Origin of the sequence: Clostridium sp. AM49-4BH (assembly GCF_003478335.1) — a bacterium.
Lineage (GTDB): Bacteria > Bacillota > Clostridia > Lachnospirales > Lachnospiraceae > Butyribacter.
Map to the genome: position 1 here is coordinate 1 of NZ_QUFB01000021.1, position 48,950 is coordinate 48,950.

The window sequence follows — 48,950 nt, forward strand, 5'->3', positions numbered from 1 at the left end:
CGTTGGTAATTGATGTAATTTAATAAATAAAGTATAATGTCCATGAGCAATAACCTCGTTTCTTGTTTTGTTGGTTTGGCGATTGACATTATACCAGAAAATAGGGGGGATTGCTCTTTTTGTTTGCAAACTCCCTAAAATAAAGGTTTTAGAACAAAAAAGAGGTAGTCTTTTGACACTACCTCACAATAGGAGGGAAAGAAATATATGAAAGTGAAATTCATTTTTATAGGTGTAGTATGTATGATTTGTCTTGGTGCCGGGATCCTCTGCCGAGATACTATATCACATTCGATATTTAAATCCGGAACGCGAATGTCGGCATGGGATAACATGAAAGTGCAATTTGATCTCAATGATCTGGTTGGACAGAAGGATGACGTTACTGCATCGTGGCAGGATGGTATAAAAGAATACCGTACGAAAAAGGGATTAAAGCATGTGTACGATGAGTATGTAAATGTAGGAGTATTCTATGTGTCCGATGATTTTATAAAAACTTCAGGATCAGCAACAGGACATATGAAGTTGCTTAAGAGCATTAAGAGTGATGGCTCTGTCAAAGAGGGAGAGACGATTTCGGTTACGTATTCCTGTAATTATATTCCAAAAAAAGACAATATATATCAGACAAGTAATATTACCCCTATGATTCGTCAGAATGAATGTTATTTGTTGGTTTACGATAAAATAGTAAATTCAGATATATCAGAAAAGTTTGAGACGCATGGAGCTAAGCTGCCAATAAATTATTCAACAGGCAATAGTGCATCTTGGGATATATCTCCATTGCGGCTTTCTGACAGCCAGACCCTTAAGATCATTGAAAAAGGAAAAGTATATACGTTAGAAGAGTTATCTGATTATGATCTTTTTACATGCGGAACAGGGATCTTACAAGAATGGTATCGCACCAAAGATGCAATCTTGAGATATTACGTGGGAGATAACTATGCAGAACTTGCAGCCAACTGGAAACGAAAGGAGCGTACAGGTAATGAATAAAAAGAAATACAGCAGTATATGGCGGGTATATGTCAGTGAACTTTACCGATTATTTCATAAGCGGAGTTTTTGGCTTGCGTTTATGGTGTTGTTTTTGTATGCTGCGGCAGATTATCTACACACCGCCAGTTGGATAATCCGGGGATTTGTCAAGGAACCGTATGCCGCAAGCGGCTATTTTATGGGAGCATATCAGAGTTTCAATAAATATCAGCCGATATTTATCAAGGTTTTTCCGCTTCTCATGGCATTTCCCTGTGTGTCAGCGTGGTATGAGGAGACGAAAAGAAGCCGCAATGCAGCTTTGGTCATGCAGCGGACGAGCCCGTTCCGTTATCTGTCTGCTAAGGCAATGGCGTACTTTACAGGGAATGCAGTTATGGTGTTTGTGTGTTATGCTTTGAATCTGCTGGCATGTGAGCTGACCTATGGGGAAGCCTATCCGACACCATTTGGGGAAAGATACACGGAATTATATTACATGGATCTGGCAGACAATCATCCGATGCCTCTGATGGGCTATTATGTGACACATACGGTACTCTATCTGTTTGTATTTTGCATAGTGATCGCAGTGTTTGCAGGCGTGCTTGGATTGTTCGCATATGCCTGCAGCCTGTGGCTGACCAGAAGCTTTGCCTTGGTGTTTGTATTATTATATGGATGCTTTTATTTTACGATGCGTTACTCACAGTATATTAAGGGATTCGATCTGAGCTATGTCCTATGTGTTGGCGACCGTTGGAATACAGGGTATACACAAATATTTTTGCTCATAAATATAGGTCTTGTATTATTGTCAGGGATATTGATTGCGGTGAGACGAATCCGGGGATTGGAGATGTACTTTTGAAAAAGAAAATAATTTTTTTGATGATTGCTTCTGTTTTTTTGGCTTTTTTCAATAATCTTACATTTCTGTTTGGAACCTGTTATCCGGGAAATACGACAGATGATATGTTTGTCAGCAGCATCTTTGATTCTATTAAAGTGGTGAAAACACATTCATTGACGCTGGGTATGCAGAATCTGTTTGTATTGATTGTGTTTATTTTTGTCATGCATGATTATCTCAGTAGAGAGATCCTGAATCAGGGAGTCTACGCATTGGTGCGGATGCACAGGCGGACGAAATGGCTTGTCCGCAGGATGGCAGGGTTGGCTGTTATATGCGCAGTCTATATGGGGATTTATTTGACCATTGTTTACGAACTTAGTTCTTACTATGTGCATAAACGACTGGTTATTCCGCATTCCGCAGTGCTGCCGAAAGCATGGCTGGCATTATTTATGATGGTATATTTTGCGGCTGTGTTTACGGTGGTTTCAGATATTCGGATTGGACGGAGTGCTTCCTGTATCGTTGGGGCTGTCGTGTTAGCTGCATTGATCATGATCGGAATGTATGAACCTTACCGGAAATATAAGGATGCCATGTGGATGCTTGCATTAAATCCGGCATGCGCTATGTTTGTTTATACAACGGCAGGGAAAATAGGTTTTTTGAAAATGCTGACTGTGTTTGTGGGAGAGATTACAGCTCTTATTTTAGCCTGTGCCAAGTGGCTGGAGCATATCGATCTTATTAAAATTGAAAGTAAAGGATATTGACGGAGCAGATTGCCGGACAGACAGAAAGGGAGGAACACAAATGGAACGAATTGAGTTGATTCATGTCAATAAAAAACTGGGTGGTAAAGAGGTATTAAAAGGAGTAGATCTGACGCTGGAGGAAGGAAAACTTTATGGAATTATCGGAGAAAACGGAAGTGGTAAGACAATGTTGCTGCGTCTGCTGGCGGGACTGATCCATCCGGATGACGGAGAAGTGCACTACGGCGGCAAGAAAGTGAAGAAACTGACGCAGGTGGTAAATATAGGTTTAAGCATCGAAAATATAGGATTATATGATGATATGACCGTGTATCAGAATATGAAATATTATGCAAAATTAAGCGGTGGATGTGACAAAAAGAAGATAGAAGAGACGCTTCAGAGAATGGGATTAACAGACCGAAAGAACATGAGATTTGCAAAGTTGTCGCTGGGCTTAAAACAGAAGGCAGTGTTAGCGCAGGCAATTCTATCAAGCCCGGACCTTTTGCTGCTTGATGAACCAACGAATGGTTTGGATACGGATGCGAAGGATGCGTTCAAAAAGGTGGTTTTGGAAGAAGTTCAAAGAGGCTGTACGGTTGTGGTGGTCAGTCATGATCATACTTTTGTGGAGCAGGAGGTAGATGGATTGTTTCATATGGAAAATGGTGTGCTTACGGCTAAGGCAGTGTCAATGTGATTGGTAAAATTTTATGAGGGGAGGAGAGAGTGTTTAATTCTTAAGAATTATTAAGATTGTTTGGAACATATTGACGAATCATCTTTTTTTTGATGTACTAAAAGTATAAGAAGTGGACATCTTACATACATTCATTTTGTACTTTATGATCTAATGTTGAAGAGATGATGTGTATGAAAGACCAGTGGAGATAATAAAGTCTAAATGCTATCAAAAGGGGGATTTCGATATGAGAAAACTAGTAAAAAATGTGCTTGCAATGTTAATTGTTGGAGGAACCGCAGTTGTTATGGGGAATGGAACTGCTTCGGCAAGTAACGGCATAGGTATTAACGAACAAAACTTCCCGGATGCACAGATACGTCAAATTGCCGCACAGTACGACAGCAACAAAGATCAAATACTTGACACATCAGAACAGAAAAAACTGACAGAACTGATCGTTATTGAGACAACAGAAAATACAGGAGTTCAGGAAAATGTAATTCGCACTGCCAAAGGCATTACCTCTTTTAAGGGTGTGGAGTATTTTGCAGAACTAAAAAGTATATCAGTTGGTCGAAGTGGAAAACCTCAGTCAAGCTATAAGATTGCAAGTGATCTTTTCCAGTATACCAAACAGGTAAAAACAATTCGAGTTAATTATGCTTATGCAGATCCTGTAGATGCCAGATATAAGGATTCTGATAAACAAATGCTGGCGAAGAATACATCTATTGTTATAGATGATTCTATGCAGTGTGAAAGTTTGTCGTTGGAAGGCGTTCAAGTGCAAAAGATGCAGATTGTCTCAAAGAAGATGAAGAAGCTGTTGATCAAGACTTGTAACCTTCCGGATGAATACACAATAAACACACCAAATCTGCAGACATTGGGCTTAAAGGAAACATATGTCAAGAAGCTGCAGTATGGAAAGATGGATAAACTCAAATATCTGTCACTTGGGCTTAATGTAATTCAAAATGGAAAAGAGAAAGCTTCGCCTGTCACAGTGCTTGATCTGCAGAAAAGCAAGAACATCGCAGAGTTGTCTGTTACCGGTTGCAGAATAAATAAGCTTGATCTGTCATCGGTCAATAAGACACTCCGTTTGGCCAGTGTTACGCAATCTGGGAAATATCCGATCAAGCAGGTCCGCCTCGGCAAAATGGCAGCATTGAAGGGCTTATCTGTTAGTGCTAAATGCGCAGCAATAGATGCCTCTAAATGCAGCCGTCTTAATACATTAGAATGTGCCAGCTATGGGATTTTCAAAGTAAAGCTTCCAAAGTCAATGCAATATCTTACACTCACCAGTCTTGATAAGAAGGGATGTAAATCGCTTAAGTTATCAAATTGCAAGAAGCTGAAAGCGTTGAAAGTAATTGGCTGCAAGAAATTAAAAACAATAAATTTAGCAAAATGCAGCAAGTTGTATTCATTAAAGTTGAAAGGATTAGCGTTAAAACGTCTCACGCTGCCAAATAATAAAAATGGATTAAAAACTTGGCTTAAAAATTATGATTTTGCAGGAGTTTTGGATAAACAGGCAAGACTATTTGAAGATACGGATTATGTTTATGAACCGGCTTCTTCTAATTATAAAATACTTCAAAACACGTCTGTGAAAGTGTTAGACCTCAGCAGATTGACCAAGGTGAAACATGCAAAGACAACTTTAAAGAAAGCCTTTTTGAAGAATAAGAACGTGAAGAAAGTAGTTATATCGCATAGTCATTTACACGCAATGTAATATCTATTACAATCAAATGAGGAGGATTCTTATGAGGAAAAAAATTGCAGGAACTGTGTGTGTAGTATGTTTGGTAGCTTTGGTAGCTCTGTTGGCATTGTGGGTAGCACCTATAATGGTGCAAGTGGATTCTGTAACATAAACAAAGGAAACGTTTTATCGAGAAGCAACAGTATCAGCGCAGAAGGCAGCTATACAAAAACCAGGAGTGATTGATTTTGTTCCATTGAAATCAAAAAGTGTATTACCGTTTTTGAAGACGAAGGCGTGCGTCGCAACTGTTAAAAAAGTAGAAACATTATACAAAAAAGATAGCCAGGAGAATACGTATCAAGCATGTAATCTCGTAGAGCTGAAAGTGGTAAAAAATATTGCTGGTGGTTTTCAGAAAGGTGAGAGTGTATATGTGATAGATTCGGAGATGGCACTATATGCGGAAGATATAGGAAAAGATGGAGTATTTATTCCAGATAAAATGGCATCAGAAATCACTATCTCAGGAGAGAAAGAAACGATACATACAGTTGGTTGTGTAAAAAAATCAGAGTCAAGGATTATGTTGCTTCCTGAGGAAGATAATTATGCGAAAGTCTCGGATTATTGGAAACTAAAGCATTATATGAAGAAAAACAACTATATAAAATAGATAAGTTAAAACCGTGAAATTTTGTAGTCTCTGATGATTGTATTCTCTGCCAAAATGCAGTAAAATAAAAAGGTATCAGGGTGTGAAAATATATTCAAGGAAGGCAGGTAGTAGCAAATGGCAAAAAGCAGACTAATTGGGGATTATCCGGTGATTGGAATTCGTCCGACGATCGATGGACGAAGAGGACCGCTTAAGGTTCGTGAATCTTTGGAAGAACAGACGATGAATATGGCTAAGAGTGCGGCAGAGCTGTTCCGTCAGAATATCCGTTATTCCAATGGAGAACCGGTCAAAGTTATCATTGCGGATACGACAATCGGACGTGTAGCAGAAGCAGCGGCTTGTGCAGATAAGTTCCGTAAAGCAGGTGTGGATATTACATTGACCGTGACACCATGCTGGTGCTATGGATCCGAGACTATGGACATGGACAAAGATACGATTAAGGGTGTATGGGGCTTTAATGGTACAGAGCGTCCGGGAGCAGTATATTTGGCAGCAGTATTGGCAGCACATGCACAGAAAGGTTTGCCGGCATTTGGTATTTATGGCAAAGATGTGCAGGAAGCGGATGCAACGGAGATTCCGGAAGACGTTAAGGAAAAATTACTTCGTTTTGGTCGTGCAGCCGTAGCGGCAGCAACGATGCGAGGCAAATCTTGGCTGCAGATCGGATCGATCTGTATGGGTATTGCAGGATCTATCGTAGACTCCTCCTTTATGGAAGAATATTTAGGAATGCGTGTTGAGTCTGTTGATGAGGTGGAGATCATTCGTCGAATGACAGAAGGTATATACGATGAAGCAGAGTTTGAGAAAGCAATGTCTTGGACAAAGTCTCATTGCCGTGAGGGATGGGATAAGAATCCTGAGATCGTGAAACGAAGCGATGAGCAGAAGGAACGCGATTGGGAATTTGTTGTTAAGATGATGTGCATTATCAAAGATTTAATGAACGGTAATCCAAATCTTCCGAAAGGCAGAGAGGAAGAGATGGTAGGACATAATGCGATCGCAGCAGGTTTTCAGGGTCAGAGACAGTGGACCGACTTTTATCCGAATGGTGATTATGCAGAGGCACTGCTCAATTCCTCCTTTGACTGGAATGGAGCGCGTGAGCCGTATGTTTTAGCAACAGAGAACGATACACTCAACGGTATTGGTATGCTTTTCATGAAACTGCTTACCGGAAGAGCACAGATTTTCGCAGATGTTCGTACTTATTGGAGTCCGGAAGCTGTAAAGAGAACAACCGGCTATGAGTTAGAGGGTATTGCGAAAGAGGCAGGTGGTTTCCTGCATTTGATCAATTCCGGTGCAGCGTGTCTGGATGCTTGTGGTGAAGTGAAAGATGAGAATGGCAATGGTGTCATGAAACCTTTCTGGGAGATGACAGAAGAAGATCAGAAGGCATGTCTGGACGCAACAGAATGGTGCTGTGCTGATTCCGGATATTTCCGTGGAGGCGGTTTCTCCTCCCGTTATTTAACGAGAGCGGAGATGCCTGCTACTATGATCCGTCTCAATATTGTCAAAGGCTTGGGTCCGGTATTACAGATCTGTGAGGGTTATACCGTAAATCTTCCGGATGAAGTATCTGACAAGTTGTGGAAGAGAACAGATTATACATGGCCTTGTACCTGGTTTACACCACGCACAACGGGTCAGGGTGCATTTAAGACAGCTTATGATGTTATGAACAATTGGGGAGCAAATCATGGTGCGATCAGTTATGGACACATTGGTGCGGATCTGATCACATTGGCTTCCATTCTTCGTATTCCGGTATGTATGCACAATGTGCCGGAGGAAGATATTTTCCGACCAGCTGCATGGAATGCATTTGGTATGGATAAAGAGGGTCAGGATTATAGAGCATGCGCAGCTTATGGCCCGCTTTACAAATTATAAAAGATTGGACACAGGGGTGGCTGCATTTAATGTGAGGAAGAGTTTTGTAGTAACTTTTCAGAAGAGCAGAAAGTGTTGCACCTGTGTCAGGTGAGAATATGTAGGAGAAGCGTAGTCGTAGGACTACGCCTCTCCGTTTCTTTTGATGTGCAAAGTTTGAGGCATATAACGTAATGAAAGAGGGGAGAAAAAAATGAGAGATGACATGATCTTGTGTCAGCAGAAAGTAGCAGAGGTTTTGGCACAGGTAAATCAAATTGTAATTGGTAAAGAAGAGTGTGTTCGTAAAGTAATGGCAGCGATCTTGGCTGGAGGACATATTTTATTGGAAGATATACCGGGTGTCGGTAAGACAACGCTTGCGATGGCATTTTCAGAGACAATGGCACTGCAGAATAATCGACTGCAGTTCACGCCGGATGTCATGCCATCCGATCTATTAGGTTTTTCGATGTATCAGAAACAGACGGGAACATTTGAATATCAGACCGGAGCAGTGATGTGCAATTTGTTTTTGGGGGATGAGATCAATCGAACTTCACCGAAGACACAGTCAGCATTATTGGAAGTTATGGAAGAAGGAAATGTGACAGTAGATGGTGTAACACGAAAAGTACCGGAACCGTTTGTGGTCATTGCTACAGAAAATCCGGCGGGAAGTGTTGGAACACAGCTTTTACCGGAGAGCCAGTTGGATCGTTTTATGATTTGTACAAGTCTTGGATATCCATCGTTAGAAAATGAAATTGCAATTGTCAAAGGACGTCAGATTCAAGATGACAAGGCAGCGTTACAGCCGGTAATCAATGCAGAGCAGTTGTTGTATTGCAAAAAATTAGTGGAACAGATTTATATGGCAGACGATATTTATCGTTATTTGTGTGAACTTTGCCAGACAACACGAATCAATCCATTGATCGAGCTGGGAGTCAGCCCACGTGGCAGCGTTGCACTGATGCGTATTTCCAAAGCAATCGCATTTTTACATGGCAGAGATTACGTGATCCCGGGGGATATTGATGAAATCTTTTTGGATGTTGCGGCACATAGGCTCGTGCGAAGCGCTAAAGCAAAGGCGGCAAAGAGATCAGCAGAATCTATTTTGATCGAAGTAATGCAGAACGTGAAAAAGCCGACTGCTGCAAGACGTTAAGAAATGCAGGGGGGTACGGATGAAAAATTTTATTACGGGACTCATTACGGCAGGGGTCGTAGTGTATGTGGCATTGATCTATCATAGTACGGGGATGCTCTATTGTGCAGTATGGATCGTATGCTTTTTGCTGCTTTTGTTAGGTTTTCATTTACTTTTTTTTCGCAAACTTCGGTTTTCTTTTGACAAAATCACAGAAACAGTTGCCTCCGGCGAGCAAATGACATTAGCAGTTTTGGCACAGAATCGCTGCTTTTTGCCATCTGGTCGTATTCGTATTGTCGTAGAGGCATATCACGTGCTGAACGATACGACAGGGGAGATCATTATAGACTGCATGCTTCCGGGAGGTCTGCAGCGCAGATCGGCACAGCCGATACGAATTCGCGGAGAGTGGACGCCTTCATATCCGGGAGGTGTTTATTTTCGGTTGGTATCTGTGAGACATTATGATTACTTTGGATTTACGAGTATCGGTGTGTCGCGTCGCAATCTGGATCAAAGTGAAGTGCTGGCAGTCTTGCCGGTTTATCATGAAATAGGAATATCGGCGGGAGTTAAATATCATACACAGCATTTGGAGCAAGAGGGAGACGACAGTACATCAATGGAAAAGAATCCACCGGAAGTATCAGAGATTCGAGAATACCGTCCGGGAGACCGTATGCACAATATACATTGGAAACTATCGGCGAAGCGGGATGAGATTATGGTGTACGAATTTATTTCTGAGCAGAATATTATGCCGGTTATTTATTTGGCACCGGAAAAAGATGCAGAACAGCTTCTTGCTTATATCACATTTTTGTTTTCACTATCCATTAAGCTGCTGCAAAAAGGCTGTGCACACATTTTGGTGTATTGCCTAGAGGATGCGGTAGGAAGATGCAAAATAAAAGATGAAGGTGATCTGAATGATTGTATTGCGCTGCTGCGTGTAGATATGCTGGTTGGCAGCAGAGATATTGATCAAATGCGAATTGCCTATCAGGATAGATATGGACAATCACAATCGGCAGAGTGGATCTTGTCGGATAAAGTGTGTCAGACATTGGATGGCGAAGAGATTGCAGAATTTGCCTTGGAGCAAGAGGGGAGGAAACGAGATGAGTAAAAGAAGTTTTCTCTCGCAGTTGCTGCTTAGACTGCTTGCTGTTACAGGGTTGTTTTTGATCATGAACGGAACGGTTTGCATGTTGAGCCAAACGTTTGATGCATCGATTCACAGAGAGAGAGCTGTGCTGTTTTTTGGAATCGCAGCCGTGTTAATTACTGTGGTTTCTATGATAGATCGCCGTAAAGCAGCGGTGATCGGTCATATTGCAATATTATGCGTATTGGCTTTGTTTGTCTGGGTAAAATACCGTGCGCTTATGAACAGTGCGATGTATTTTGCAGACAGGGTCAATCAAAGATATTCTGCTTATACAGGCAGTGGGCTGATCGCAGAAAGCTTGCGTAAAGTGAATGGACATGCAGACATGGCGCTTATTTTTGGATGCATCTTGATCGGTTATCTGGCGGCATTTATGATGCTGCAGCTTTCTTGGGAGATATTAGCGTATACGCCGGTTTATCTGGCAATCTCCGGCTGCTTGTGCTGTGGCAGGGCACCGGGCAAAAATACAATCATCCAGTTAATTGCCGGCATGGTAATTTTGTTGTTGTGTAAAATGTTTCGCAGAAAGTCAGGATATATTACCAGTATTCAAGAAAATTTGCGGGATCGTGTCTGGAATATGCTGCGCAGACAATATGAGTATATACGGAAACAGAGCAAGCGTACGAAAACGCGTACCAAAATGGTTCGAATACATTGGCGCAAAATGATGCCGCACAACATCGTGCCTGCGTTAGTTGCTGCCTGTATTTTGCTGGCGGTAAGTATGTGCGTCGGTGGTGTCGTAACACATAAGATTGAGAAACCGGTTTTGAAGCATTCGGCTGTTTTTCAGCGTAAAGAGATGAAGTTGGAGAAGCAGTTGATCGAAAAGATCCAGCAGGCGGCACAGTTTGTGCGTAGCAAAGGTGGCATTGGCGGCGAGGGCATCATGAGCAATACTGCACCGCATTACACCGGCAAAAAGATTATGACGGTCACCTTGGATTTTGAACCGGATAGTGATCTGTATTTTCGCGGTTTTACCGGTGAGACGTATCATAATGGTGTATGGTCTGCGGGAGACGACAAAGAGTTTAAGGAACAGTTTGAAGATGTGCAAACATACCTTTTGGGGCAGAACTATGGAGTTCTGGCAGTGGAGGCTTCCTATTCAAAAAGTCTGCAAAGTGCGATACAGAATGGCGAGATCACAGTGGAATATCATGGAATGTCACCCATTGGCGGCAAAGCGTTTTTGCCGTATTTTGCAAATTTGAAGACGGGGGACAGCAACTCGTCGGACACGGTCGTGAAACTGATCGGAGATGGAGAGATCAAGCGGGCTAAGAAATCCTATACGACAGATTATTATCTAATGTCACAAACGGAGCAGAAATCATATATTTCCTCAATTGATGATCCGAGTTTGTACGAAGACGATTACGATTCGGATGATACGTTAGAGTACAGCAGTATCGAACAGTCTATAGAAAAGAAATATACGGAGTATGCTTCGAGACATTATGGATCCTACAATGCACCGGAGTTAGAAAAATATAAAAAGCTTGTCCAAAAATATTTTAAGGGTTATTATTCAGCGGACCAAGAAGGAGATCTTTTGTGGGCGGTAAATGGTGTTGCAGAGCTTTTGGCGGAAAACACTTCCTATAGCTTGAAGCTTGACAGCGTACCGGCAGGGCAGGACTATGCGGAATACTTTTTGTTTGGACAAAAGAAAGGTTACTGCGAGCATTATGCGACAGCGGCAACGATATTACTTCGTGATCTGGGTGTGCCTGCAAGATATGTATCCGGTTATCGGCTTTCTAAGAAGAGTTTTCATAAAGGGAAAGACGGAAAGTACACAGCGACGGTGATTGATTCTGATGCACATGCCTGGACGGAGACATATGGCGAACACTTTGGATGGATGCCGTGGGATATGACGCCGTCTACGGCAGGGAATGGAGGAGATGACCAATCGGCAGAGGCGACAGCACCGGCAGAAGCGCAGAGTGCCACACCGGAGCCAACGGAGACAGCGGCAGCTATCACACAGGAACCGGATGAAGAGCCGCTTGAGACGCTGGAACCGACACCTGTTCCAACACCAAAGCAGAAAGCGGATGTGTCGGGCGAAAAGAACGCCAAGGATCATCACAATGGACAGAAGCGGTCCGTTCATTTGACAGTACCGCAGATAGTATTGATTTTGCTTGTTTTGCTTGTGATTTTTGTCGTGTTGTGTTTTAGACTGCGGCAGGAAAATCGAAAACATAGGATCGTGACAGCGAGCAGGAAGAAGGGAAAAATTGCGGTTGGACGCAGTATCTCTTATCTGATGGATGCATTGTGGCTTGCCGGAAATGCCGTACCAAAAGGTTCTGGTGAACAGGGGCTGCAGAAGCTTTTAGAAACCAATTTACAGGGAGCAGTTTCGCAAGAGCAGCGGCAATGGTATATCGAGACGATCTGGCGCAGCGGTTATAGTCCCGATGATATATCGCCGGAGGAACAGCAGAAGTTCTGGAAACAGACGAGAGAATACGTACAGGCTATTCGAAACAGTGTCGGTAAATTGCGTAAAGTCCTGTTTCTCTTGATGTTCCCACGTTAACGCTGGTATATTATTTGATGACAAAAGAGCAAAACATATGTTTTGCTCTTTTGTTCTATTCTTTTCAAAAAAAATGTGGTAAAATATCATCGGAGTGTTTTGCCGATGGGTGGGACATTGCGAAAATGGTTAATTTAATACGGATGGAGGACATTATGTACGAGAATGAGATCCAAAGCATCGCAGCCAGAGAAAGTGATGCAGAAATTTATGCAGGATTATTGCAGTTAACGAAAGACATCGCAAAGCAGAAGGGTCAGATTCAGGGCAAGAAGAAACTTTATTACATTTCAGCGGAGTTTTTGATCGGTAAGCTGCTCTCAAACAATTTGATCAATTTAGGAATTTACGATCAGGTAGCCAATGCGTTGAAAGAGCATGGTAAGAGTTTGGCACAGATTGAGGAAATAGAGAATGAGCCATCTCTTGGTAATGGTGGATTAGGCCGTTTGGCGGCATGTTTTTTGGATTCGATCGCAACACTTGGTCTTCCGGGAGACGGTGTCGGCTTGAATTATCATTTGGGACTTTTTCAGCAGAAATTCGAAAACAATTTGCAGAAAGAGACGCCAAATCCGTGGATTACGGATCCGAGTGTCTTGCGACGTACTAATGTGAGTTATCCGGTTATTTTCGGTGGGCAGACAGTGCAGTCGGTCATGTATGAAATTGATGTAACAGGATATGATAACCAGTGTAATACACTCAAATTATTTGATCTTGATACTGTAGATGAAAGTATTGTTGAAGGAGATGGAATTAACTTCGATAAAGAGGATATCCGCCGTAATCTTACATTGTTTTTGTATCCGGATGACAGTGACTATCAGGGACAACTGCTTCGTATCTATCAGCAATACTTTATGGTCAGCAATGCAGCGCAGCTGATCATTGATGAGGCGGTGTCTAAGGGCAGTAACATTCATGATCTGGCTGATTATGCAGTCGTCCAGATTAACGACACGCACCCAACGATGGTTATTCCGGAGTTGATCCGTCTGCTGTTACTTCGTGATATTAATATTGACGAAGCAATCGACATTGTATCTAAGATGTGTGCATACACAAACCACACGATATTGGCAGAGGCACTGGAAACTTGGCCGATTTGGTATTTGGAGAAAGTAGTGCCGCAGTTGATCCCGGTTATCAAGATGCTGGATGTTAAGGCGAAAGAAAAATATGGGGATGAACGCGTTGCGATCATTGATAAGGATCAGCGCGTGCACATGGCACATATCGATATTCACTATGGATTTAGTGTAAATGGTGTTGCAGCACTGCATACGGAAATCTTAGAGAAGAGTGAGTTGAAGCCGTTTAAGGATATTTATCCAAATAAGTTCAATAACAAGACAAACGGTATCACATTCCGCCGCTGGCTGCTGCATTGTAACCATGAACTGACATCTTTGATCACGGATCTGATCGGTGAGGGTTATAAAAAGGATGCTTCTGAATTGGAAAACCTGCAGAAATTTGCAGATGATCCGGCATTTGTCAAGACTCTTTTGAATGTGAAACAGACCAAGAAGACAGAATTTAAGCAATATTTGCAGGATAAAGAGGGAATCACGATCGACGATCATTCCATCTTTGATGTTCAGGTCAAACGTCTGCATGAATATAAGAGACAGCAGATGAATGCATTGTATATTATTTACAAATATATGGACATTAAGGCGGGAAATAAGCCAAAGACGCCGATCACTATGATCTTCGGTGCCAAAGCGGCTCCTGCCTATACGATCGCAAAGGATATTATTCACTTGATCCTCTGCCTGTCAGAGTTGATCAGTAAGGATCCGGAAGTGAGTCCGTATCTGAAAGTTGTCATGTTAGAGAATTATAACGTCACTTATGCGGAGAAGGTTATTCCGGCAGCAGATATTTCAGAGCAGATCTCACTCGCATCTAAGGAAGCATCGGGAACCGGTAACATGAAATTCATGCTGAATGGTGCGATCACGCTTGGTACGGAAGATGGCGCCAATGTAGAGATCCATCAGTTTGTTGGCGATGACAATATTTATATTTTTGGTGAATCCAGTGAAGATGTCATTGCGTTGTATGACAAGGCAGCTTACAGTGCAGAAAAGATCTATGACGCAGATCCTGAAATTGCAAAACTTGTTGACTTTATTATTAGCAAGGAGATGTTTGCGATTGGTAATAAGAAGAGTTTGATCCGTTTGTATATGGAGATCGTGACCAAAGATTGGTTTATGACATTGCTTGATCTCAAAGATTATATTAAGGTCAAAGAGCAGGCGCTTAAGGATTACGAGGATCGTGATGCTTGGGCACAGAAAATGATCGTGAATATTTCAAAAGCGGGATTTTTCTCTTCTGACCGCACGATTGCGCAGTACAATGAAGATATTTGGAAATTAAAATAAAATGTACGCTCGAAATTCTTCGTTTGAAGATTACGGGCGTACATGAAACAGGAAAGGAGCAAAACCATGAAAAGAATTGGATTTTTGACAAGTGGTGGAGATTGCCAGAGCTTGAATGCAACAATGAGGGGTGTTGCCAAGACATTATATGAAAACTGCCCGGATGTAGAGATCTATGGTGTTTTGGAAGGCTACAAGGGTCTGATCTATGGCAACTATCGCAAGATGGAACCAAAAGATTTCTCTGGTATTTTGACGGAGGGTGGCACGATCATTGGCACATCGCGTCAGCCATTTAAGAAAATGCGCACTCCGGATGAAAATGGCCTGGACAAAGTGGAGGCGATGAAGTCCAATTATAAGAAGTGGAAACTGGATTGTCTTGTTATCTTGGGTGGTAATGGCACACACAAAACAGCAAACCTTTTGCATGAAGAGGGGTGCAATGTAGTTACTCTGCCAAAGACGATTGACAATGATATCTGGGGAACGGATATCACTTTTGGATTCCAAAGCGCAGTGAATATTGCGACAAATGCGATCGATTGTATTCATACGACAGCAGCATCTCATGGAAGAGTGTTTATCGTCGAAGTTATGGGCCACAAAGTTGGATGGCTTACATTGCATGCAGGTATTGCAGGTGGCGCTGATATTATTTTGCTTCCTGAGATCCCATATGATATAGATTCCATCGTAAAGGCCTTAGAGAAGAGAACCAAAGAGGGCAAGCGATTTTCAATCTTGGCGGTAGCGGAAGGATGTATTTCAAAAGAAGAGGCCGAATTGTCCAAGAAAGAGTTTAAGGCGAAACGGAAGAATTCTACGTATCCTTCGGTATCTTATCGGATCGGACATGAGATCGAGGAGAGAACCGGACAGGAAGTACGTATTACGGTACCGGGACATATGCAGCGCGGTGGTGAACCGTGCCCTTATGACCGCGTGCTGTCAACGAGACTGGGCGCTGCGGCAGCCAGATTAATCCTTGATGAGAAGTATGGATATATGGTCGGTATGCGCGATGGCAAAACAGTTCCTGTTCCGCTGGAGGAAGTAGCCGGTAAGCTTAAAATGGTAGATCCAAAGGATCCGCTGATCCAAGAAATTAAAGACATGGGTATCTGTTTTGGAGACAGCCTGTAAAAAATGGACAGAGATTGTGACGCAAAGGCCTGTGCTAATGCGTTGTCCTTAACATAAGGGGTATTGATTACAGATAGAAAGGCATGGTTGAGGAAATGTCGTATACAGCGTTATATCGAAAGTTTCGTCCAGGGGAGTTTGACGAGGTAAAGGGGCAGGATCATATTGTGACAGCCCTCAGAAATCAGGTTCGGGCGGATCGCATCGGGCATGCTTATCTGTTTTGTGGCACCAGAGGTACCGGTAAGACAACAGTGGCAAAGATTTTGGCAAAGGCAGTCAATTGTGAGCATCCGATAGATGGCAGTCCTTGCGGAGAGTGCGAGATGTGTCGTAAAATAACGGCGCAGACTTCCATGAATGTCATCGAGATTGATGCTGCCTCCAATAACGGTGTGGGCAATATTCGAGACATTATCGATGAAGTGCAATATTCTCCGTCAGAAGGCAGATTTAAGGTCTATATCATCGACGAGGTGCATATGTTGTCAGCGGGAGCATTTAATGCGCTGCTAAAAACATTAGAGGAGCCTCCGGAATACGTTGTGTTTATTTTGGCAACGACAGAGGCACACAAAATACCGATTACGATCACATCGCGCTGTCAGCAATACAAGTTTAAGCGAATTTCGATCGATACGATAGCAGCAAGATTGCAAGATCTTATGCAGCGTGAACAGATCCCGGTAGAAGATAAGGCATTGCGTTATATTGCTAAAGCTGCGGATGGTTCTATGCGTGATGCGCTTAGCTTATTGGATCAATGCATCGCCTTTAACTTAGGTGAGACGTTGACTTACGATAAAGCACTGGAAGTGCTTGGGGCGGTAGATACAGAGGTGTACAGCCGTTTGTTTCGGCAGATGGTAGCAGGGGACGCCGTTGGATGCGTGGAGATCGTTAGTGAAATTTTGATCGATGGGCGCGATCTTACACAGTTTGTCAACGAATATGTGTGGTATCTTCGTGGGTTGATGATGCTTTCTGCATCCGATCAAGGAGAGGACATGCTGGATGTTTCGACAGAGCGTTTAGCGCAGATGAAAGAAGAGGCGACGCTTGCGGATACGGAAACATTGATCCGTTATATACGTATATTATCGGATCTGTCCGGCAATTTGCGTTTCGCATCGCAAAAACGTGTTCTGACAGAGGTTGCGATGATCAAATTGTGTAAGCCGCAGATGGATACCGAGCAGGATATTACGACGTTAAAAGATCGTATTGCAAATATTGAGGCACAGCTGGAAAAAGGTATTGTTGCAGCACCGCAGCAGACGCAAAGTGTCCCGGAAACGGTACAGGCGGCGGATGAGAAGCCTGCTTCGACACCAAAGATCATGCCAAAGGCAATTGGAGAAGATGTTAAAGCGGTGCTTGGCAGATGGAGAGACGTCAGTGCTATGTGTGACCCGGTCATGCGCAATATGCTTGACCAGTGCAGACCGGTGCCGGATGATGATCGACTGGTACTTCAGTTCACAGATCCGTTGAATGAGGAGTATTTTACGCAGAAAGAGGGAGATGCTCTGGAGCAGTTAAAACGGATCATTGGCTCTTTGATCCAAAAAGAAGTTGTGATCTTGACCCGCACGGTGGATGCGCAGACGGACGCTATGTATCCGGACGTGATGGAGCTGATTCAGTTTGACGGAATCGAGATTCAGTAGTAGGATCTAACGAAATGGATGATTGCGATAAACTTCGCAGTGAAAATATAGTATTTGCGGCGATGCGCTTGCAAGTAGAAAGGAATGGAGAATTATTATGGCAAAAAGAGGTGGATTTCCGGGTGGAATGCCTGGCAATATGAACAATTTGATGAAACAGGCACAGCGTATGCAGCGCCAAATGGAAGAAAAGTCCAAAGAGATGGGCGAAAAAGAGTGGGAAGCAACGGCAGGCGGTGGAGCTGTTACTGTAAAAGTTTCCGGCAAAAAGGAAATTTTGTCTGTAAAATTGGATGAAGAAGTAGTGGATCCGGATGACATTGAAATGTTAGAAGATTTAATCGTGGCAGCTACCAATGAGGCATTGCGCAAAGTAGAAGATGAAAATGCAGCGATGATGCAGCAGTTGACCGGTGGTCTTGGTGGGTTGTTCTAAGGACAGATTTTGTATTGGACAGTCCTATGCCTACGGACTGTGGGGAATGGAGGTTTCCTATGGATGTGTATAGTTCTCAGATCACGAATCTGGTGGAACAATTATCCCACTTGCCGGGAATCGGCGCAAAATCTGCACAAAGACTAGCGTTTCACATATTGAACATGACGGAAGAACAGGTGGCAGGGCTGTCAGGGGCTATGATGTCGGCAAAGAAAAATGTGCATTACTGCAAAGAATGCTGTACATATACAGATGGCGAAATCTGTCCAATCTGTGCAAATCCGAAAAGAAATCATCGGCAGATCATGGTTGTGGAAAATACGAGAGACCTGGCAGCATACGAAAAGACCGGCAAATTTGACGGCGTGTACCATGTACTTCATGGAGCGATTTCTCCGATGGCAGGAGTTGGTCCGGATGATATTCGTTTATCCGAGTTGATGGTGCGTTTGCAAAAAGATGTTGATGAAGTTATTGTTGCTACCAATAAGAATCTCGAGGGTGATACCACGGCAACGTATATCAGCAAATTGGTCAAGCCGCTTGGCATCAAAGTCAGCCGCATTGCCAGTGGTGTGCCTGCAGGTGGAGATTTGGAATATATTGATGAGGTTACTTTGTATCGCGCACTAGAGGGTCGCACGGACATGTGAGATCCTGTTGCAGCAAGGCTTGCCGAATCCCTTTGCTGATGAAGGTGGCAAGCGAGACAACTGTTGACAAATGTGTTGTCTGTAAGATTAAGTTACGGTTTTGGCAGTTGATGGTATTTACGATCCCTGTGATATGGATGTCGCCGACAGCGGGGAGCTGTTTGCTGACACCGATACCGGGAAAGAGAGCACCATCGCCTAGAGTGACCGTGCCTATGTGTTCTTTAGCTCCAAGGGCAGCATCAATAGCGATGATATATGGATCATCGAACGAACGATAAATGTCTTGTAAGGTTGCTTTTAAGTTGACAGCATGGACCGGGGAATGCAGAGAACCATAGACATAATACTTTTTTGGAAATGCAGAGTATGTCGTCAGCAAGTTCCAAAGAGAGCGTGAAGATTTCGGGACAGTACGAGGGTACTGTCCTTTTTTGCATGAAAAACGGGTTTTGCTATTGCGCTTGTCTGCAAAAGATTGTCTCCTGTCAGTGGGGAACGGATGCAGCAACTCGTGTCCCACAAATGGGCCAAGGGAATCGCCGGTGGCGCGATCGGAACCAATGCAGACTAAGATGATAGGACGTGAGGCGGTGTGGATCTGCTGCAGTCGCCCCACCAAGCTGTCCGTAAAATTGGACATAGAGAGAGGAGTTATCGGATTGAAATATTGAAGCTGCTGCTTCGAAGATGTCATCATAATCATAGTAACCTTTCTGTAGAATTAGCATGTGAGGCGGAAACGTGATGCTGTGAATGTGCTGCACGATCTGCGCGGTTGTCGCGATGTGGTGCTTCATGGCGTCACATAACGTCACATAACTGCTGTCAGTATCTCCAAGAGGCTGTCGGTTCATACCTGTTTGTCGAAGGATGTTGTCAGAAAGAGGCTGTCGGTTCATACCTGTTCGCCGAAGGATGTTGTCAGAAAGAGGCTGTCAGTTCATACCTGTTCGTCGAAAGATGTTGTCAGAAAGGGGCGTTTGCACCTCTGTTTCGACAAAGTGTGCACGGGAGAGCGTGTTACAATGCTTTTCGGTAATAGAGAACAGGTGAATGAAAGGTTGTGGTGTGATATGGAGCAGGGCAGCAAAAACAGAGAAAAAAACGTGTATGAATATGAAACCTATCCGGAAAATATAAAGCAGATTGGGGAGACCGGCGGGGCAAGAAGAATTTATATTGAAGATTATGTGCTGACAGATATCCGCAAGATCTTTTTAGAAAAACAGGAAGAGTCCATTATTGTATTTTTGGGAAGAGAGGGTATCAAAGAGGCAAAAGACGGCTTGTTTTTATATGGCTGCATAGAGGTGGAACTTGATCCCGAGACAGGGGCCCTTGGGGATGCACAGTGGGACAAGTTATACGAGGACATACATAAATATTTCGCCGGTGCAAAAGTGCTTGGCTGGGGTCTTGGCGTTGGTATGTGGAACAGTAAAGTGGACAAGCAGGTTCGTCATATTCAGGAAGAACAATTTGGAGAAATGAGCAGGATCTTGTTCTTGGCAGACTTATCCGAAAAAGAAGAAAAAGTCTTTTTTTATGAAGATGGAGCATTTGAAGAGTTGAGCGGTTATTATATTTATTTTGCCAAAAATCCACAAATGCAGGAATATATGCTGCGGGAGCAGAAAGAGATCAGTGGGGAAGCAGACTATGAGGATGAGGTCACGGATGCGATCCGCAGTACGATCCGGCAAAAGAAGACCAGACAGGAACGCATGCAGATGGTTGCGTGGAGTGCAGGTGTCATTTTGTTTTTTATGGTATTGATGGGAGCGAATCTTCTTGTGAAAAGTCTTTCCAAGATACAGGCCATGGAAGAATCTATTCAGACGTTATCCGGATATGTAACGGCGCAGGAACAGAATAACCGCGAGTTCGTTGTATCGGATGCACTGCGTGATAAGGAAACGGCTGAGCTGCAGAGCACACAGAGTTCCGAGACGCCAAAGCAGTCTGCAGAGCCGCAGAGCAGAGAAACATCACAGCAGTCCTTAGAGACATCGAAGCATACTGTCGCAGTGAAACCTACTGCTACTCCTGCACAGGAAGTAAAAACACAGACCGCCGCAAGACAGAAGGCGACAGCTCAGTCAGGCTCCAAAGTGACAACAGCGCCGGAGCGGTCGGTGGCAGCATCAGTTACAGGTGGTTCGCAGATGGAAAGCTATATAGTCCGCAAGGGTGATACGCTTAGTCAGATCGTATGGCGGCAGTATCATTCGTTTGACCTGTTAGATCGGGTCAAGAATACCAACCGGATTAAAAATAGTGATGAGATCTATATTGGACAGTGTATTTTATTGCCCGAACCGTAAAAATCAGTTATACTATATCTGAAAGCAATAATATATAGAAGATATGGGGAATTATAATGGAAACTTTAGCAGGAAGAGCCAGAGATGTTCAGGTGGTAACGAAACGTCGTCAAGAGATCAAAAGGACGATTTTTTTGAGTATCGCCTGTATTCTATTGGTGGCAGTGATATTAGCAGCGGTTATTTATTTTTACGTCAATCATCAATATAGCAGTTACGAAGTGAAAAATACGATCGCACTAAAAAAAAGCAGTGGTATGAAATGTAGTGCCTATCAAAATGGGGTGCTTCGCTACAGCAGAGACGGAGCGGCAGCAGTAGATCGTGATGGAAATGAAATGTGGAATGGAAGTTATGATATGGAGAATCCTGCATTAGATATCTGCGAGAAATATGCAGTTGTAGCAGATATACAGGGGAAGTCATTATATGTGTACAATGGAAGTGACAGCGGGACGAAGCTGACGACAGACTATCCGATCTTGCAGGCGTGCGTCTCCAAACAGGGCGTAGTAGCTGTATTGTTAGAAGATCAGTCATCTAATGTGATCCAGGTATACAATCCGTATGATGACAATAAAAAGCTTCTCGTGGAAATCCCGACCAACGTAGAAGAAGGCTACCCGGTTTCGATCGATCTGTCACCGGACGGTACGGGCGTGATCTGTGCAAGCATCTGTGTGACCAGTGGCGCAGTTAAGAGTCAGGTGGCATTTTACGATTTTACAGACGTGGGCAAAAATACGAACTGCCTGGTTGGTGCGCAGGAGTATAAGGACCGCATTGTCGCAGAGGTGAAATATTTGGATGAAGATCATGCTGCGCTTTTCAGCGAAAAAGGTTTCAGCCTTTGGAAGAATATGAAGAAGCCAAAACAAGTATTCAAAAAAGATTGGAACCGAGAGATACTGAGTGCTTTTTGTGATGACCGTTATATCGGAGTGATTGCCGCCGGCAGCAAGAAAGGCAGTGGACGGATGTATCTGTTTAACACGTCGGGCGGTAAAGTGTTTGAACGTCAGGTTACCACAGACTTTACAAATGTCACGATGGCAGACAAAGAAATATATATGGTTACAACAGAAGGATGTAAGATCTACCGAAAGAACGGTGTGGAGAAATGGGACTGCAAGCTGTCGAAACAGGCAGATGGCTTGTTTCCGGCTAAGGGAATGCGCAACTATTTTCTACTGCAAGAGGGCAAGCTTCAATGGATCCATCTAAAAAACAGATCATCGCAAAATAACAAGAAAAAATAATGCAAAGGGTATTGACAAGTTTTGGTGACGTCGTTATACTAATTGAGTGTGCTTTTTTGCGCCCTTTTTGGCGTGCAGGCGATAGCCCGTTGTCTATTCTAATAGTGATACGGAAGAGGCGATGAATAAAAGTACCACAATTTGGAAATATTGAATAAAACACGCAGGAGGTGAAATTAATGCCAACATTTAACCAGTTAGTAAGAAAAGGAAGAAAGGTTTCTACCAAGAAGTCTAACTCCCCAGCACTTCAGTACACTTACAACTCTCTGAACAAGAAGACGGTAGCACAGAGCTCCCCTCAGAAGAGAGGTGTTTGTACCGCTGTTCGTACTGCTACACCTAAGAAGCCTAACTCAGCTCTTCGTAAAACAGCCAGAGTTCGTCTTTCAAACGGTATTGAGGTAACAAGCTACATTCCAGGTGAGGGACATAACCTTCAGGAGCATAGCGTTGTGCTTATCCGTGGTGGTAGAGTAAAGGATTTGCCAGGTACCAGATATCATATCGTTCGTGGTACATTGGATACAGCAGGTGTTGCCAACAGAAAGCAGGCCCGTTCTAAATACGGTGCTAAGAAGCCTAAGAAATAATTCACTAATTTGGGGAAGTGCCGGATTAATTTTCACTGATTAACCTGGTGCGGACACTAAACAATTGTGAGTACCGATGAATTAATATTAGAGAATACGTTTGAAGCAGTGTCGGCTGTTAGTATTCGCTAAATCATGTTAAGGAGGGAAGTAACGTGCCACGTAAAGGACATATACAGAAAAGAGATGTATTAGCAGATCCTGTTTACAACAACAAGGTTGTGACAAAGCTTATCAACAACATTATGTTGGATGGTAAGAAGGGTGTTGCTCAGAAAATCGTTTATGGCGCATTCGAGCAGGTAGCAGAGAAGTCTGGCAAAGACGCTATCGAAGTGTTCGAAGAGGCAATGAACAACATTATGCCACAGTTGGAGGTTAAGGCTAGACGTATCGGTGGAGCTACCTATCAGGTACCTATCGAGGTTCGCCCTGACAGAAGACAGGCGTTAGCTCTTCGTTGGTTGACATTCTTCTCACGTAAGAGAGGCGAGAAGACCATGAAGGAGAGACTTGCAAACGAAATTCTTGATGCTGCAAACAATACTGGTGCAGCAGTAAAGAGAAAAGAAGATATGCACAAGATGGCAGAAGCAAACAAGGCATTTGCTCATTACAGATGGTAATAAGATCGCTGCTTAGCGGATCTGGTATCATTTTTGTGTACTAATATAGGAGGTAATAGTCTTGGCTGGAAGAGAATATCCACTTGATAGAACAAGAAACATTGGTATCATGGCTCATATCGATGCTGGTAAGACAACGCTTACAGAGCGTATCTTATTCTATACCGGTGTAAACTACAAGATTGGTGAAACTCATGACGGTGCGTCCACAATGGACTGGATGGAGCAGGAGAAAGAAAGAGGTATCACAATCACCTCTGCTGCTACAACATGTCACTGGACACTTGAGGATCATCATAAGAAGAAACCTGGTGCATTAGAGCATCGTATCAACATCATTGATACACCGGGTCACGTGGACTTTACTGTAGAGGTAGAGCGTTCCTTACGTGTACTTGATGGTGCAGTTGGTGTATTTGATGCGAAAGCAGGCGTTGAGCCTCAGTCTGAGAACGTATGGCGTCAGGCTGACACATACAATGTACCACGTATGGCATTTATCAACAAAATGGACAAGATGGGTGCAGACTTCTTCATGTCTGTGCAGACAATCATTGATCGTTTGGGCAAGAATGCAATCCCTGTTCAGATTCCGATCGGTAAGGAAGATGACTTCATCGGATTGATTGACTTGTTCGAGATGGATGCATATTACTATAAGGATGACAAGGGCGAGGATATCGAGATCACAGAGATCCCGGATGATTTGAAAGACCTTGCTGATGAATGGCATAGCAACCTCGTAGAGAAGATCTGTGAGTTGGATGACGACTTATTAGAGAAATATCTTGAGGGTGAAGAGCCATCTATCGATGAAATGAAAAAAGCACTTCGTAAGGGCACGATCGCTTGTGAGGCAGTTCCTGTATATTGCGGTTCTGCATACAAGAATAAGGGTGTTCAGAAGCTGCTCGATGGTGTTGTTGAGTATATGCCGGCACCAACAGATATCCCTGATATCACTGGTACAGATGAAGAGGGTAACGAAGTTGTTCGTAAGTCTTCTGATGATGAACCATTTGCAGCACTTGCATTCAAGATCATGACTGACCCATTCGTTGGTAAGCTTGCATTCTTCCGTGTATATTCCGGTACATTGAACTCCGGTTCTTATGTATTGAATGCTACAAAGCAGAAGAAAGAGCGTGTTGGTCGTATCGTACAGATGCATGCTAACAGCCGTAGCGAGATCGACAAAGTTTACTCTGGAGATATCGCAGCAGCAGTAGGATTTAAGGTCACCACAACAGGTGATACTATCTGTGATGAGCAGCATCCGGTAATCTTAGAGTCCATGGAATTCCCTGAGCCGGTTATCGAGCTTGCTATCGAGCCTAAGACAAAGAATGATCAGGGTAAGATGGGTGAGGCTCTTGCTAAATTGGCAGAAGAGGATCCTACATTCCGTGCACATACAGATCAGGAAACAGGTCAGACAATCATCGCTGGTATGGGCGAGCTTCACCTGGAAGTTATCGTAGATCGTCTGCTTCGTGAGTTTAATGTAGAGGCTAATGTAGGTGCTCCACAGGTAGCTTACAAAGAGACATTCACGACTGCAGTTGACATTGACAGCAAGTATGCTAAGCAGTCCGGTGGTCGTGGTCAGTATGGTCACTGTAAAGTTAAGTTTGAGCCTATGGATCCAAATGGCGAGGAAACATTCAAGTTCGAGTCTACCGTTGTCGGTGGTGCTATTCCTAAGGAATACATCCCAGCAATCGGCGAAGGTATTGAGGAAGCAGCTCAGGCTGGTATCCTTGGTGGATTCCCTGTACTCGGTGTACATGCAAATGTATGGGATGGATCTTACCATGAGGTCGATTCTTCCGAGATGGCATTCCACATCGCTGGTTCTATGGCGTTCAAGGATGCTATGAAGAAGGGTAATCCGGTTCTGTTAGAGCCTATCATGAAGGTTGAAGTAACAATGCCTGAGGAGTACATGGGCGATGTTATCGGAAGCTTGAATGCTAAGCGTGGACAGATCGAGGGAATGGACGACATCGGTGGTGGTAAGATTGTTAGAGCATTCGTACCATTGGCTGAGATGTTCGGTTATTCTACAGAGCTTCGTTCCAGTACACAGGGTCGTGGTAACTACTCCATGTTCTTCGAGAAGTACCAGCAGTGTCCTAAGAACGTACAGGAAAAAGTTCTTGCAAATAAGGCAAGTGAATAATTTGCCGTTGACGTTGTAAAATGTCGAGAAATCAGAGATGTGCACACATTCTGATGGGAAAAGTTATCATATGAATGGAAATTCATAGAAATATAGAAATCACAGGGCATTATTGCAGAAAAATACTTGAAAAAACAAGCGTTATACCTATAATAGTGCCCATAGCGTGATTTTGCGCAAACCGTTTGACGCATTGAGCGTCTAGGAATTATAAGGAGGATTTTAGAAATGGCTAAAGAAAAGTTTGAGAGAAACAAACCCCATTGTAACATTGGTACCATCGGTCACGTAGATCATGGTAAAACAACATTAACTGCTGCTATCACAAAGGTTCTTGCTGCTAGAGTTCCTGGTAACGAGGCTGAGAACTTTGAGGATATTGATAAGGCTCCTGAAGAGAGAGAGCGTGGTATCACAATCTCTACTGCTCACGTTGAGTATCAGACAGCGAAGAGACATTATGCACACGTTGACTGCCCAGGCCATGCTGACTATGTAAAGAACATGATCACTGGTGCTGCTCAGATGGATGGTGCTATCCTCGTAGTAGCTGCTACTGATGGTGTTATGGCTCAGACTAAGGAGCATATCCTTTTGTCCCGTCAGGTTAACGTTCCTTATATCGTAGTATTCTTGAATAAGTGCGATATGGTTGATGATGAAGAGCTTATCGAGCTTGTAGAGATGGAAGTAACTGAGAACCTTGAAGAGTATGGTTTCGAAGGCTGCCCAATCATTAAGGGTTCTGCTTTGAAGGCTCTTGAAGATCCTAACGGCGAGTGGGGAGACAAGATCATGGAACTTATGGATGCTGTTGACAACTTCATTCCAGATCCACAGCGTGCAATAGATCAGCCATTCTTGATGCCTATCGAGGACATCTTCACAATTACCGGTCGTGGTACTGTAGCAACTGGTCGTGTAGAGCGTGGTGTTCTTCATGTAAATGAGGAAGTTGAAATCGTTGGTATTAAGGAAGAGACAACTAAGACTACTGTAACAGGTATCGAGATGTTCCGTAAGCTTCTTGATGAGGCTCAGGCTGGTGATAACATCGGTGCTCTTCTTCGTGGTATCAAGAGAGAGGATGTTGAGCGTGGACAGGTATTAACAGCTCCTGGAACTGTTACTTGCCATACAAAATTTACAGCTCAGGTTTATGTTCTTACTAAGGACGAGGGTGGACGTCATACTCCATTCTTCAACAACTATCGTCCACAGTTCTACTTCAGAACAACTGATGTAACTGGTGTATGTAACCTTCCAGAGGGAACAGAGATGTGCATGCCTGGTGATAACGTAGAGATGACAATCGAGTTGATTCATCCAATCGCTATGGAGCAGGGTCTTAACTTCGCTATCCGTGAGGGTGGACGTACAGTAGGATCAGGTGCTGTTGCAACAATCATCGAGTAATCTTTTGACGTTAAGTCGATCGAACGATAAACAATAACAAAATGTCTGGTGCAAGCTTGCTTGCATCCAGGCATTTTTTGGTATAGGAAAATGCTGTTATGTAGCGTGACAAAAGCAAAGTGCTGGCTTTGCTTTTGTCTTTAAGTATAAGGCGAACGAAGAAATGGAGGTCAAATAACTTTAGTGAAATGTGCGTATACATTGCAAAAATCCTATAGAAAATTTGTGGAAAAATATAAAATTGTTATTCTAAAATATAACAATAGTAACAAAATCAAAAAACAGAAACTTAATTTATTGACAATTATGCATAAAAGAGTATAATAAAAAACATAGAAAATTCACAAAAAAAGTTGAGGAGGATATTACAATGAGAATTTCTAAAGTAGCAAAGAAATCCATGGCTGTAGCTATGGCAATGGCAGTAGCAGTTGGTTCTGTAGCAGTAGCACCTACAAAGGATGCTAGTGCAGCAAAGGCAAAATCTAAGAAGGTAAATGCTAGAGTTTTCTTCGCAGGTAATGCAAAAGGTGCTGACTGCATTTGGATCGCTGGTGACGGCAAGTCCGCTAAGGCTGTATCTAAGAATGTAACTCTTAAGAAGGGTAAGAAGACAAAAGTTACTCTTACAGTTAAGAAACCTGCTAAATACAAAGTAGGCGGCAAGAACAAGAAGTTAAAGAAAGTTGCAGGAGCTACTGTATGTACAGTAGATTTAGTAAATGTTCTCAAATCTTTCAAGAAAGTAAAATGCTCTGGTATTACAGTTAAGGCTGATGGTAAGAAAGTAAAAGTTAAGAAAGTATATCAGGGAGCTTTCGAGAAGAACAAACCTGCCAGCAAGAACAACTGGAGATTATCTTTCTACAATAAGTGGGGTAATCAGGGTGACAACTCTAAGACAAACAATGCTAAAGCATTTGCATTCAAGAAGAATCTTACGATCTCTTTCACAGTTGTTGCTAAATAATTAAAGTAACATCATTGTCTTATGGGGTCTGTTGCATTTATTAATGTGGCAGACCTTTTTTTGTATTATAGGATTAAGGTGTCAAAAGGTCTAAATTTCCCGGCAGGCTGCTAAGTTACAGAGCAGCATGAAGATATTGATTTGGGATAAGTTAAGGAGGATAAGTATGGTAAAGCATATTATTTTGTGGCAGTTAAAAGAGATGGATGAGGAAGAAAAGCAGACGGTGAAGAAGGGAATCAAGGCTGGATTGGAAAGCCTTCAGGGAAAAATTCCGGGACTTTTGTCGATTCATGTGCAGACGGAAGGTCTGCCATCGTCAAATGCAGATGTCATGTTAGACAGTTCGTTTGAAAATGCAGATGCATTGAAGGGCTATGCAACGCATCCTGAGCATGTTAAGATCGCAGATGGTAATGTAAGACCATACACGCAGAATCGTGTCTGCATGGATTACGAGGTGTAGGCTATTGCACCCATTCGCGGATTCTGTTATAGTTATATTGTGGTTTTTACATGAGCGAACTTGCAGGAAGGAATGGAGGACATTATGAAGGAATTAAAGCCGATCAAAGAAGGCAAAGTAAGAGAAATTTATGACAATGGAGACAGCTTGATCATGGTTGCGACAGACCGCATTAGCTGTTTTGATGTCATTCTTAACAATGAGGTGACCAAGAAAGGTACTGTTTTGACACAGATGTCAAAATTCTGGTTCGATCTGACAGAAGACATCTTGCCAAATCATATGATTTCAGTCGATGTAAAAGATATGCCGGAGTTTTTCCGACAGGATAAATTTGACGGAAACAGCATGTTATGCCGTAAGTTAGAAATGTTGCCGATCGAATGCATTGTTCGTGGTTATATTACCGGAAGCGGATGGGCAAGCTATCAGGAGAACGGAACCGTATGTGGCATCAAGTTGCCGGAAGGATTGAAAGAATCCGACAAACTGCCGGAACCGATCTATACGCCATCTACTAAGGCGGAAATTGGCGATCATGATGAAAATATTTCTTATGAGCAAAGTGTTACGCATTTGGAGAAATATTTCCCGGGTAAAGGAGAAGAGTACGCTGCAAAGCTTCGTGATTATACGATCGCTTTGTACAAAAAATGTGCAGAGTATGCCCTGAGCAAAGGTATTATTATTGCAGATACAAAGTTTGAATTTGGTTTAGATGAAGATGGTAACATTGTACTTGGTGATGAGATGCTGACACCGGATAGTTCCCGTTTCTGGCCGGCAGAGGGATATGAGCCGGGTCATGGTCAGCCATCGTTTGATAAGCAGTTTGCCAGAGATTGGCTTAAAGCAAATGATGGACATGATTGGACTTTGCCAAAGGATATTGTCGATAAAACAATTGACAAATATTTACAGGCATATGAGCTTCTCACCGGAGAGAAACTATAATATAAAAGTACTTGCCAAATTGCTGTGAGTCGTATAAAATACGACTAAGCAGATATAACTGCAGGATTAGAGAATAGAATAGATCTAGAAACTCTTGCAAAAGGGGAGTAGTTGCATATCGTTTTGGATATGTTGCAGGACTTCGTCAATACGGTCGTGAGACCCGGAGCCTGTGGAACGTGAAATGTTGAACGAGACTTTTTGTGTGCTATTTTGGTACACAAGAAGTCTCTTTTTTTCGTTAATCGCAAATTGTTTAATCGCAAATTGTCTGCTGGCAATTGCTATTGCGCAGCGAGAGATCATCAAGAATTGCTGCGGTAATTCTTCATGAGTAAAGCAATCCGCGGGGATATGGTTAGTGGCTGTCGGCGGGAAAGGAATGGGTGATCAAGATGAAGGCATATTATCAAATGAAAAAAGAAGATGTACTGCGCAATCTGGGGGCATCAGAATGTGGATGGACATCTGCAGAGGCGGAGCAAAGGCTGGCTCAAACCGGACCAAATGCATTAGCAGAGGGAGAACAAAAGAGTGTATTTAAGATTTTTGTGGAGCAGTTTGCAGACCTATTAGTCTGGATATTAATGATCGCAGCAGGTATATCATTATTTTCGGGAGATGTTGAGAGCGCAATTGTTATTTTTGCGGTGCTGATATTAAATGCGGTGCTCGGTACCGTTCAAAGCGTCAAAGCCGAAAAGTCCCTGAAAGCACTAAAATCGCTCTCTTCGCCGCATGCACATGTTTTGCGGGATGGCAAGAAATGTGCAATTCTTTCTACACAGGTAGTTCCCGGGGATGTTTTGCTGCTGGAGGTAGGAGATATGGTCGCTGCGGACGCACGAATACTGTGCAATCACTCGTTGCAGGTTAATGAGAGTGCATTGACCGGAGAATCAACGAATGTTGATAAACAGGATATAGAAATAACCGAGGAAACCCCTCTTGCTGATCGTGTGAATATGGTGTATTCAGGTACGCTTGTTACGTATGGCAGAGCCGAGGCTTTGGTAACTGCGACAGCAATGAATACAGAGATGGGCAAGATTGCCGGATTGATGAATCAAACTAAGAGTGTCAAAACACCACTACAACGCAGCATGGATGATTTCAGCAGAAAGCTGGCGGTACTCATTATGGTGATCTGCTTGTTGGTATTTGGAATGCAATGGTATCAAGGCAATGGACTACTGCCATCGCTGCTATTTGCAGTGGCACTTGCAGTGGCCGCAATTCCGGAGGCGTTAAGCTCTATTGTGACGATCGTTCAGGCAATGGGAACGCAGAAAATGGCGGTGCAGGGTGCGATCATTAAAAAATTATCAGCCGTTGAAAGCCTTGGTTGTGTCTCAGTAATATGTTCTGATAAGACAGGAACTTTGACACAAAATAAGATGACAGTGACGAAATTGTATCTCGATAAACATTGCGTGGATCCGCAGGAGCTGACGGGTGATTCCTTAGTGCAGAAGGCATTTTTATACAATGCGGTCTTAAATAATGATGCTGTATTGACAGAAGGAAAACAGCTTGGTGACCCTACAGAGTCCTGTTTGCTTGTGTTGGCACAGAATTTGACAGATACGAAACAGCTTCGCAATACTATGCAGCGTTTGGAGGAAATTCCCTTTGACTCAGACCGCAAATTGATGAGTACCAAATATCTCGGAATAGAAGAAGAGCAATCTGATATTGTGTATACGAAAGGCGCAGTAGATGTATTATTAGAACGTACGACCCACATTCTGACATCAAAGGGAATGCAGCCGATCACGGAGGAAGATAAGCGAATGATCCTGCGGCAAAATCAGCAGTTTTCGGAACAGGGGCTCAGAGTGTTAGCTTTTGGCCAGCGATCTGTTGCAAAAGACCAGCACCTGACACTGGATCAGGAAAGGGATCTTACCTTTATAGGACTTGCGGCAATGATCGATCCGCCGCGCATAGAATCCGGAAAAGCGGTAGAGGATGCTAAGCGTGCAGGAATCCGTACGGTTATGATTACCGGAGACCATAAGGTGACGGCAACCGCTATCGCAAAACAATTGGGGATTTTTGGCGATGGGGATATTGCGGTTACGGGACAGGAACTGGATGCGATGTCTGAGGAAGAACATTTGCAGCAATTGGAGAAGATTGCGGTCTATGCAAGAGTATCACCGGAAAATAAAATCCGCATCGTTGACGCATGGCAGAAAAAGGGGAAGATCACGGCGATGACGGGAGATGGTGTAAATGATGCGCCCGCACTTAAAAAAGCGGATATCGGCGTGGCAATGGGGATTACTGGGACAGAGGTGTCCAAAGATGCAGCAGCGATGATCTTGACAGATGATAACTTTGCCACAATTATCAAAGCCGTATGCAACGGAAGAAATGTATATCGTAACATCAAAAATGCAATTCAGTTTTTGCTGTCAGGTAATATGGCAGGAATTCTGGCTGTATTGTATTGTTGTGTGGCAGGGCTGCCTGCACCTTTTGCAGCTGTACATCTATTGTTTATCAATCTGTTGACGGATTCGCTTCCTGCCTTAGCTATCGGCATGGAATCGGTTGATGAACGGTTGCTGCAGGATACGCCCCGTGATCCATCAGAAAAACTATTGAATAGCTCCTTTATTCGCAATATGTTGCTCTATGGCAGTATGATCGCAGCAGTTACTATTACGGCTTTCTATTTAGGTGATCCGGTGCACACTGTTCAGACAGCGATGACGATGGCGTTTGCAACATTAACATTAGCACGATTGTTTCATGGATTCAATCTGCGCAGTAAATACTCGCTGATACGGATCGGATTATGCAGTAACCGATGGAGTATTGCGGCATTTGGTGTCGGTGTCCTGCTATTGGTATTGGTACTGTGCATACCGGCTGCAAGAAGTGCATTTGCAGCATCGTCTCTGACAGGGGCGCAGACAGCAAGTGTGGCCGTATTAGCAGGACTTCCAACAATTATTATACAGGGCTTCCGTATTTTACGGGAGCGGCTGTCCGGTACCGACCGGTGATTATAAATAGCTGCGAAGATCTTCGCGGAGAGTATCTTCGATAGACATGAGGCGTCGACACAGATCTTTGGCTGCGTGACTGGCATCCGGGTAGTCATTTAGACAGCGCTGCAATGCGTTGATGCCCATGTCACAGCCATCTGTGATCAAATTTGCTACCGTTGCATCACTTTGTTCTAATGTCAGTTTCATATTGGTTTTCGCCCATGCCATTCCTTTTGCGACCGGACTTGGCTCCTTGGTATTGCCGTGACAGTGCGCCAATTCGGTGTGAATGTCATTTCCGAGTTTAGCGTGGTGCTGTTTGGTGTCCAATAACAGATTTTTTAAGGCGCTGTCCTGTGTGCGGTCCAGAACTTCGTCAATGGCGGATACTGCCATTTTGCTTCCGGCATCACATTCCTGTAAAAGTCGAATTGTATCAAACTCTTTGCTGTTTGTTTCCATGGATATCGTCCTCCTTTTGGCGTTACGTTTACATTACTGCAAAATTAGCTGTTTCCAAATTTTTTCCCGGCAAAAATTTCTATGTTAGTATTTCCCAATGATTGTAAAATATGTTATACTATCATTATATATTTCAATGTGCTGTAAATTCTGGAAAACTATTGCAGTATGGCAAAACACTGTGCAATGAATCAAGGGATTCAGATTATATTTTTGGGGGAGAAGCATATGAAGGAAGAGGAGAAGGAAGCATTTGACAATGCTTACCATCGTGCAAGGCGATTTGTGTACAAAAACGCCCGACCACTGGAGTTGGCTAAGTGGCAGTACCACTTTGAGGATGGCAGTCGTGAGGCGGTTTTGGACACACTTGCCTGCTACCAAAATACGGATGGTGGGTTTGGCTACGGATTGGAGCCGGACTATTGGAATCCGCATTCATCACCGTCACAGACCTATGAGGCAACAGAGATCATCTGGGAAATCGGAATGGAGCGCGAAGATGCAGATCATCCGGTCATTCAGGGGATTTTGGAATATTTGAGCAGTGGCAAAGAGTTTGAAGATAATAGTTGGGCGCATACGATCGATACGAATAACAATTACCCACATGCGGACTGGTGGCACTATCCATATGCTTCATGGTGGGAGGACACTCCGGCTAATCGTTTTTCGACGGATTACAATCCAACGGCAGGCCTGGCAGGATTTATTCTGTATTTTGAGGATCCGGATACGGATTTTTATGATCTGGCTAAGGAAGTGGCGACGGAGGCGATCAATCAGTTTTTAATGATCAAAGATTGTAAAGAGATGCATGTGGTCGCTTGTTTTTGCAGACTTTATGATTATATTGCAGAGGCAGGATTAGAAGCGGAGTTTCCAATGGAAGCGTTTGAAAAGCGCTTAAAGGAAGTTGTATTTCAAACGATCACGCAGGATGTCAATTTATACATTACAATGTGGGATGTCAATATTTGCCGTCCATCGACTTTTTTGCGTGCCAAAGACAGTATGTATTATGAAATGAACAAAAATATTGCAGAGTTTGAATTGGAATTTATCGCCAAAACACAGCTGGGAGACGGTTCGTGGGAAGTGACTTGGGAGTGGGGGAAAAGTTATCCTGCCGCTTGGGGAGTTGCCAAGAACTGGTGGAAGAGCAAGATCGCCATACAGAATCTTCTGTATTGGAGCGGTATGATGGACAGCGAGGAATAAAATAACAGACTGAAGGAGAATGAAACATTATGGCAAAGATAATTTTAACCGGAGATCGCCCGACAGGACGTTTACATGTAGGACATTATGTTGGCTCATTGCGCCGGCGCGTGGAGTTACAAAATTCCGGTGAATACGATAAAATATTTATTATGATCGCAGATGCACAGGCACTTACGGATAACTTTGAGAATCCGGAGAAGGTGCGCCAGAATATTATAGAAGTGGCATTGGATTATTTGTCTTGCGGGCTTGATCCAACGAAATCGACATTATTTATCCAGTCACAGATTTCAGAATTATGTGAGCTTACTTTTTATTATATGGATCTGGTTACGGTATCTCGATTGCAGCGTAATCCTACGGTGAAATCAGAGATCAAGATGCGTGATTTTGAAACAAGTATTCCGGTTGGATTCTTTACGTATCCAATTAGTCAGGCAGCTGATATTACCGCTTTTAAGGCAACGACGGTGCCGGTTGGAGAGGACCAGCTCCCAATGATAGAACAGACAAGGGAAATCGTTCGTAAGTTCAATGGTATTTATGATGAAGTTTTGGTAGAACCTGAGGTGCTGTTGCCGGACAATGCGGCTTGTATGCGTCTGCCGGGCATAGATGGCAAGCAAAAGATGAGTAAATCATTAGGCAACTGTATTTATTTGTCGGATACGGAAGAAGATGTACGTGCTAAGATTATGGAAATGTACACGGATCCGCTTCATATTAAGGTGTCTGATCCAGGACATATAGAGGGTAATACGGTGTTTACGTATCTGGATGCGTTTAGCAGACCGGAGCATTTTGAAGAATACATGCCGGATTATGCAAATCTGGATGAATTAAAAGAACATTACCGGAAAGGCGGACTTGGCGATGTCAAGATCAAACGTTTCTTAAATAACGTTATGCAGGAGGAGTTGTCTCCGATCCGTGCACGAAGAGCTGAGTTTGAGAAAGATATTCCGGAAGTTTACAACATCCTTAAGAAGGGAAGTGATGTTGCAAGAGAAACGGCAGCTCAGACATTATCTGAGGTCAAAAGAGCGATGAAGATTGATTATTTTGAGGATCAGGATTTGATCCGCACACAGAGCGAACGTTATGCACAAAAATAGCGGTTGCTTTGGATTTACAATTTTACAGATATATGCTACAATATATACTACAATATATGTTGCAGTATAGAGTACGGGAGGCGTATGACAATGAAGATTCAAGATTTTTGCGATATGGTTAAATTCGAAGAAATTATGAACAATTGGGCGAAAAGTACAGGCTTGGCGACAGTAGCAGTTGGCGCCGATGGAAAGTATATTAGCGAATGTTATAATTTCACGGAATTTTGTATTGATCTGACAAGAGGCAGCGAAGAAGGACGTCGTCGTTGTGAGAAGTGTGACCGTGAAAGTGAGGGTGTCTATGAGTGCCATGCCGGTCTGATGGATTTCGGCATCCCTATCACGTTGAATGACGGCACCGTTCTTGGGAGTGTGATCGGAGGTCAGATATTACCGGAGAATCCGGATGATGACAAGTTCCGCGGTGTTGCCAGAGAGCTTGGTATTAATGAAGATGCTTATATTGAGGCTTTGCATAAAGTTGGTGTTAAGTCCAAAGAGCAGATCAAAGCGTCTGCACAGTTGCTGGGGGACGTGATCAACATGTATGTACGTGCCTGCTATCAAGAGTATCAGAATAATCAGATGCTGGAACGCTTGAAAGTTGGCATTGCGAAGGCGGCTGAAGAGATCAGTGAGGCGAATGAGAGTACATCAAAGATTGTTGGATTCAGTAAGAAACAGAATATGCTCGCATTGAATGCATCCATTGAATCAGCTCGTGCCGGTGAGAGCGGACGTGGTTTCGCCGTGGTAGCTTCTGAGGTTCAGAAGCTGGCAGAGGGAATGGCAAGCGTGAGCAAGGAGATTACGTCCAAGCTTGCGCAGTTGACAGAGACTGTCAATGAGTTAAATGATTAATTTTTTGCATAAAATTCCGGTTTTTGCGGAATTTTCATAATATGGCTATGACGAAGAGAAGTAGCAGGAGAATCGCTTGCAGAGAGTGGGGGATGGTGTGAACCCCATAGAAGGAATCCTAGTGAATAACACTTTATCAGCCGCAATCTGAACGTGAGACATTCATTAGTAGGTGCGCCGCAGCTGTGCGACAAACAGAAAGGTTATTATGACCGTAGAGAGACTGTAGAACAGTAATTCGGGTGGTACCGCGGACAATACGTTCGTCCTGAACAAGTGTGTTTGGGGCGGACTTTTTTTGCTTTATATTACGAATAAGAACCCCTCAGTTCTTATTTGAAAGTACATTTCATCTTGAAGGAGGATATTATGAGGACTAATACGAACAATATTTACCGCGACAAAATAATGAGCGACATAACGGAACAGGATGTTGGAAGCAATCTGAAAATTGCAGGTTGGGTAGAAAACATTCGTGATCACGGTGGTGTATCTTTTATTGATCTGCGTGATATGTATGGTGTAATGCAGGTTGTTATGCGCGATACTTCTTTGTTGGACGGTATCAACAAAGAGGATTGCATCAGTGTAGAGGGCGAGATTGAACATCGTGACGAGGAGACGTACAACCCGAAGATCCCGACCGGAACGATTGAATTAGAGGCACATCATGTAGACATTCTTGGCAAGGTGTATCGTCAGCTTCCGTTTGAAATCGCAACTTCGAAAGAGACGAGAGAGGATGTTCGTTTGAAATATCGTTATTTGGATCTTAGAAATATCAAAGTGCGCGATAATATGATCTTCCGTTCCAAAGTCATCAGTTATCTCCGCGAGAAGATGACGGAGATGGGATTTTTGGAGATCCAGACACCAATCTTGTGTGCATCTTCTCCAGAAGGCGCACGTGATTATATCGTGCCTTCTCGTAAGTTCAAGGGTAAATTCTATGCGTTGCCGCAGGCGCCGCAGCAGTATAAGCAGTTGTTAATGGTATCGGGATTTGATAAATATTTCCAGATTGCACCATGTTTCCGTGATGAGGACGCAAGAGCAGACCGTTCACCCGGAGAGTTTTATCAGCTTGATTTTGAAATGAGTTTTGCAACACAGGAAGATGTATTCCGTGTTGGTGAGGAAGTGTTGAGTGCTACTTTTGAAAAATTTGCACCGGAGGGAGCAGAAGTGACTCAGGCACCATATCCGATCATAAGCTATAAGCAGGCGATGCTGGAGTTTGGTACCGACAAGCCGGATCTGCGTAACCCGCTCCGCATTGTGGATGTCACTGACTTCTTCCAGAGATGTACGTTTAAGCCGTTCCACGGTAAGACAGTTCGTGCCATCAATGTACATGCGAAGTTGTCTAAGGGACAACATGAGAAACTTTTGAAATTTGCGCAGTCTATCGGTATGGGCGGCCTTGGTTATTTGGAAGTGAAAGAAGATATGACCTATAAGGGACCGATCGATAAGTTTATTCCGGATGATATGAAGACAGAGATCGCTGAGATCGCAGGACTTCAGGCAGGGGATACGATCTTCTTTATTGCGGACAGAGAAGAGCTGGCAGCGTTATATGCAGGACAGATTCGTACAGAACTTGGAAACCGCCTGGATCTGTTGGAGAAAAATGCATATCGTTTCTGCTATGTTAATGACTTCCCAATGTATGAGTACGACAGAGAGTTGAAGCAGTATATTTTTACGCATAACCCATTCTCTATGCCACAGGGCGGCTTAGAAGCGTTGGAGACAAAAGATCCATCAGAGATTTTGGCATATCAGTATGATATTGTATGTAACGGAATCGAGTTATCTTCCGGTGCAGTGCGTAATCACGATATGAAGATCATGGTAAAAGCGTTCGAGATCGCAGGTTATACGGAAGAGGATCTTAAGGAGAAGTTTGGCGCATTGTATAATGCTTTCCAGTTTGGTGCACCGCCACATGCAGGAATGGCACCGGGTGTTGACCGCATGATCATGCTTCTTCGCAATGAGGAGAATATTCGTGAGATCATTCCGTTCCCAATGAATGGTAACGCACAGGATCTTATGTGTGGTGCTCCTGGAGAGGTGACCGAACAGCAGCTCCGAGAGGTCCATATTAAGGTTAGACAGTAATATTTATAACTCAAACTTCCTATACCGGAAGTTATTGCCCGAACCACATATCAATCATCAGAGACAACAAAATCTAGAAATCACCAAAAACGAAAATGCGGCAAGGCAATTACTATAGTTCTCGGATGGCAGAAACCACTCTATGGTGGCTGCAAAATGCAATATAGTCATTGACATAATAAGCAATATGTGGTCGTGGCGAATTTGCGGTATGGGAAGTATGAGTTTATGAGTTAAAGGAAAGGGAAGGATCGAATGAACACGGGCAACCATCGTGGATGGGATGGAAATACTTTGAAGTGGATCGCCTTATTGTCGATGCTTATCGATCATATCGGAGTGATTTATTTATCGTATGGCAGCCATGCACTGTTGTCAGTGTATTCGTTTAGCCGCTATATAGGGCGGCTTTCATTTCCTTTATTTTGTTTTTTGTTGGTGGAAGGATTTTATCATACAGGTAATTTGCGCAAGTATGTTCAAAGAATGCTTGGATTTGCCTTTTTGGCGGAGATACCATATGATCTGGCAATTTATGGAAAGATTGTTAAGCTGGATGGACAGAACGTATTATTTACGTTTGTAATCGGATTGTTGGTCATGTGGATGCTCACCAAAGTAGAACTTTGGAGCATTCCGATGTACGGAATCGTATTATTCGGCTGCGCTGCAGCATATTTGCTGCGGGTGGATTACTCGTGGTATGGCATTTTGCTGATTGTAGTATTCTATGTCTTTCACGACCAAAAAACAAAAAGGAATCTGGCAGCTGCAGTGCTGCTTTTTTGGCAGCCGGCTTCGCTGGTAGCACTTTTGTGTATACAGTGGTATAATGGCGAACAAGGCAGAGGAAATCGTACAGTTTTTTACTGGTTTTATCCGGTGCATTTGTTGATTTTATATGCATTACAGTATATATTGATGCCTGCAAGAATGGGGTTCTGATTGGAAAAACCTGCAGAGCAGAAGAAAGGTATGGCTATTGCGATGAAATATTATTATCCTGACTATTTTGATGATTTTGAATGTGTTCCGGGACATGAGTGCCCGGATAGCTGCTGTATTCGCTGGCAGATCGTTGTGGATCCGGATACATTAAAGAAGTATCGGCATGTACAAGGACCGTTAGGAAAACGTATGGCAGAAAAGATTGATTTTTCAACAGGACGTATTTGTCCGCATGGAGAGGATAATCGTTGTGAATTTTTAAATGAGGACAATTTATGTGACATTGTATTAGAACTCGGCGAAAATGCGCTATGTGAGACATGCCATACACATCCGCGCCACGAGGAAGTATATCCAAATGTGCGGGAACGCTCGTTAGCCATGACGTGTCCGATCGCATGCAAACAACTGCTGGAGCGTAAAGAGCCGGTAAAAATTGATTGTTATGAAGTGCATGCCCGCAAAGAGTGGGATCCGTTTTTTGACCACAAACTGTTTGCAGAATTGGTGCCGACCAGAGACACATTGTTATCAATAGCACAAAATCGTAAATTCAGCATGAACCAGCGAATGGTAATGATACTTGGAATGGCACACGATGTGGAGAGTCGGATCCATCATCGTGCCGAACGTAAGCACACTTCTTTTCCGTTGAAAAATCTTCCTATTTTCCCGAATTTTACAGATCGGGAGAAACATCAACTGCGCAAGATCCGTAAAGCATATTGTGAGGATACTGCCTATGAAAAGATTGAAAAACGGCTTGATGAGATCATTTATGATGAAAAATATTTTAGACAGGAAAACGAGGAGCCGGTGTCAACGATCATGACGGATATGCTTTTTGCGTTGAGTACGATGGAAGCACTGAATCCTGAATGGCCGCCGCTTTTACAGAGTATATTAAATATCAGGGAAGAAATGTCTCGAGAAGAGTCCAGAGGCCGTATGGCAGAATATACGGAGCAGGAAGATGAGATCGAGTTAGAGCAGATGCTGGTTTATTTCCTATATGTGTACTGCTGCACCAGTGCATACGATGAACAGCTGCTTGCTAAATGCAAAATGGCTGTAGTGAACGTTCTGATCATTCGTGAGCTTTGGTTTATGCGCTGGATGGAAAATGATGAACTGCTTACGATCGATGAAAAAGCAGAGCTGGCGCACTGGTATGTTCGTGAGATTGAAAATTCGGATGAAAATATGGAACAATGGGACAGTTTGATGCAGCGCAGTCCGCGTTTTGCGATCAAAAAGATCTTAAAAGTGTTAAGGCGTGGAGATATATTAAAGCAAACACACTAACAGGGGGATACATATGCAGACAAATGTGCTGGAGTACTTGGAAAATACAGTGGATAGAGTACCGGATAAGACTGCTTTTGCAGATGAAGAAAGTACATTATCTTTTATACAGGTGTCCGAACAGGCCAAAAGTATTGGAACTGAGCTAAGCAGACAGGGGGCATATCGTGAGCCGGTTGTCGTATATATGAAAAAATGTCCGCAGACGATCGCCGCTTTTTTCGGAGTGATCTATGCGGGATGTTACTATGTTCCGATCGATGAAGAGATGCCGCGAAGACGTATGCAATTGATCTTGGAAAATACAGATGCAAATTATTTGATCTATGATGAGAGTACGAAGGATAAGATTGCTGCGCTTGGCTTTGAAGGAACGGCTTTGCCATACGAAACCTGCAGCAAGACTGAGATGGATGAAGAAGTGTTGGCTAAGATCCGGGAGGGTGCATTGGATATTGATCCGATCTATGTGTTATTTACCTCCGGATCAACAGGTGTCCCGAAAGGTGTTGTGGGGTATCATCGTGGTGTGATCGATTATATTGAAAGCTTATCTGAGGTATTAGGTTTTAACGAAAGAACCGTTTTTGGAAATCAGACGCCGCTGTATTTGGATGCGTGTATGAAAGAAATATATCCAACCTTGAAATATGGAGCAACTACTTGGCTTATTCCTAAGAGCTGTTTTATGTTCCCGGTCAAGTTGGTGGAGTTTCTGAATGACCACGAGATCAATACGATATGCTGGGTTGTTTCGGCATTGACAATGATCTCGGCATTTGGTACATTCGATACAGTGATACCTAAGTATTTACATACCATTGCGTTTGGCAGTGAAGTGTTCCCGGTCAAACAGTTTAATTTATGGAAAATGACAATTCCGGATGCAGAGTTTTTTAATTTATATGGACCGACGGAAGCGACCGGTATGAGCTGTTATTATCATGCAACACATGTATTTGAGGAGAAAGAAGTGATCCCTATCGGGCGTCCGTTCAAAAATACACAGATTTTGTTGCTGAATGAGCAGGGCGAACCGGTGAAAGACGGTGAGACAGGGGAGATCTGTATTCACGGAACTTGCCTCACACATGGTTATTACAACAATCCGGAAAAAACAGCGGAAGTCTTTACACAGAATCCGTTAAATCCATATTTTCCGGACCGCATTTATCATACCGGGGATTTAGGAAGGAAGAATGAAGCAGGAGATTTGATCTTTGTATCACGCAAAGATTATCAGATCAAACACATGGGGCACCGAATAGAACTTGGCGAGATCGAGTCAGATGTTGATCTGATAGAGGGGATCAAGACCTGTTGCTGTATTTTTATACAGGAGACAAAGAAAATCGTTCTCTTTTATGTGGGAGACATTGACAAGAGGGCGTTGACAGTGGAACTCAAGGAACGGCTGCCACGTTATATGATCCCAAATGCGATCGTGAGGTTGGAGACATTACCGCTTACGCCGAACGGCAAAATGGATCGTTTGAAGATGCAGGAAATTTATGCGGCTCAGAAACGAAGATCTGTGAAACGCAGTTAAAACTATAATAAGATGGAGGACAATGAAATGGATGTAGAGGAGATCAGAGAAGGAGTTTTAGCAATCTTAAAGGAACTTCATGAGGATATTGATTTTGAAGCAGAAGATAAAATGGTAGAAGACAAAATACTGGATTCTTTTGATCTTGTCACGTTGGTGACAGAGCTTGGAGAAGAATTTGATGTTGATATTACAGCGAAAGATTTTATTGCTGAAAATTTCAATTCTGTTGACAGCCTTGCCGATATGATTGCTCGCCTGTTAGAAGAATAAGCTGTGGTGGGAGGAAAGTAGCGTTTTGTTTATTTCATACGAGTTTATCCTGTTTTTGCTGGTATTGTTTGCGGTATATTATGTCATTCCTAAGCGGTTTCAGTGGATCCTATTATTGATCGCAAACTTTTTGTTTTATTATTCTGCGGGAGCATTTTATCCGTTGTTTATTCTGGCAACGTCAGTGACGGTATGGCTTGCCGGTGTTTGTATCGATCGACAGGAAGGACAGTGGCAGTCATACCAGGCTGAAATTAAAGCGGGAAAGATAGAGAAACCGTCCAGAGACGAGAAGAAGGCGGTCAAGGCAAAGATCGGTGGCAAGAAAAAACGCATCATGCTTGTATGTCTGCTCTTTAATTTAGGCATACTTGCTGTATTGAAGTACACCAATTTTGTGATCGACAATGTAAATACCGTTTTGGATGCAGCCGGCAGAACAGAGTTGCCTTATGCGGATATGATCCTGCCGTTAGGAATCTCTTTTTATACGTTTCAGGCAGTTGCATATCTGCTGGATGTATATTGGGGCAAATGCAGCGCACAGAAAAATCTGCCGCGTTTTATACTGTTTGTGTCTTTTTTTCCACAGTTGATCCAAGGACCGATCAGTCGTTATGGGGATCTGTCACAGACACTTTATGCAAAACATTCCTTTGATGGCAAGCAGGTTCGCTTTGGCTTAGAACGTATTTTGTGGGGATATTTTAAGAAACTGGTGATCGCAGATCGCTTAAGTGGTGCGATCAGCATGCTGATGGGAGATCCGGAATATTATACCGGGGCTTATGTGCTTATCGGGATGTTATTTTATGCAGCACAGTTGTATGCGGACTTTACGGGTGGTATTGATATTACGATCGGTATTGCACAATTTTTTGGCATACATGTGGAAGAGAACTTTATCCGTCCCTTCTTTTCAAAGAATATTGCAGAATATTGGCGCAGATGGCATATCACGATGGGAACGTGGTTCCGTGATTATGTTTTTTATCCGATGAGTATCAGCAAACCGCTCAAAAAGCTGACCTCGACGACCAAAAAACATTTTGGCATGGCAGGTGCAAGACGCGTTGCAGTATATATTTCGACAATGGTTACCTGGTTTGCGACCGGTATTTGGCACGGTGCAGCGTGGCATTTTGTTGCTTGGGGACTGGTAAATGGTGTGATCATTCTGATCTCTGAAGAATGCACGCCATTATATAATAAATTTCACCACAGATTTCCGAAATTAGGAAACAGTTGGGGATATCGTGCGTTTCAGGTGATCCGGACCTTTTTGATGATGTGCTGTATTCGCCTGTTTGATACTTACGCCAGTGTGCGCGGGGCGATTCGGCAGTTTATACATATGTTTACGCAGTTCGATCTATCGAAAGTTACCGGTAAGGAATTGCTTGATCTGGGATTATCGGTGCAGGATTACTGCATTGTAGCATTTGGCGTGGTCGCAATGTTTACGGTCAGTATGTGTGGCAGAAATGGAAGCGTGCGTGAAAAGATTTCACAAAAACCTTATGTCATTCGATATGGTTTGTTTGTCCTCTTATTCTTTGCAGTACTTTTGCTGGGAAGTTATGGCGTAGGATTTGAGGCACAGCAGTTTATTTACAATCAATTTTAACTTCAAGGGAGAAACGGTATTCCTTAAGCAGGTCTGACCGTTGGAAGAACAATTGTGTCTGCGTTTTAATGTGTGCGGACCCGGAAAGGAATGGCAGATTAGAGTGAAACGAGGAAAGAAAATAGCAGTCGGGATACTTTCCGCTGCAGTCGTTGTCTTGCTATTTGCAGTATTGCAGCGTCTGGTGCAGCCAAAATATGCCGATGATATTTTGGAGGGGAATTTTACGGCGGAATACTATCAGGAGACGACAAAGCATGATGTACTCATGATAGGTGACTGTGAAGTCTATGAGAATTTCGATCCGATCTATTTGTGGAAAAATTACGGGATTACCAGTTATATTCGCGGCAATGCACAGCAGCTCACATGGCAGTCTTATTATATGTTAGAGGATACTCTGAAATATGAAAAGCCAAAACTGGTTGTTTATAATGTGCAGGCATTGACCCATGGAGAGCCACAGAAAGAAGAGTATAACCGTATGACGTTAGATGGCATGAAATGGTCTAAAACGAAATGGAATGCGATCAATGCTTCTATGTGTAAAGGGGAGAATATGTTGGATTATATCTTTCCGATCCTGCGTTATCATTCCAGGATCACATCATTATCGCGTAGTGATCTTACGTATTTTGCGAGTGCCAGAAAGGTAACGCACAACGGTTATTATATGCGTATCGACGTACTTCCGGCAAGTGAGTCGGATGTCGCAGATCCAACGTGGCTGCTTGGAAAACAGAACTCCACGAAAAACAGTGCCGGAGAGGACATGAGTGGTGCAGATACAGCTGGTGAAGAGGAAGACGGCAGTGCGGAGGATGATGTTTATGATCCGTGGGATGATATTCCGGAGGATGATACCGAGGAGACGGATAGTTCGGATCCATGGGATGCCGTTGATGAGCAGGAAGCCGGAATAACTGAGAAAGAAGACGATTCGGCTGACGGCGGCGTAGTCTTTGGTAAATATCCAATGCAATATTTGGATAAGATGACAGCACTTTGCAAAAGGAATAATATACAACTGGTCCTTATCAAGGCACCGAGTTTGGCACCACAGTGGTATGATTCGGAGGATGCACAGGTTGTAGAATATGCGAAGAAGAATAAACTGCCATATATTAACTTTTATGACTTGCTGAAAGAAACCGGCATAGACTATGAGACAGATACTTACGATGGTGGTCTGCATATGAATTTAAGTGGTGCAGAAAAGTTATCCAAATATCTTGGAAATGTTTTGGTCAAGGATTATGGGATCAAAGATCATCGAGGTGACAAAACATTGGCAAAGGTGTATGATGAAAAGTGTCGTATTCACGACAATATGATTCGTGCACAGCAAAAGGAACTTGACCGTTACGGCGAGATCCGCAGCTATTAGTACAGGAAAGGAAGATGAATATGAAAAAGAGTATTGTGAGTAAATTGGCAGTAGTATGTTTAACGGCAGTGGTTGCTATAGGAGGCGTGTCGGCGCCAGCCAGTGCAAAATCTAAGGGATATGTTTTTAAGTACAAAGGGGTATCCGTTACGATGAACGGTGCAGCCAAAAAGCTGATCAAAAAGGCCGGCAAACCATCTAAAAAAACAGTGAAGAAGAGTTGTGCTTATAAGGGAAAAGATCGTACATATACCTATAAGGATTTTCAGCTCAAAACATATTCGAAAACCAACAATGGTGCAGAATATGTCAGTGAGATCCGTTTTCGCAGCAATAAGGCAGTGACAAAAGAAGGGATCCGCATTGGCAGTTCTCTGAAAGATGTCACCAAAAAGTACGGAAAAGCAAAGGCAAGATTCGGCGTGTATACGTTCAAAAAGGGAAGCAGCAAGCTGCAGATCATGTTGAATGGAAATAAAGTGAGTGCAATTCGTTATTTTGCCTCGAAATAATATGAAAAAGCATATAGTACAGTTTTTCATATGGCAAATTTGTGCCTGTGGCCCAAAGTTTGCGGGATTAGAAAGGCATGAGTGATTGGTATGAAGAAAATAGGGATCATTGGGGGCCTCGGTCCGATGGCGACGGTATATTATTTGGAGTTGCTTACACGAATGGTTGACACGATGGTTGATCAGGGGCATCCCCGTATATTGTTGCAAAGTATTTCAGACAGTCCGGATCGTACGGCATATATAACAGGCAAGAGCACGCAAAGTCCGCTTCCATTGCTGGTAGAGACAGCCCGCAGTTTGCAGAATGCCGGAGCAGATTTTTTGACGATTCCCTGTGTGACGGCACATTATTTTTACGAACAGTTGACACAGGCAGTAGACATTCCCATTATCAATCTCGTGGAGGAGACGGCGGAGCAGCTCGCAGTTCGTGGTGCACGCAAGGTAGGGATCTTAGCAACGACCGGAGTTCATCAGAGCGGAGTTTTGGCACAGGCGATCCGTGATCGGGGAATCGAGGTCTTATTGCTGGATCCGGACAGCAGAGAGCGACTGATGTACATTATTTATAAGCAGATCAAAGCCGGAAGACCTGCGGACTTGTCGGAATTTGAACAGATTGCGGAAAATATGTTGGCCAGCGGAGCAGACTGTCTTGTACTAGGATGCACGGAACTGCCGTTATTAAAGCGGGAGCGGAGCTTGCACAGCATGTGCGTACTAAGGAATTATTGGAAAACGATTGTTTGGATGTACTTGAAGTATTAGCGAAGCATGCTATCATCAACGCAGGGGCGAAGCTTAAAAAGTAAAAATTAGAAAAACAATACTTGCGGATGAGGATATCATATACTAAAATTATTGTAGTGACAGAAAATACAGGAGGAAGATCATGGAAATTGTATGTTTAGATTTAGAGGGTGTGTTGGTACCGGAGATTTGGATCGCATTTAGTGAGGCAACCGGTATTCCGGAGTTAAAAAGAACGACCAGAGATGAGCCGGATTATGATAAGCTGATGAATTATCGATTAGATATTCTTCGTGAGCATGGACTTGGTCTGAAAGAAATTCAGGAGACGATCGCGGGCATTGATCCGCTGCCGGGTGCGAAAGAGTTCTTGGACGAGCTTCGCAGCCTGACACAGGTTATTATTATCAGTGATACGTTTTCACAGTTTGCAGGACCTCTTATGAAGAAACTTGGTTATCCGACCATTTTCTGTAATGAACTCATTGTTGCAGAGGACGGAGAGATTACAGGATTTAAGATGCGTTGTGAGCAGTCTAAGTTGACAACAGTGAAGGCATTGCAATCTATCGGATATGATACGATCGCAAGTGGTGACAGTCATAATGATCTTGGCATGATCCTGGCAAGTAAGGCGGGATTTTTGTTCAAGAGTACGGATGCGATAAAGAAAGAGTATCCACAACTTCCGGCATATGAGACGTATGAGGAATTGATGGCAGCGATCAAAGAAGTTATCTAAAAAGGTCTATATAGCTTTGCATGAAAGAGCGGAGAGCTTCGTGATGTAGCGTGATAATATTAATGATGAAAAGAAAGAGATCGGTTCTGACGTAAAAATCAGAGCCGATCTCTTTGGATTAATAGGCGTGTTACCGTTTTGTAGTGTGAAAACAGTAATACGACGCCTTTATTATTTTAGTCAAATAAGTCTCCCAGTTTCTTTTCTCTTTTCTCGGTGAAAGTGAGTTCCGGACTGCTGACGCTGACGCGCGTGCCCGGTGCAACAGAAGAAGTGATAAATGCATTACCACCGATCACAGAACCTTTGCCGATCACAGTTTCGCCACCAAGAATAGAAGCACTGGAGTAGATCGTTACATTATCCTCAATCGTTGGGTGACGTTTTACATCACGAAGAAGCTGTCCGCTGCGTGTCGATAAAGCACCGAGTGTTACACCTTGATAGATCTTGACATGATCGCCAATCTCTGTTGTTTCGCCGATAACAATACCGGTACCATGGTCAATAAAGAAGTATTCACCGATCACTGCACCCGGGTTGATATCAATACCGGTATGACCGTGCGCATACTCAGACATGATACGCGGAATGAAAGGAACTTTCAGGCGATACAGCTCATGCGCCATACGATATACAAAAATAGCAAACAGTCCCGGATAACAGAAGATGATCTCCTCCTTGGTCTTGGCGGCCGGATCGCCATCAAAAGCTGCTTGAACATCCTTTAACAGAAGCTGCTGGATATGTGCGAAAGAAGAAAAGAACTGTTCACAGATTTCCTCGGTACGTTCCTTGATCTCTGTAAGATTTGCCTGTGACTTTGCTTCTCGGATCAGTGCAAAGCGGATCTGCTCAGACAACGTGTCATAGATCCGGATAATGTTGTGTCCTAAAAAGTATTCCGGAATCGTACGTTCCAAATGTTCCTTGTCAAAATAGCCCGGAAACATGATCTGGCGCAGCCCATGATAATGTGTATAACTGCATCTCGATTTGGGAGCTGATGCCCGCTTTCTATTGTAAATAAATCTTCCTGTTCGTAGTTATCGGCAATATCACCGATGATTTTTGATAATTTTTCTTCGGATAACATGTGAAACCTCCTTATTATCATCGTAGTTCCATTTTGCAAAACCTATGATAGCATATAATACAGGCTGTAGTCCAGTATATCGAATAATAAGTTTTTACACGAACTTCCAATACCTCAAATTCCCCACAACCACATATTGCTTATTATGTCGATGGGTTAATTATATTTTGCAGCCGCGATATAGTGAGTCCTGCCATCAAGAAACTATAGCAATTGCTTTGCCGCAATTAGTTTTCGCAGTGATTTCTAGATTTTGTTGTCTCTGATGATTGATTTACATGCCTTTCGGAAACTCGAAGTCCCGGAAGCAAGGTATTCATCATTTTTGAAAGGGACTTTGCGCTCGTCGTTACTTATGTCTCGTATTTCAGAGACATTAAGTAACGTAACGTAGCGCAT

The 48,950-nt window shown here is 43.2% G+C and carries 41 protein-coding genes; 38 read left to right on the forward strand and 3 right to left on the reverse strand.

The features are described 5' to 3' along the window. Positions 1 to 207 precede the first annotated feature (207 nt). The 15 genes from DW981_RS07445 to recR all read left to right on the forward strand — a co-directional run bounded on the left by DW981_RS07445 (position 208) and on the right by recR (position 18,772). The gene (locus tag DW981_RS07445) at positions 208 to 1,005 is read left to right on the forward strand and encodes a hypothetical protein (RefSeq protein WP_118507282.1); all 798 of its coding nucleotides are present in this window, start codon (positions 208 to 210) and stop codon (positions 1,003 to 1,005) included. After that, positions 998 to 1,858: a hypothetical protein gene (locus DW981_RS07450; RefSeq protein WP_118507283.1), complete on the forward strand. Its 861-nt coding sequence runs from the start codon at positions 998 to 1,000 to the stop codon at positions 1,856 to 1,858. Before DW981_RS07445 ends, DW981_RS07450 begins: the two co-directional genes overlap by 8 nt. After that, positions 1,855 to 2,616, forward strand: a complete 762-nt coding sequence (locus DW981_RS07455; protein ID WP_118507284.1) for a hypothetical protein — start codon at positions 1,855 to 1,857, stop codon at positions 2,614 to 2,616. Before DW981_RS07450 ends, DW981_RS07455 begins: the two co-directional genes overlap by 4 nt. A 40-nt stretch (positions 2,617 to 2,656) precedes the next feature. Continuing rightward, the gene (locus tag DW981_RS07460) at positions 2,657 to 3,301 is read left to right on the forward strand and encodes an ABC transporter ATP-binding protein (protein WP_118507285.1); all 645 of its coding nucleotides are present in this window, start codon (positions 2,657 to 2,659) and stop codon (positions 3,299 to 3,301) included. 229 nt (positions 3,302 to 3,530) lie between these two features. Beyond that, positions 3,531 to 5,033, forward strand: a complete 1,503-nt coding sequence (locus DW981_RS07465; RefSeq protein WP_118507286.1) for a hypothetical protein — start codon at positions 3,531 to 3,533, stop codon at positions 5,031 to 5,033. A gap of 358 nt (positions 5,034 to 5,391) precedes the next feature. Further along, positions 5,392 to 5,679, forward strand: a complete 288-nt coding sequence (locus DW981_RS07470; protein WP_147352625.1) for a hypothetical protein — start codon at positions 5,392 to 5,394, stop codon at positions 5,677 to 5,679. Positions 5,680 to 5,796: 117 nt separating this feature from the next. Beyond that, positions 5,797 to 7,593 carry an L-fucose isomerase gene (locus DW981_RS07475; protein ID WP_118507288.1) on the forward strand — a complete coding sequence of 599 codons (1,797 nt, stop codon included), beginning with the start codon at positions 5,797 to 5,799 and terminating at the stop codon, positions 7,591 to 7,593. Between the two features lie 193 nt (positions 7,594 to 7,786). Then, a complete protein-coding gene (locus DW981_RS07480; RefSeq protein ID WP_243034688.1) occupies positions 7,787 to 8,746 on the forward strand; it encodes a MoxR family ATPase in 960 nt (319 codons plus the stop codon). Between the two features lie 19 nt (positions 8,747 to 8,765). Further along, complete coding sequence (locus DW981_RS07485; RefSeq protein WP_118507289.1) at positions 8,766 to 9,860, forward strand: DUF58 domain-containing protein; 1,095 nt, start codon at positions 8,766 to 8,768, stop codon at positions 9,858 to 9,860. Continuing rightward, positions 9,853 to 12,465 carry a transglutaminase-like domain-containing protein gene (locus DW981_RS07490; RefSeq protein ID WP_182434188.1) on the forward strand — a complete coding sequence of 871 codons (2,613 nt, stop codon included), beginning with the start codon at positions 9,853 to 9,855 and terminating at the stop codon, positions 12,463 to 12,465. The genes DW981_RS07485 and DW981_RS07490 overlap by 8 nt, the downstream gene beginning before the upstream one ends. Before the next feature lie 155 nt (positions 12,466 to 12,620). Next, positions 12,621 to 14,864 (forward strand): glycogen/starch/alpha-glucan phosphorylase, encoded by a 2,244-nt coding sequence (locus DW981_RS07495; RefSeq protein ID WP_243034689.1) that lies wholly within the window; start codon positions 12,621 to 12,623, stop codon positions 14,862 to 14,864. 66 nt (positions 14,865 to 14,930) lie between these two features. Further along, complete coding sequence (locus DW981_RS07500) at positions 14,931 to 16,010, forward strand: ATP-dependent 6-phosphofructokinase (protein ID WP_118507291.1); 1,080 nt, start codon at positions 14,931 to 14,933, stop codon at positions 16,008 to 16,010. Between the two features lie 95 nt (positions 16,011 to 16,105). Continuing rightward, a complete protein-coding gene (gene dnaX, locus DW981_RS07505) occupies positions 16,106 to 17,680 on the forward strand; it encodes a DNA polymerase III subunit gamma/tau (RefSeq protein WP_118507311.1) in 1,575 nt (524 codons plus the stop codon). Between the two features lie 97 nt (positions 17,681 to 17,777). After that, positions 17,778 to 18,116 (forward strand): YbaB/EbfC family nucleoid-associated protein, encoded by a 339-nt coding sequence (locus DW981_RS07510; protein WP_022025767.1) that lies wholly within the window; start codon positions 17,778 to 17,780, stop codon positions 18,114 to 18,116. A gap of 59 nt (positions 18,117 to 18,175) precedes the next feature. After that, positions 18,176 to 18,772 carry a recombination mediator RecR gene (gene recR / locus DW981_RS07515; protein ID WP_022025766.1) on the forward strand — a complete coding sequence of 199 codons (597 nt, stop codon included), beginning with the start codon at positions 18,176 to 18,178 and terminating at the stop codon, positions 18,770 to 18,772. On the opposite strand, the gene yyaC is transcribed toward recR, so the two are convergent. Further along, positions 18,732 to 19,478, reverse strand: a complete 747-nt coding sequence (gene yyaC, locus DW981_RS07520) for a spore protease YyaC (protein WP_118507292.1) — start codon at positions 19,476 to 19,478, stop codon at positions 18,732 to 18,734. The genes recR and yyaC overlap by 41 nt on opposite strands. 322 nt (positions 19,479 to 19,800) lie before the next feature. Here yyaC and DW981_RS07525 point away from each other — a divergent pair, with 322 nt between their 5' ends. From DW981_RS07525 to DW981_RS07570, 10 genes are all read left to right on the forward strand, one after another. After that, complete coding sequence (locus DW981_RS07525; protein WP_118507293.1) at positions 19,801 to 21,099, forward strand: LysM peptidoglycan-binding domain-containing protein; 1,299 nt, start codon at positions 19,801 to 19,803, stop codon at positions 21,097 to 21,099. A 56-nt stretch (positions 21,100 to 21,155) separates the two neighbouring features. After that, positions 21,156 to 22,358: a DUF5711 family protein gene (locus DW981_RS07530; RefSeq protein ID WP_118507294.1), complete on the forward strand. Its 1,203-nt coding sequence runs from the start codon at positions 21,156 to 21,158 to the stop codon at positions 22,356 to 22,358. A gap of 179 nt (positions 22,359 to 22,537) precedes the next feature. After that, positions 22,538 to 22,951: a 30S ribosomal protein S12 gene (gene rpsL, locus DW981_RS07535; protein ID WP_022024293.1), complete on the forward strand. Its 414-nt coding sequence runs from the start codon at positions 22,538 to 22,540 to the stop codon at positions 22,949 to 22,951. Between the two features lie 155 nt (positions 22,952 to 23,106). Further along, positions 23,107 to 23,577 (forward strand): 30S ribosomal protein S7, encoded by a 471-nt coding sequence (gene rpsG, locus DW981_RS07540; RefSeq protein WP_022024292.1) that lies wholly within the window; start codon positions 23,107 to 23,109, stop codon positions 23,575 to 23,577. 61 nt (positions 23,578 to 23,638) lie between these two features. Next, the gene (fusA, locus tag DW981_RS07545) at positions 23,639 to 25,759 is read left to right on the forward strand and encodes an elongation factor G (RefSeq protein ID WP_022024291.1); all 2,121 of its coding nucleotides are present in this window, start codon (positions 23,639 to 23,641) and stop codon (positions 25,757 to 25,759) included. Positions 25,760 to 25,987: 228 nt separating this feature from the next. After that, a complete protein-coding gene (gene tuf, locus DW981_RS07550) occupies positions 25,988 to 27,175 on the forward strand; it encodes an elongation factor Tu (RefSeq protein WP_118507295.1) in 1,188 nt (395 codons plus the stop codon). A 370-nt stretch (positions 27,176 to 27,545) separates the two neighbouring features. Then, entirely contained in the window at positions 27,546 to 28,145 is a 600-nt protein-coding gene (locus DW981_RS07555) for a hypothetical protein (protein WP_022025836.1), read from the forward strand. 166 nt (positions 28,146 to 28,311) lie between these two features. Beyond that, complete coding sequence (locus DW981_RS07560; protein ID WP_118507296.1) at positions 28,312 to 28,611, forward strand: Dabb family protein; 300 nt, start codon at positions 28,312 to 28,314, stop codon at positions 28,609 to 28,611. An 84-nt stretch (positions 28,612 to 28,695) separates the two neighbouring features. Further along, a complete protein-coding gene (locus DW981_RS07565) occupies positions 28,696 to 29,565 on the forward strand; it encodes a phosphoribosylaminoimidazolesuccinocarboxamide synthase (protein WP_022025834.1) in 870 nt (289 codons plus the stop codon). A 395-nt stretch (positions 29,566 to 29,960) separates the two neighbouring features. Next, entirely contained in the window at positions 29,961 to 32,582 is a 2,622-nt protein-coding gene (locus DW981_RS07570) for a cation-translocating P-type ATPase (protein ID WP_118507312.1), read from the forward strand. On the opposite strand, the gene DW981_RS07575 is transcribed toward DW981_RS07570, so the two are convergent. After that, complete coding sequence (locus DW981_RS07575) at positions 32,583 to 33,029, reverse strand: hypothetical protein (RefSeq protein ID WP_118507297.1); 447 nt, start codon at positions 33,027 to 33,029, stop codon at positions 32,583 to 32,585. Positions 33,030 to 33,197: 168 nt separating this feature from the next. Here DW981_RS07575 and DW981_RS07580 point away from each other — a divergent pair, with 168 nt between their 5' ends. The 13 genes from DW981_RS07580 (at position 33,198) to thrH (ending at position 47,455) form a co-directional block, all read left to right on the forward strand. Beyond that, a complete protein-coding gene (locus DW981_RS07580; protein ID WP_118507298.1) occupies positions 33,198 to 34,250 on the forward strand; it encodes a hypothetical protein in 1,053 nt (350 codons plus the stop codon). Between the two features lie 29 nt (positions 34,251 to 34,279). Further along, complete coding sequence (gene trpS / locus DW981_RS07585; protein WP_118507299.1) at positions 34,280 to 35,368, forward strand: tryptophan--tRNA ligase; 1,089 nt, start codon at positions 34,280 to 34,282, stop codon at positions 35,366 to 35,368. A 90-nt stretch (positions 35,369 to 35,458) separates the two neighbouring features. Then, a complete protein-coding gene (locus DW981_RS15915; protein WP_118507300.1) occupies positions 35,459 to 36,232 on the forward strand; it encodes a PocR ligand-binding domain-containing protein in 774 nt (257 codons plus the stop codon). A gap of 369 nt (positions 36,233 to 36,601) precedes the next feature. Further along, the gene (aspS, locus tag DW981_RS07595) at positions 36,602 to 38,359 is read left to right on the forward strand and encodes an aspartate--tRNA ligase (RefSeq protein WP_118507301.1); all 1,758 of its coding nucleotides are present in this window, start codon (positions 36,602 to 36,604) and stop codon (positions 38,357 to 38,359) included. 255 nt (positions 38,360 to 38,614) lie between these two features. After that, the gene (locus tag DW981_RS07600; protein ID WP_118507302.1) at positions 38,615 to 39,304 is read left to right on the forward strand and encodes a TraX family protein; all 690 of its coding nucleotides are present in this window, start codon (positions 38,615 to 38,617) and stop codon (positions 39,302 to 39,304) included. Beyond that, positions 39,305 to 40,612, forward strand: coding sequence for a flagellin lysine-N-methylase (gene fliB / locus DW981_RS07605; protein ID WP_118507303.1), 1,308 nt, complete (start codon positions 39,305 to 39,307; stop codon positions 40,610 to 40,612). Between the two features lie 13 nt (positions 40,613 to 40,625). Continuing rightward, positions 40,626 to 42,161, forward strand: coding sequence for an amino acid adenylation domain-containing protein (locus tag DW981_RS07610; protein ID WP_182434189.1), 1,536 nt, complete (start codon positions 40,626 to 40,628; stop codon positions 42,159 to 42,161). Positions 42,162 to 42,188: 27 nt separating this feature from the next. Then, a complete protein-coding gene (locus tag DW981_RS07615; protein ID WP_022025823.1) occupies positions 42,189 to 42,434 on the forward strand; it encodes a phosphopantetheine-binding protein in 246 nt (81 codons plus the stop codon). A 25-nt stretch (positions 42,435 to 42,459) separates the two neighbouring features. Next, positions 42,460 to 44,061 carry an MBOAT family O-acyltransferase gene (locus tag DW981_RS07620; RefSeq protein WP_243034690.1) on the forward strand — a complete coding sequence of 534 codons (1,602 nt, stop codon included), beginning with the start codon at positions 42,460 to 42,462 and terminating at the stop codon, positions 44,059 to 44,061. 40 nt (positions 44,062 to 44,101) lie between these two features. Then, positions 44,102 to 45,448, forward strand: a complete 1,347-nt coding sequence (locus DW981_RS07625) for an SGNH/GDSL hydrolase family protein (protein ID WP_118507306.1) — start codon at positions 44,102 to 44,104, stop codon at positions 45,446 to 45,448. A gap of 20 nt (positions 45,449 to 45,468) precedes the next feature. Continuing rightward, positions 45,469 to 45,960 carry a hypothetical protein gene (locus DW981_RS07630; protein ID WP_022025820.1) on the forward strand — a complete coding sequence of 164 codons (492 nt, stop codon included), beginning with the start codon at positions 45,469 to 45,471 and terminating at the stop codon, positions 45,958 to 45,960. Between the two features lie 90 nt (positions 45,961 to 46,050). Next, positions 46,051 to 46,731, forward strand: coding sequence for an amino acid racemase (locus tag DW981_RS07635; protein WP_147352626.1), 681 nt, complete (start codon positions 46,051 to 46,053; stop codon positions 46,729 to 46,731). 124 nt (positions 46,732 to 46,855) lie between these two features. Beyond that, positions 46,856 to 47,455 (forward strand): bifunctional phosphoserine phosphatase/homoserine phosphotransferase ThrH, encoded by a 600-nt coding sequence (gene thrH, locus DW981_RS07640; protein ID WP_022025818.1) that lies wholly within the window; start codon positions 46,856 to 46,858, stop codon positions 47,453 to 47,455. A gap of 176 nt (positions 47,456 to 47,631) precedes the next feature. On the opposite strand, the gene epsC is transcribed toward thrH, so the two are convergent. Then, positions 47,632 to 48,408, reverse strand: a complete 777-nt coding sequence (gene epsC / locus DW981_RS07645; RefSeq protein ID WP_347474531.1) for a serine O-acetyltransferase EpsC — start codon at positions 48,406 to 48,408, stop codon at positions 47,632 to 47,634. Positions 48,409 to 48,950 lie beyond the last annotated feature (542 nt).

Excerpts from the sequence above, each read along its gene's own strand:
- DW981_RS07445 (WP_118507282.1), top strand. The coding sequence starts at position 208 with ATGAAAGTGAAATTCATTTTTATAGGTGTAGTATGTATGATTTGTCTT.
- DW981_RS07450 (WP_118507283.1), top strand. The coding sequence starts at position 998 with ATGAATAAAAAGAAATACAGCAGTATATGGCGGGTATATGTCAGTGAA.
- DW981_RS07460 (WP_118507285.1), top strand. The coding sequence starts at position 2,657 with ATGGAACGAATTGAGTTGATTCATGTCAATAAAAAACTGGGTGGTAAA.
- DW981_RS07465 (WP_118507286.1), top strand. The coding sequence starts at position 3,531 with ATGAGAAAACTAGTAAAAAATGTGCTTGCAATGTTAATTGTTGGAGGA.
- DW981_RS07475 (WP_118507288.1), top strand. The coding sequence starts at position 5,797 with ATGGCAAAAAGCAGACTAATTGGGGATTATCCGGTGATTGGAATTCGT.
- DW981_RS07480 (WP_243034688.1), top strand. The coding sequence starts at position 7,787 with ATGAGAGATGACATGATCTTGTGTCAGCAGAAAGTAGCAGAGGTTTTG.
- DW981_RS07485 (WP_118507289.1), top strand. The coding sequence starts at position 8,766 with ATGAAAAATTTTATTACGGGACTCATTACGGCAGGGGTCGTAGTGTAT.
- DW981_RS07490 (WP_182434188.1), top strand. The coding sequence starts at position 9,853 with ATGAGTAAAAGAAGTTTTCTCTCGCAGTTGCTGCTTAGACTGCTTGCT.
- DW981_RS07495 (WP_243034689.1), top strand. The coding sequence starts at position 12,621 with ATGTACGAGAATGAGATCCAAAGCATCGCAGCCAGAGAAAGTGATGCA.
- DW981_RS07500 (WP_118507291.1), top strand. The coding sequence starts at position 14,931 with ATGAAAAGAATTGGATTTTTGACAAGTGGTGGAGATTGCCAGAGCTTG.
- dnaX (WP_118507311.1), top strand. The coding sequence starts at position 16,106 with ATGTCGTATACAGCGTTATATCGAAAGTTTCGTCCAGGGGAGTTTGAC.
- DW981_RS07510 (WP_022025767.1), top strand. The coding sequence starts at position 17,778 with ATGGCAAAAAGAGGTGGATTTCCGGGTGGAATGCCTGGCAATATGAAC.
- recR (WP_022025766.1), top strand. The coding sequence starts at position 18,176 with ATGGATGTGTATAGTTCTCAGATCACGAATCTGGTGGAACAATTATCC.
- yyaC (WP_118507292.1), bottom strand. The coding sequence starts at position 19,478 with ATGATTATGATGACATCTTCGAAGCAGCAGCTTCAATATTTCAATCCG.
- DW981_RS07525 (WP_118507293.1), top strand. The coding sequence starts at position 19,801 with ATGCTTTTCGGTAATAGAGAACAGGTGAATGAAAGGTTGTGGTGTGAT.
- DW981_RS07530 (WP_118507294.1), top strand. The coding sequence starts at position 21,156 with ATGGAAACTTTAGCAGGAAGAGCCAGAGATGTTCAGGTGGTAACGAAA.
- rpsL (WP_022024293.1), top strand. The coding sequence starts at position 22,538 with ATGCCAACATTTAACCAGTTAGTAAGAAAAGGAAGAAAGGTTTCTACC.
- tuf (WP_118507295.1), top strand. The coding sequence starts at position 25,988 with ATGGCTAAAGAAAAGTTTGAGAGAAACAAACCCCATTGTAACATTGGT.
- DW981_RS07555 (WP_022025836.1), top strand. The coding sequence starts at position 27,546 with ATGAGAATTTCTAAAGTAGCAAAGAAATCCATGGCTGTAGCTATGGCA.
- DW981_RS07560 (WP_118507296.1), top strand. The coding sequence starts at position 28,312 with ATGGTAAAGCATATTATTTTGTGGCAGTTAAAAGAGATGGATGAGGAA.
- DW981_RS07565 (WP_022025834.1), top strand. The coding sequence starts at position 28,696 with ATGAAGGAATTAAAGCCGATCAAAGAAGGCAAAGTAAGAGAAATTTAT.
- DW981_RS07570 (WP_118507312.1), top strand. The coding sequence starts at position 29,961 with ATGAAGGCATATTATCAAATGAAAAAAGAAGATGTACTGCGCAATCTG.
- DW981_RS07575 (WP_118507297.1), bottom strand. The coding sequence starts at position 33,029 with ATGGAAACAAACAGCAAAGAGTTTGATACAATTCGACTTTTACAGGAA.
- DW981_RS07580 (WP_118507298.1), top strand. The coding sequence starts at position 33,198 with ATGGCAAAACACTGTGCAATGAATCAAGGGATTCAGATTATATTTTTG.
- trpS (WP_118507299.1), top strand. The coding sequence starts at position 34,280 with ATGGCAAAGATAATTTTAACCGGAGATCGCCCGACAGGACGTTTACAT.
- DW981_RS15915 (WP_118507300.1), top strand. The coding sequence starts at position 35,459 with ATGAAGATTCAAGATTTTTGCGATATGGTTAAATTCGAAGAAATTATG.
- aspS (WP_118507301.1), top strand. The coding sequence starts at position 36,602 with ATGAGGACTAATACGAACAATATTTACCGCGACAAAATAATGAGCGAC.
- DW981_RS07600 (WP_118507302.1), top strand. The coding sequence starts at position 38,615 with ATGAACACGGGCAACCATCGTGGATGGGATGGAAATACTTTGAAGTGG.
- DW981_RS07610 (WP_182434189.1), top strand. The coding sequence starts at position 40,626 with ATGCAGACAAATGTGCTGGAGTACTTGGAAAATACAGTGGATAGAGTA.
- DW981_RS07615 (WP_022025823.1), top strand. The coding sequence starts at position 42,189 with ATGGATGTAGAGGAGATCAGAGAAGGAGTTTTAGCAATCTTAAAGGAA.
- DW981_RS07630 (WP_022025820.1), top strand. The coding sequence starts at position 45,469 with ATGAAAAAGAGTATTGTGAGTAAATTGGCAGTAGTATGTTTAACGGCA.
- DW981_RS07635 (WP_147352626.1), top strand. The coding sequence starts at position 46,051 with ATGAAGAAAATAGGGATCATTGGGGGCCTCGGTCCGATGGCGACGGTA.
- thrH (WP_022025818.1), top strand. The coding sequence starts at position 46,856 with ATGGAAATTGTATGTTTAGATTTAGAGGGTGTGTTGGTACCGGAGATT.
- epsC (WP_347474531.1), bottom strand. The coding sequence starts at position 48,408 with ATGTTTCCGGGCTATTTTGACAAGGAACATTTGGAACGTACGATTCCG.